The sequence below is a fragment of the Methylobacterium hispanicum genome, from assembly GCF_022179285.1.
In the GTDB taxonomy this organism is placed as follows: domain Bacteria; phylum Pseudomonadota; class Alphaproteobacteria; order Rhizobiales; family Beijerinckiaceae; genus Methylobacterium; species Methylobacterium hispanicum.
On record NZ_BPQO01000031.1, the window covers coordinates 1 to 57185 of the forward strand.

At 71.7% G+C, this 57185-nt stretch carries 44 protein-coding genes, 1 tRNA gene and 1 rRNA gene (1 of these 46 running past the window's edge); 23 read left to right on the top strand and 23 right to left on the bottom strand.

What is annotated here, in order from left to right:
- A 5S ribosomal RNA gene (gene rrf / locus MFF56_RS26175) occupies positions 1–94 on the top strand; the annotation flags it as partial.
- A 359-nt stretch (positions 95–453) separates the two neighbouring features.
- Here the strand turns inward: rrf and MFF56_RS26180 are convergent.
- Positions 454–1245, bottom strand: a complete 792-nt coding sequence (locus MFF56_RS26180; protein ID WP_238231722.1) for a DUF1236 domain-containing protein — start codon at positions 1243–1245, stop codon at positions 454–456.
- A 900-nt stretch (positions 1246–2145) separates the two neighbouring features.
- Here MFF56_RS26180 and MFF56_RS26185 point away from each other — a divergent pair.
- Positions 2146–2283 (top strand): hypothetical protein, encoded by a 138-nt coding sequence (locus tag MFF56_RS26185; RefSeq protein WP_238231725.1) that lies wholly within the window; start codon positions 2146–2148, stop codon positions 2281–2283.
- A gap of 105 nt (positions 2284–2388) precedes the next feature.
- On the opposite strand, the gene MFF56_RS26190 is transcribed toward MFF56_RS26185, so the two are convergent.
- Together MFF56_RS26190 and MFF56_RS26195 are read right to left on the bottom strand one after the other, a co-directional pair.
- Positions 2389–2625, bottom strand: a complete 237-nt coding sequence (locus tag MFF56_RS26190; RefSeq protein WP_066921375.1) for a hypothetical protein — start codon at positions 2623–2625, stop codon at positions 2389–2391.
- 197 nt (positions 2626–2822) lie between these two features.
- The gene (locus MFF56_RS26195; protein WP_066921373.1) at positions 2823–6545 is read right to left on the bottom strand and encodes a vitamin B12-dependent ribonucleotide reductase; all 3723 of its coding nucleotides are present in this window, start codon (positions 6543–6545) and stop codon (positions 2823–2825) included.
- A gap of 547 nt (positions 6546–7092) precedes the next feature.
- Between MFF56_RS26195 and MFF56_RS26200 the strand changes: the two genes are divergently transcribed.
- On the top strand, positions 7093–7509 hold the full coding sequence (locus tag MFF56_RS26200; protein ID WP_066921371.1) for an NADH:ubiquinone oxidoreductase subunit NDUFA12: 417 nt from the start codon (positions 7093–7095) through the stop codon (positions 7507–7509).
- A gap of 80 nt (positions 7510–7589) precedes the next feature.
- Complete coding sequence (locus tag MFF56_RS26205) at positions 7590–8240, top strand: DUF2155 domain-containing protein (RefSeq protein ID WP_066921369.1); 651 nt, start codon at positions 7590–7592, stop codon at positions 8238–8240.
- A 4-nt stretch (positions 8241–8244) separates the two neighbouring features.
- Here the strand turns inward: MFF56_RS26205 and aat are convergent, their stop codons facing one another.
- From aat to MFF56_RS26230, 5 genes are all read right to left on the bottom strand, one after another.
- Positions 8245–8904 (bottom strand): leucyl/phenylalanyl-tRNA--protein transferase, encoded by a 660-nt coding sequence (aat, locus tag MFF56_RS26210; protein WP_238231727.1) that lies wholly within the window; start codon positions 8902–8904, stop codon positions 8245–8247.
- A 142-nt stretch (positions 8905–9046) separates the two neighbouring features.
- Positions 9047–10399 carry an acetyl-CoA carboxylase biotin carboxylase subunit gene (gene accC, locus MFF56_RS26215; RefSeq protein WP_066921365.1) on the bottom strand — a complete coding sequence of 451 codons (1353 nt, stop codon included), beginning with the start codon at positions 10397–10399 and terminating at the stop codon, positions 9047–9049.
- 5 nt (positions 10400–10404) lie between these two features.
- Complete coding sequence (gene accB / locus MFF56_RS26220; protein WP_066921363.1) at positions 10405–10875, bottom strand: acetyl-CoA carboxylase biotin carboxyl carrier protein; 471 nt, start codon at positions 10873–10875, stop codon at positions 10405–10407.
- 14 nt (positions 10876–10889) lie between these two features.
- Complete coding sequence (gene aroQ / locus MFF56_RS26225; protein ID WP_066921362.1) at positions 10890–11360, bottom strand: type II 3-dehydroquinate dehydratase; 471 nt, start codon at positions 11358–11360, stop codon at positions 10890–10892.
- A gap of 105 nt (positions 11361–11465) precedes the next feature.
- On the bottom strand, positions 11466–12266 hold the full coding sequence (locus MFF56_RS26230) for a DsbA family protein (protein WP_066921360.1): 801 nt from the start codon (positions 12264–12266) through the stop codon (positions 11466–11468).
- 192 nt (positions 12267–12458) lie between these two features.
- On the opposite strand from MFF56_RS26230, the gene MFF56_RS26235 reads away from it, so the two are divergent.
- The gene (locus tag MFF56_RS26235) at positions 12459–13616 is read left to right on the top strand and encodes a pyridoxal phosphate-dependent aminotransferase (RefSeq protein ID WP_066921358.1); all 1158 of its coding nucleotides are present in this window, start codon (positions 12459–12461) and stop codon (positions 13614–13616) included.
- 125 nt (positions 13617–13741) lie between these two features.
- On the opposite strand, the gene MFF56_RS26240 is transcribed toward MFF56_RS26235, so the two are convergent.
- From MFF56_RS26240 to scpA, 4 genes are all read right to left on the bottom strand, one after another.
- Positions 13742–14983 carry a methyl-accepting chemotaxis protein gene (locus MFF56_RS26240; protein WP_066921356.1) on the bottom strand — a complete coding sequence of 414 codons (1242 nt, stop codon included), beginning with the start codon at positions 14981–14983 and terminating at the stop codon, positions 13742–13744.
- Positions 14984–15270: 287 nt separating this feature from the next.
- The gene (locus MFF56_RS26245) at positions 15271–18297 is read right to left on the bottom strand and encodes a ribonuclease E/G (protein WP_238231729.1); all 3027 of its coding nucleotides are present in this window, start codon (positions 18295–18297) and stop codon (positions 15271–15273) included.
- Positions 18298–19696: 1399 nt separating this feature from the next.
- Positions 19697–20050, bottom strand: a complete 354-nt coding sequence (locus MFF56_RS26250) for an endonuclease domain-containing protein (protein WP_066920992.1) — start codon at positions 20048–20050, stop codon at positions 19697–19699.
- A gap of 16 nt (positions 20051–20066) precedes the next feature.
- On the bottom strand, positions 20067–22229 hold the full coding sequence (gene scpA / locus MFF56_RS26255; RefSeq protein ID WP_238231732.1) for a methylmalonyl-CoA mutase: 2163 nt from the start codon (positions 22227–22229) through the stop codon (positions 20067–20069).
- Between the two features lie 241 nt (positions 22230–22470).
- Between scpA and MFF56_RS26260 the strand changes: the two genes are divergently transcribed.
- The 3 genes from MFF56_RS26260 (at position 22471) to MFF56_RS26270 (ending at position 27212) form a co-directional block, all read left to right on the top strand.
- Positions 22471–24096 (top strand): alpha-D-glucose phosphate-specific phosphoglucomutase, encoded by a 1626-nt coding sequence (locus MFF56_RS26260; RefSeq protein ID WP_066920996.1) that lies wholly within the window; start codon positions 22471–22473, stop codon positions 24094–24096.
- A 159-nt stretch (positions 24097–24255) separates the two neighbouring features.
- Positions 24256–26598: an Orn/Lys/Arg family decarboxylase gene (locus MFF56_RS26265; RefSeq protein WP_066920998.1), complete on the top strand. Its 2343-nt coding sequence runs from the start codon at positions 24256–24258 to the stop codon at positions 26596–26598.
- Positions 26598–27212, top strand: a complete 615-nt coding sequence (locus MFF56_RS26270) for a GNAT family N-acetyltransferase (RefSeq protein WP_066920999.1) — start codon at positions 26598–26600, stop codon at positions 27210–27212. Before MFF56_RS26265 ends, MFF56_RS26270 begins: the two co-directional genes overlap by 1 nt.
- 339 nt (positions 27213–27551) lie before the next feature.
- Here MFF56_RS26270 and MFF56_RS26275 read toward each other — a convergent pair whose 3' ends face one another.
- From MFF56_RS26275 to MFF56_RS26285, 3 genes are all read right to left on the bottom strand, one after another.
- Complete coding sequence (locus MFF56_RS26275; protein WP_238231734.1) at positions 27552–28442, bottom strand: amidohydrolase family protein; 891 nt, start codon at positions 28440–28442, stop codon at positions 27552–27554.
- Positions 28443–28494: 52 nt separating this feature from the next.
- Complete coding sequence (locus MFF56_RS26280; protein WP_066920940.1) at positions 28495–29799, bottom strand: MFS transporter; 1305 nt, start codon at positions 29797–29799, stop codon at positions 28495–28497.
- Positions 29800–29896: 97 nt separating this feature from the next.
- Entirely contained in the window at positions 29897–31582 is a 1686-nt protein-coding gene (locus tag MFF56_RS26285; protein ID WP_238231736.1) for a methyl-accepting chemotaxis protein, read from the bottom strand.
- 286 nt (positions 31583–31868) lie between these two features.
- On the opposite strand from MFF56_RS26285, the gene hisC reads away from it, so the two are divergent.
- Positions 31869–33002 carry a histidinol-phosphate transaminase gene (gene hisC / locus MFF56_RS26290; protein ID WP_066926051.1) on the top strand — a complete coding sequence of 378 codons (1134 nt, stop codon included), beginning with the start codon at positions 31869–31871 and terminating at the stop codon, positions 33000–33002.
- Positions 32995–33924: a prephenate/arogenate dehydrogenase family protein gene (locus tag MFF56_RS26295; protein WP_238231738.1), complete on the top strand. Its 930-nt coding sequence runs from the start codon at positions 32995–32997 to the stop codon at positions 33922–33924. Before hisC ends, MFF56_RS26295 begins: the two co-directional genes overlap by 8 nt.
- 21 nt (positions 33925–33945) lie before the next feature.
- On the opposite strand, the gene MFF56_RS26300 is transcribed toward MFF56_RS26295, so the two are convergent.
- The 5 genes from MFF56_RS26300 to ggt all read right to left on the bottom strand — a co-directional run bounded on the left by MFF56_RS26300 (position 33946) and on the right by ggt (position 39947).
- Positions 33946–35154, bottom strand: a complete 1209-nt coding sequence (locus MFF56_RS26300; RefSeq protein ID WP_238231740.1) for an acyltransferase family protein — start codon at positions 35152–35154, stop codon at positions 33946–33948.
- 364 nt (positions 35155–35518) lie between these two features.
- Positions 35519–36628 carry a DUF2125 domain-containing protein gene (locus MFF56_RS26305; RefSeq protein ID WP_066926707.1) on the bottom strand — a complete coding sequence of 370 codons (1110 nt, stop codon included), beginning with the start codon at positions 36626–36628 and terminating at the stop codon, positions 35519–35521.
- 135 nt (positions 36629–36763) lie between these two features.
- Positions 36764–37201, bottom strand: coding sequence for a hypothetical protein (locus MFF56_RS26310; protein WP_066926708.1), 438 nt, complete (start codon positions 37199–37201; stop codon positions 36764–36766).
- 117 nt (positions 37202–37318) lie between these two features.
- Positions 37319–38092: a lysophospholipid acyltransferase family protein gene (locus MFF56_RS26315; RefSeq protein WP_066926710.1), complete on the bottom strand. Its 774-nt coding sequence runs from the start codon at positions 38090–38092 to the stop codon at positions 37319–37321.
- Positions 38093–38186: 94 nt separating this feature from the next.
- Complete coding sequence (gene ggt, locus MFF56_RS26320; protein ID WP_238231749.1) at positions 38187–39947, bottom strand: gamma-glutamyltransferase; 1761 nt, start codon at positions 39945–39947, stop codon at positions 38187–38189.
- 243 nt (positions 39948–40190) lie between these two features.
- Between ggt and MFF56_RS26325 the strand changes: the two genes are divergently transcribed.
- The 4 genes from MFF56_RS26325 to MFF56_RS26340 all read left to right on the top strand — a co-directional run bounded on the left by MFF56_RS26325 (position 40191) and on the right by MFF56_RS26340 (position 46254).
- Positions 40191–40511: a rhodanese-like domain-containing protein gene (locus tag MFF56_RS26325; protein WP_066927111.1), complete on the top strand. Its 321-nt coding sequence runs from the start codon at positions 40191–40193 to the stop codon at positions 40509–40511.
- A 199-nt stretch (positions 40512–40710) separates the two neighbouring features.
- Positions 40711–41874: an efflux RND transporter periplasmic adaptor subunit gene (locus MFF56_RS26330; RefSeq protein ID WP_082773342.1), complete on the top strand. Its 1164-nt coding sequence runs from the start codon at positions 40711–40713 to the stop codon at positions 41872–41874.
- Between the two features lie 105 nt (positions 41875–41979).
- A complete protein-coding gene (locus MFF56_RS26335) occupies positions 41980–45207 on the top strand; it encodes an efflux RND transporter permease subunit (protein ID WP_066927109.1) in 3228 nt (1075 codons plus the stop codon).
- A 180-nt stretch (positions 45208–45387) separates the two neighbouring features.
- On the top strand, positions 45388–46254 hold the full coding sequence (locus MFF56_RS26340; RefSeq protein ID WP_066927108.1) for an MBL fold metallo-hydrolase: 867 nt from the start codon (positions 45388–45390) through the stop codon (positions 46252–46254).
- Between the two features lie 195 nt (positions 46255–46449).
- Here the strand turns inward: MFF56_RS26340 and MFF56_RS26345 are convergent, their stop codons facing one another.
- Positions 46450–47157 (bottom strand): glutathione binding-like protein, encoded by a 708-nt coding sequence (locus tag MFF56_RS26345; RefSeq protein WP_066927195.1) that lies wholly within the window; start codon positions 47155–47157, stop codon positions 46450–46452.
- A 127-nt stretch (positions 47158–47284) separates the two neighbouring features.
- Between MFF56_RS26345 and MFF56_RS26350 the strand changes: the two genes are divergently transcribed.
- Together MFF56_RS26350 and MFF56_RS26355 are read left to right on the top strand one after the other, a co-directional pair.
- Positions 47285–47361 (top strand) — tRNA-Pro (locus MFF56_RS26350).
- 33 nt (positions 47362–47394) lie between these two features.
- Positions 47395–47706, top strand: a complete 312-nt coding sequence (locus MFF56_RS26355) for an ETC complex I subunit (protein ID WP_066927193.1) — start codon at positions 47395–47397, stop codon at positions 47704–47706.
- Positions 47707–47847: 141 nt separating this feature from the next.
- Here MFF56_RS26355 and rpmB read toward each other — a convergent pair whose 3' ends face one another.
- Positions 47848–48153 carry a 50S ribosomal protein L28 gene (rpmB, locus tag MFF56_RS26360; protein WP_066927191.1) on the bottom strand — a complete coding sequence of 102 codons (306 nt, stop codon included), beginning with the start codon at positions 48151–48153 and terminating at the stop codon, positions 47848–47850.
- Between the two features lie 294 nt (positions 48154–48447).
- Here rpmB and MFF56_RS26365 point away from each other — a divergent pair, with 294 nt between their 5' ends.
- The 7 genes from MFF56_RS26365 (at position 48448) to MFF56_RS26395 (ending at position 56376) form a co-directional block, all read left to right on the top strand.
- Positions 48448–49383, top strand: coding sequence for a DUF3108 domain-containing protein (locus MFF56_RS26365; protein WP_238231742.1), 936 nt, complete (start codon positions 48448–48450; stop codon positions 49381–49383).
- A 5-nt stretch (positions 49384–49388) separates the two neighbouring features.
- The gene (locus tag MFF56_RS26370; RefSeq protein ID WP_066926390.1) at positions 49389–49730 is read left to right on the top strand and encodes a hypothetical protein; all 342 of its coding nucleotides are present in this window, start codon (positions 49389–49391) and stop codon (positions 49728–49730) included.
- A 110-nt stretch (positions 49731–49840) separates the two neighbouring features.
- The gene (locus MFF56_RS26375) at positions 49841–53218 is read left to right on the top strand and encodes a helicase-related protein (RefSeq protein WP_373324198.1); all 3378 of its coding nucleotides are present in this window, start codon (positions 49841–49843) and stop codon (positions 53216–53218) included.
- 30 nt (positions 53219–53248) lie between these two features.
- Positions 53249–53551, top strand: a complete 303-nt coding sequence (locus tag MFF56_RS26380) for an RNA-binding S4 domain-containing protein (protein WP_066921696.1) — start codon at positions 53249–53251, stop codon at positions 53549–53551.
- Between the two features lie 222 nt (positions 53552–53773).
- Positions 53774–54112 carry a ferredoxin FdxA gene (gene fdxA / locus MFF56_RS26385; RefSeq protein ID WP_066921695.1) on the top strand — a complete coding sequence of 113 codons (339 nt, stop codon included), beginning with the start codon at positions 53774–53776 and terminating at the stop codon, positions 54110–54112.
- Positions 54113–54567: 455 nt separating this feature from the next.
- On the top strand, positions 54568–55158 hold the full coding sequence (locus MFF56_RS26390; protein WP_066921693.1) for a CarD family transcriptional regulator: 591 nt from the start codon (positions 54568–54570) through the stop codon (positions 55156–55158).
- A gap of 342 nt (positions 55159–55500) precedes the next feature.
- Entirely contained in the window at positions 55501–56376 is an 876-nt protein-coding gene (locus MFF56_RS26395) for an RNA polymerase factor sigma-32 (RefSeq protein WP_066921691.1), read from the top strand.
- Between the two features lie 174 nt (positions 56377–56550).
- Here the strand turns inward: MFF56_RS26395 and MFF56_RS26400 are convergent, their stop codons facing one another.
- Positions 56551–57185, bottom strand: the end of a protein-coding gene (locus tag MFF56_RS26400; protein WP_066921689.1) for a DEAD/DEAH box helicase. 1123 nt of this gene lie beyond the right edge of the window; the window shows 635 of its 1758 coding nt (coding positions 1124–1758); its start codon lies off the right edge, out of view; the stop codon is at positions 56551–56553.

The following is a 57185-nucleotide window of genomic DNA, read 5'->3' on the forward strand; positions in this document are numbered from 1 at the left end:
CCAGAACCCGATCCCATCTCGAACTCGGCCGTTAAACACACCAGCGCCCATGGTACTGTGTCTCAAGACACGGGAGAGTCGGTCGCCGCCAGACCCGCCAAACACAGGACACACCACATCCCCTCGACACGATCTCAGACGTACGAAAAAGCCGCTTCCGCAAGGAGGCGGCTTTTTCGCGCTCAGAGTTACCGATCCGTCATGCGGCGGGAAGCCTCCGGCAAGGGGCTCTGCGCGAGACTGCGCCCTCACCGAGAGGGGAGGGGGCTTATGCCCGCCCCGGTCAGCGCATCGTCAGGGCGATGGGTCGATCAGGCAACGTCCGCGACAAGGCCGCACTGGAGAGCGGTTGCCGCCCGGACTCCTATCGGCTGGTCGCCCGCCGCGGCGAACCGCGACGGGTGGAGGATGAGGTGGCCGGGCAGCTTGGCAACTGCCCTCTCGCACTCGAGGTCAGGCCGGAATGACGTCCACGATCTCGTAAGTATCCGGATCGATGATCACGATGTCGTCCCGGACGAGAATGAAGCTGTAGCCCTCGTAGGCCGGCACCAAGCTGATGATGGCGGGCGGCAGACGGTGCAACGTGACCGAGCGCGGAATGGCCGTGCCGACGTTCAAGCTGAAATTGACGTTGCTGACGCGGCTCACACCGACGCGGGTGATCGATTGACGAAACTCCGTCCGCTGGGTGCCGTCGAGACGGCTCGCGGCACCGCGGGCCGAGCCGGCGCTGCGCTCGCCGCGCTCCGCTCGGCCGTTCCGTGCACCCGGCTCACCACGCTCGCCGTTGCCACGGGCCGAGCCACGTCCATCCTCGCGACCGCCGGCACGGTTGGAATCGTCATCGCGAGCGCCGCGCTGCGCCGCACCGGGACGCTCGCCCGCCGCGCCGCGTTCGGCACCGTCTCGCTCGGCAGTACCGCCACGTTCGCCCGCTGCGGGACGTCCCTCGCTTCCACCGCCCCGCGGCTCGCTCGCGGTGCCACTACGCGTGCCACCGGCCTCGCCACCGGGCGCCCCACCGCGCATGCCGGCCCCGCCGCCCGGAGCGGCTGGCCCGGCACCGCCAGCCCCTGCACCGCCGCCGACACCCGCTCCGCCGCCGACACCCGCTCCGCCGCCTGCCGTCCCGGCACCGGCGCCACCGGAAGCGCCTCCGGCGGCGCCCCCCTGGGCGAAGGCCATCGTCGCGCCTGCCGTCAGCAGGGCAGCCGTCATCGTGCTCCGGATGAGCTTGTTCATGGGCGCTCTCTCGTTCCGTGGTCGGTGAGGGGATCGCGGATCCTGCTCCGCCCCGCGTTGCCGCCACGCAACGGCAAGGATGCGCAAACCGTTCCGAGCAAGCACGATGGGGCTTCCGCTGGCGGAAGCCGTACGGTTCGACGGGAGCGGAAAGAAAATGCCCGCCGCGGCGGTGCCGGGCGGGCCGAAGTCTTGGGAGGAAACGCCCGTAAGGGCGAGATCTAAATTAGCACTTGGCATGCCAGTCTCCGCGTGCGCGAGCGCACGTGTCGCGGATACGTCGGAGCGGGGGCCTGCGCGGATCACCCGGCGACGGTCATCTGATCCGCCGGCCGATTGGAGCGGCGACGCGGATGGGGAGGCGATGCGCGGCTCGGCATCGCCGACGTCCGGATCGGCGATGCCCCGGAAGATCCGGAGCGAACGCCTTGCGGAGTGAGCGCGGACGGCACAGCCTGGGACGTCGCTGTGCTTGGCCCGATCAGGTTATGCCGGCGGCCGGCAGGTCGGGACGCTGGCCCCTGCGTCGCCGACCTGCTGCTCGGGTCGGACCATCCGATTCGACGGCGCCTCGATGCTCGTCGACGGCGCCGCCCACGACGGGCCCTGCACACCTTCGCATACAACGGGGCGGGGCTCGGTGGCTGCGCCGGTCGTCCCGCCCGCGCGCATGGGCCCTCCGTCGATCGCGGTCGCGCCGGGACGATGGTCCGGATGCCCGCGCAATCAGAGCCGTATCGCGCGCCGAAGTCCCGGGCGGTTCCGGGTCGTCGGAGAGCGCGGGACGGCGCCCCGCGACCAGGGGGCTGACATCATCCGAAAGGATTACCCACCAACGCGGTGTGGTGCGGGCCTCAAGCTTCGCTATTCAGTCAATCGGAGGACGAGACGGGGGTTGCGATGCGAAAGATCGGCAGGATTGCGGCGGCGGTCGAGGTTTGGAGCGCTTGGCGCGACCCGATCGAGGTATCTGTCCTGCTCTTCGGAGGCTGGCTCGCCGCCGGGCTGTTCGCAGGATGGGCCGGCGCGATTGTGTGAGGCGCCGAACGCCTGTGGGCCGGAGCGGCGCAGGAGCCTGCCTGGCCGAAGCGGAACAGTATGCGTGGCCCTATCGGGCGGTGGGGGCTGCGGTCGGAAGATCGCTCACAGCATCCGGGGCTTCAGCTCTGCCGTCCAGTTGTGGTCGGGCCCCGCATGTTCGGCGGTACGATGGCCGTTCATGTGAGCGTAGCGGCCGACATACAGTGTCGCCAGCAGGCCGAAGAGCAGGATCAGGGTCAGCGCAACGGCATCCGGATGTCGGCGGGCACGATGGATGCCGAGACAGCCCAAGGTGAAGCCGGCGGCAAGGGCAAGGGAGATGAGCGCTTCGTGAGACATCGGATCGCTCGCCGCGCAAATCGGTCGCGTTCGCGTCCCGAGGAGGCTAGCGCCGATGTGCGCTCGGAGCAAATGGACGCTTGCGCGAGCCACCGAGGTCCCGCCTCTGCTGGAAGGCAAGGCCCGGAGCGATCTCGGCAGGTTCTGCCGAGGGGCGATGATCCGCAGACACGCCCCTCGGCAGCAGGCCGGCGAGGTTACGAGCAGCCGGTCGTGCCACCGCAGGTGTCGCACTTCAGGCAGGTGCCGTTGCGGACCAGCGTGAAGTTCGCGCATTCGGGGCAGGCCTCGCCGACATAGCCCTTCATCTTGGCCTCGGCCCGGCGGTCCGCGACGCTGCGCTCGGCGGGCTCCGCTTGCGCGAAGGGCAGCGTCTCGATCGCCGCGGCCGGCTCCGCCTTCAGCGCGGTTGCGCCGCGCAGCGCGTGGACTGTGCCGCCGGCCGGTGCGCTCTGGCCCGCCGAGCCCGCGCCGACCCCGACCGTGCCGCCGGCCGGGCCGCCCTGGATCAGGGTGAGCCGGTCGGCCGAGCCGCGCACGAGGCCGCGGGAGACGATGGCCGCCGCGGGCGCGGGCTTCGCCGCGTCGCGGGTGGTGTCGCCGCTCTCGCCGCCGCCGATCACCGTGCCGCCGATCTCGTTCGGGTTGACGTGGGCGAGGTCTGCCCGGCCGAGATACGAGACCGCCAGCTCGCGGAAGACGTAATCGAGGAGCGACGTGGCGTTCTTGATCGCGTCGTTGCCCTGCACGAAGCCCGCCGGCTCGAAGCGGGTGAAGGTGAAGGCCTCGACGTACTCCTCCAGCGGCACGCCGTACTGGAGGCCGAGCGAGATCGCGATGGCGAAGTTGTTCATCAGGCTCCGGAAGGTCGCGCCCTCCTTGTGCATGTCGATGAAGATCTCGCCCAGCCGCCCGTCGTCGTACTCGCCAGTGCGCAAGTACACCTTGTGGCCGCCCACCACCGCCTTCTGCGTGTAGCCCTTGCGCCGGGCCGGTAGCTTCTCGCGGGAGCGGATGCGCTCGACGCGCTCGATCACCCGCTCGACGATCTTCTCGGCGGCCAGAGCAGCCTTGGCGGCGGCCGGCGCCTGGATCAGCGCCTCGACACCCTCGTCGGCCTCTTCCTCGTCGTCCGAGACCAGGGCGGCGTTGAGGGGCTGCGACAGCTTCGAGCCGTCGCGGTAGAGGGCGTTGGCCTTGAGCGCGAGGCGCCAGGACAGCAGATAAGCCGCCTTACAATCCTCGACGGTCGCGTCGTTCGGCATGTTGATGGTCTTGGAGATCGCCCCAGAGATGAAGGGCTGGGCCGCGGCCATCATGCGGATGTGGCTCTCGACCGAGAGGTAGCGCTTTCCGATGCGCCCGCAGGGGTTGGCGCAGTCGAACACCGCGTAGTGCTCTGTCTTGAGGTGAGGAGCGCCCTCCAGCGTCATCGCCCCGCAGATATGGGTGTTGGCGGCCTCGATGTCGCGCTTGGTGAAGCCGAGGTGCGGCAGCAGCTCGAAGGTCGGGTCGGCGAGCTTCTCGGCCGGCACCTTCAGGGTGCTCGTCAGGAAGTCGTCGCCGAGCGTCCAGCGGTTGAACACGAACTTGATGTCGAAGGCCGACTTGAGGCCCGCCTCCACCGCCGCGATCTTCTCGTCGGTGAAGCCCTTGGCACGCAAGGTCGCCGGGTTGATCGCCGGGGCCTGACCCATCGAGCCGTGGCCGACCGCGTAGGCCTCGATCTCGGCGATCTCGGACTCGCGGTAGCCCAGCGCCCGGAGCGCGTCCGGCGCGGCTTGGTTGATGATCTTGAAGTAGCCGCCGCCCGCGAGCTTCTTGAACTTCACCAGCGCGAAATCGGGCTCGATGCCGGTGGTATCGCAATCCATCACGAGGCCGATCGTGCCGGTCGGCGCGATCACGGTGGCCTGGGCGTTGCGGTAGCCGTGCTCCTCGCCGAGCGCCAGCGCCCGGTCCCAGGCGGCGCGGGCGTGCTCACCCAGGTCGGCCTGCGGGATGTTGGCGTGGTCCAGCGCCACGGGGGCGATGTTGAGGAACTCGTAGCCCTCCGCCTCGCCGTGCGCGGCGCGGCGGTGGTTGCGGATCACCCGCAGCATCGCGTCGGCATTGTCCTCGTAGGCCGCGAAGGGCCCGAGCTCGGCCGCCATCTCGGCGGAGGTGGCGTAGGCCACGCCCGTCATGATCGCGGTGAGCGCGCCGGCCAGCGCCCGGCCCTCCTTCGAGTCGTAGGGTAGGCCCATGGTCATGAGGAGGCCGCCGATATTGGCGTAGCCGAGGCCGAGCGTGCGGTACTTGTAGGAGAGTTCGGCGATCTCCTTCGACGGGAACTGCGCCATCATCACCGAGATCTCGAGCACCACCGTCCAGAGGCGGTTGAGGTGCTCGAAGGCCTCCACGTCGAAGCGCTTGCTCTGCCGATCGTACATCGTCAGCAGGTTGGCCGAGGCGAGATTGCAGGCCGTGTCGTCGAGGAACATGTACTCGGAGCACGGGTTCGAGGCCCGGATCCGCCCGCCCTGCGGGCAGGTGTGCCAATCGTTCATCGTGGTGTTGAAGTGCAGGCCGGGATCGGCCGAGGCCCAGGCCGCCTCGCCGATCTTCTCCCAGAGGTCGCGGGCCTGCGGCGTCTTCACCACCTTGCCGGTGGTGCGCGACGTCAGGTTCCAGGGCTTGTCGGCTTCCACCGCGCGCAGGAAGTCGTCGGTGAGCGAGACCGAGTTGTTGGAGTTCTGGCCCGCCACCGTGAGGTAGGCCTCGGAATCCCAGTCGGTGTCGTAGACCGGGAAGTCGATCTTGGTGAAGCCCTGGCGGGCGAACTGCACCACGCGCTTGATGTAGGCGTCCGGCACCGAGGCGCGGCGCGCGGCCTTGATCTCGCGCTTGAGCACCGGGTTGCGCTCAGGGTCGAAGCAGGCGTCGCCTTCCGCCTCGCACTGGGTGCAGGCCTTCATCACGAGCGTGAGGTGCTTCGAGACGACCTTGGAGCCGGTGACGAGAGCGGCGACCTTCTGCTCCTCCTTGACCTTCCAGTCGATGAAGGACTCGATGTCGGGATGGTCGATGTCGACGATGACCATCTTGGCGGCGCGGCGCGTGGTGCCGCCCGACTTGATGGCGCCGGCCGCCCGATCGCCGATCTTGAGGAAGCTCATCAGGCCCGACGACTTGCCGCCGCCGCCGAGGCGCTCGTTCTCGCCGCGCAGCATCGAGAAGTTCGAGCCGGTGCCCGAGCCGTACTTGAACAGGCGCGCCTCGCGTACCCACAGGTCCATGATGCCGCCCTCGTTGACGAGGTCGTCCTGGACCGACTGGATGAAGCAGGCGTGCGGCTGCGGGTGCTCGTAGGCGGTGGCCGACTTCGTCAGCTCACCGGTCTTCGGGTCGCAGTAATAATGGCCCTGGCTCGGCCCGTCGATGCCGTAGGCCCAGTGCAGGCCGGTGTTGAACCATTGCGGCGAGTTCGGCGCCACCATCTGGCGGGCCAGCATGAAGCGCAGCTCGTCCATGAAGGCCTGGGCGTCCTCTTCGGACGAGAAGTAGCCGCCCTTCCAGCCCCAGTAGGTCCAGCAGCCCGCGAGGCGGTCGAAGACCTGGGTCGCCGAGGTCTCGGAGCCGGTGCGCTCCTCCTCGGGCAGCTCGGCGAGCGCCACCTCGTCGGCGACCGAGCGCCAGAGGAAGGAGGGGACGTCGTTCTCCTCGACCTTGCGCAGGCGGGCGGGCACGCCGGCCTTGCGGAAGTACTTCTGCGCGAGCACGTCGCTCGCGACCTGGCTCCAGCCCTCGGGGACCGAGATGCCGTCGAGCCGGAAGACCACCGAGCCGTCCGGGTTGCGGATCTCGCTCAGGGCCTTGCGGAACGGGATGGCGGCGTAGGGGGATTGCCCGGCCGTGGTGTAGCGACGCTCGAACCGCATGAAACACACCTCTCCCGACGGGGCGCGACGGCCCCGTCCCACGCTCGCGCGCAGGATATGGTCCCAACTCTGGGGGCACCGGATCCGACGCAGGATGGGACTGCGGCGGGACCGGCGATGATGACGTGAAGGTGCCCGCGCGAGCCCTGAACCCCTTGGCCGAGCCGCCCGGACCATGACCCGGAGATTAACGCCGGGGCCGCCTTCACGTCAACAAGTGGTGTGCCGGCTCCGAGTTCCACGCTAGATGTGGTAGGAGAAGCGAAATCCCTGTGGATATCGCGCAGCGCTTGGCTAAGTGCTCTTTCGGCTTCCCGGATTCGGTTCCGGAAAATTTTCGATCCACAGGGCTCCGCAACCCCTGCGCGAAACGACAGTCGGCGCAGGATCCCGGACCCGTCCGCGAACCCCGGCAGCGACATTTCGGCGACACCCGGGAGGAGCGGGCGGCGGCTTTCGACTGGACTCGCTGGCCCGCGCTGACCATAACCCGCCCGAAGCCTCGCGCCCGCGCGGGGACTCGCTTCGAAGGCCCCGGGGACACGCGATGGCTCTCAAGGACACGCTGCTGCGCATCTTCACGTGGTGGAACGGGCAGACGGTCTCGCTCGCCCTCACCACCGCGCGCAGCGGCACCTATGTCGGCAGCGACGAGCTCGGCAACAAATACTACCGCGCGATGGGACCGCTGATCGACCGCTCGGTCGGGCCCGAGCGGCGCTGGGTGGTCTACAACGGCTACGCCGACGCCTCGAAGGTGCCGCCCGGCTGGCGCGGCTGGCTCTGCCACAACGTCGAGGTCCCGCCGAGCGAGGAGGACTACAAGCCGCGCGCCTGGGAGCGGCCGCATGTCGAGAACCAGACCGGCTCGCCCGACGCCTACCGGCCGAAGGGCTCGCAGCTCTCCTGGGGCGCGCGGCCGGCCGCCACCGGCGACTACGTGCCGTGGACGCCCGGCGAGTAGGGCTCGCCCTCAATTCACCACCGTTCGGGTCTTGAAGGCGGTCTCGCGCGTCTGAACCCGCGTTCCCGGAGGGCCCCGCCTTGAGCCGCATCACCGCACGCCTGTCGGGCGCCGCGCTCGCCGCCGGCCTGCTGGCCCTCGGCAGCCTTCCCGCCGCCGCCGACAAGATCAAGAACCCGACGGCCGTGTTCTCGGGCCTCGACAAGATCACCGGCCGCATCGTTTCCTTCGAGGTGGCGGTGGACGAGACGGTGCAGTTCGGCGCGCTCCAGCTCACCCCGCGGGTCTGCTACACGCGGCCCCCCACCGAGAGCGCCAAGACCACCGCCTTCCTAGAGGTCGACGAGGTCACGCTCGACAACAAGTACCGCCGCATCTTCACCGGCTGGATGTTCGCCGCGAGCCCGGGGCTGCACGCGATCGAGCACCCGATCTACGACGTCTGGCTGGTCGACTGTAAGGGCGGCACCGATGTGATCGCCGAGGCCAAGGAGCAGGAGGACGTGCCCGCGCTCGCCTCCAAGCCCGAGAAGACGCGCAAGGGCCGCGACCAGACGAAGACCGCCCAGCAGGTCAACTCCGCGGGTCAGGTCGATGTCGAGGCGCCGCGCGGCGTGCCGGTCCAGCCCCGCCAGAAGCCCTCGCGCAAGTTCTTCCCCTCGAACGAGGGGCCGGCCCCGGCCCCCCCGCCGCAGCAGCCGCAATCGCTGTTCGACGCGCTGTTCCGCTGATCCCTCAGGCGCCGAGCGCGGCCAACGCCTCCGCGCCGCGCACGCTCGCCGGCCACGCGGTCCAGTCCGCCTGCTCGGTGAGAGCCTCGGCCAGCCGCCGCTTGTAGACGTGGCGCGGCAACTCCTCGGCCCCGAACTGGGCGAGGTGGTCGGTGACGAACTGGGTGTCGGCGAGGCGGTAGCCGCAGGCTTTGAGCCGCGCCATCAGGTGGACCAGGGCGACCTTCGAGGCGTCGCGCACCGTGTGGAACATGCTCTCGCCGAAGAAGGCGGCGCCGAGCGAGACGCCGTAGAGGCCGCCGACCAACTGCCCCTCCGCGTAGACCTCGACCGTGTGGGCGTGGCCCTGGTCGAACAGGGCGCCGTAGAGTTCGCGGATGCGCCCGTTGATCCAGGTGCGCTCGCTGTCCCGGCGCGGCGCGGCGCAGCCCGAGATCACCGCGTCGAAATCGGTGTCGGTGCGGACCTCGAACACGTCCGAGCGCACCGTGCGGGCGAGGCGCCGGGCTATGCGGTAGCCGTCGAGCGGCAGCACGCCGCGGGCACGCGGTTCGACCCAGTATAGGGTCGGGTCGGTCGCGTCCTCGGCCATCGGGAAGATGCCGGCGGCGTAGGCCTTGAGCAGGATCTCCGGGGTGATCTCCACGCGGGCGCCGTCGTGCATGAACCGATTATGGGGCAGGCCGGCCGCTCTGGAAGGGCGCCCGCACTAAGAGGCGTAACGGATCGGGCGGGCCCCTCACAAGCCATGAAAAAGGCCGGCCCCGCCGGGACCGGCCTCCTTCGAATTTCAGGGATGGACGCCCTCAGGTCGCGAGGCCGCCCGCTTCCAGAAAACCTTCCAGCCAGTGGATGTCGTAGGCGCCGTTCTGCACGTCGGCGTTGCGCACGAGGGTGCGGAACAGCGGCAGGGTCGTGTCGACGCCGTCGATGACGAACTCGTCGAGCGCCCGCCGCAGGCGCATCAGGCACTCGTTGCGGGTGCGCCCGTGCACGATCAGCTTGCCGATCAGGGAGTCGTAGTTCGGCGGGATGCGGTAGCCCTGGAAGGCCGCCGAATCGACCCGCACGCCGAGGCCGCCCGGCGGGTGGTAGTAGGTGATCTGGCCGGGCGAGGGCCGGAAGGTGGCCGGATGCTCGGCGTTGATCCGGCACTCGATGGCGTGGCCCTCGACCCGGATCTCGTCCTGGCTGACCGAGAGGTCGCTGCCCGCCGCGACCCGGATCTGCTCGTTCACGAGGTCGATGCCGGTGATCATCTCGGTGACGGGATGCTCCACCTGGATGCGCGTGTTCATCTCGATGAAGTAGAAGCGCCCGTCCTCGTACAGGAACTCGATGGTGCCGGCGCCGCGATAGCCGAGCTTCTTCATCGCGGCCGAGCAGATGCCGCCGATCTCGGCCCGCATCGCCTCGTTGAGGGCGGGCGAGCCGCCCTCTTCCCAGACCTTCTGGTGGCGGCGCTGGAGCGAGCAGTCGCGCTCGGCCAGGTGCACGGCGTCGCCCCGCCCGTCGCCGAGGATCTGCACCTCGATGTGGCGCGGCTTCTCCAGATACTTCTCGAGATAGACCGCGTCGTCTCCGAAGGCGGCCTTGGCCTCGGTGCGGGCGAGGACCACCGCCTGCTCCAGGTCGGCCTCGGTGCGGGCGACCTTCATGCCGCGCCCGCCGCCGCCGGAGGCGGCCTTGACGAGGACCGGATAGCCGATCTCGGCGGCGACCCGCTTGGCCGCGTCGATGTCATCGATGCCGCCCTCCGAGCCCGGCACGCAGGGGATGCCGAGGGAGAGCGCCGTGCGCTTGGCCTCGATCTTGTCGCCCATCGTGCGGATGTGCTCGGCCTTCGGGCCGATGAAGCCGATGTTGTGGTGGGCCAGCACCTCGGCGAAGCGGGCGTTCTCCGAGAGGAAGCCGTAGCCCGGATGCACCGCGTCCGCGCCCGTGATCTCGCAGGCCGCGATGATCGAGGGGATGTTCAGGTAGCTCTCGCGGGCGGCCGGCGGGCCGATGCAGACGCTCTCGTCGGCGAGCCGCACGTGCATGGCGTCGGCGTCGGCGGTCGAGTGGACCGCGACGGTCGCGATGCCGAGCTCCTTGGCCGCCCGCAGGATGCGCAGCGCGATCTCGCCGCGGTTGGCGATCAGGATCTTGTCGAACATCGCGCCTACTCGATCGCCAGCAGCGGCTCGCCGAACTCGACGGGCTGGCCGTCCTCGACAAAGATCGCGCTGACCGTGCCGGCGCGCGGGGCGACGATCTCGTTGAAGGTCTTCATCGCCTCGATGAGCAGCACCTTCTCGCCGGCCTCGACCTTCGATCCGACCTCGACGAAGGGCTTGGCGTCGGGCGAGGGGCGGCGATAGGCGGTGCCGACCATCGGCGACGGCACGGCGCCGGGATGCGCCCGGGGCGAGGCGGGAGCGGGTGCCGGGGCCGGCGCGCCCGGGGCTGCGGCAGGCGCGAGCGCGGCCACGGGGGCGGGCGCGGCCACCTGCACGCTCACCGGCTCCAGGCGGCGCACGACGCGGATGCGCAGGTCCCCCTTCTCCACCTCGATCTCGGAGAGGCCGGTCTCGGTGACGAGGTTGGCCAACTCGCGCACGAGGTCGGGGTCGATGGGGTCGTGCTTGGGCATCGGGGCGGGGTCTTTCACGGCGATGTCGGTTGGGTCGGGGTGCCGCTCCGGGCGGCCAGCAGGCGTGCCAGCGCGTCGAGGCCGAGGCTGTAGCTCATCGGGCCGAAGCCGCAGATCACGCCCGCGCAGACGGGAGCGAGGAAGGAGTGGTGGCGAAACGCCTCGCGGGCGTGGACGTTCGAGAGATGGATCTCGATCGCGAGCGCGCCGCTGCCGCTGATCGCGTCGCGGAGCGCCACGGAGGTGTGGGTGTAGGCGGCGGCGTTGATCAGCACGCCCGCGCCCGCGAGACCCGCCTCCTGCACGAAGCCGACGAGTTCGCCCTCGTGGTTCGTCTGCCGGAAGGTCAGCGCGACGCCGAGCGTCGCGGCCTGCGCGCGCAGGTCGCGCTCGATGTCGGCCAGCGTCGCGGTGCCGTAGATGCCGGGCTCGCGGCGGCCGAGCAGGTTGAGGTTCGGCCCGTTGAGGACGTGGATCGGGATCATGGAACCGTCGGGTCGGCCCGGTAGGGGAGGCGGGCCGCTCTTAAACGAAGGCGCGCGGGCGCCACAAGGGCGCGCCGCGTGGATGTGGGCCGCGTGCCGGACCGCTCAGCAGGAGGCGTGCCCGCACTGGCGCACGTCCGCGATGGTCTTGCGGATCGGATCGACGCCGACGGCGCCCGGGATGATCTCCTCGCCGATGACGAAGGCCGGCGTGCCGGAGAGCCCGAGCTTGTCGCCGAGGCCGCGGTTCTCGGCGAGCGCCGCCTTCACCTCCGGCCCGGCCGCGTCCCGCTGGATGCGGGCGACGTCGAGGCCCATCTCCTTGGCCACCTGGAGCGCGCGGGCGCCGTTCACCCGGCCCTTCGACTCCAAGAGCTTCTGGTGGAACTCGAACAGCTTCTCGCCCTTGGCCTGTTGCTTGACCGCGAGCGCGATCTGGCTCGCTTCCAGCGATTCCGGGCCGAGCACCGGGAAGTCCTTGATCACGACGCGCAGCTTCGGGTCGGTCTTGATCAGGGTCTGGATGTCGCCGAGCGCCTTGCGGCAGTAGCCGCAATTGTAGTCGAAGAACTCCACCAGGGTGACGTCGCCGTTCGGGTTGCCGGCGACCACGTCGTGCGGGCCGTTGTGGAGCGCGTCCTTCGCCTCCTTGAGCGCGGCGGCCTGGGCGAGGCGCTGCGTCTCCATCTGGCGGCGCTCGCCCTCGGCGATCGCCTCCTGCAGGACGTCGGGGTTCTTGATCAGGTATTCCTTCACGATCGACTCGATCGCCTGCCGCTGCTGATCGCTGAAGACCGGCGCGGCGGAGGAGGCGGGCTCCTGGGCCAGGGCGGACCGGGTCGAGACGGGCGCAGCCCCGAGGGCGAGCGTCAGGGCCAGGATCGAGACGGAACGGGAGACAGGCATACGTCCTCGCTGCGCGCGGGGGCGCCGGCCGGGCCGGCCGGCGAAAGCGCGATTCAGGTAGGCGTCCGGTTAGGCCTTTTCACGGCGGACGGTCAAATCGCGGGCCCGTCCGCCGCCCGCACGGCACACCGTCCCTTGCGCCGCCCAGCAAACTCGGTCCTCTGGCGCCCGCAACCCGCGGATGGAAACGCCATGCTCCTCCCCTCGCGCCGCGTCGCGGCGGTCGCCCCCTTCCTCGCCATGGACGTGATGACGGCCGCCGCCGCCCGGGAGCGGGCCGGCGGCAGCGTGGTCCACATGGAGGTCGGCCAGCCCTCCGCCCCCGCGCCCCGGGCGGTGATCGCGGCGGCGCAAGGGGCCCTGGCGCACGGCCGGGTGCCTTACACCGAGGCCCTCGGGCTGCCGGCCCTGCGGGAGCGGATCGCCCGGGACTACCGCGACCGCTACGGCGTCGATGTGGCCCCGGAGCGGGTCGTCGTCACCACCGGCTCGTCGGCAGGCTTCATCCTGGCCTTCATGAGCCTGTTCGACGCGGGCGCCCGGGTCGGCGTTCCGCAGCCCGGCTACCCGGCCTATCGCAGCATCCTCGCGGCCCTCGACCTCGTGGCGACGCCGATGGTGCTGCGGGCCGAGGACCGCTTCGCCCCGACGGCGGAGCTGCTGCGGGCGGTGCACGCCCAGGCCCGGCTCTCGGGCGTCCTGGTGATGAGCCCGGCCAACCCCTCCGGCACGGTGATCGCGCCGGACGCTCTGCGCGCCCTCTGCGCCGCGGCGCGCGACCTCAGCCTGCCGTTCATCTCCGACGAGATCTACCACGGGCTCGGCTACGACGGCCTGCCGAGCGCGACCGCGCTGCAGTTCGACGCGGACGCGATCGTGATCAACTCGTTCTCGAAATACCACTGCATGACCGGCTGGCGCGTCGGCTGGATGGTGGTGCCCGACAGCCTCGTGCGGCCGATCGAGCGGCTGGCGCAGAACCTCTACATCTCAGCCCCCTACCTCTCGCAGGTGGGCGCGCTCGCGGCTTTCGAGGCGGGCGAGGAACTCGACGCGGTGCGCGACGGCTACGCCCGCAACCGGGCGATCCTGCTCGACGCCTTGCCCGGGCTCGGGCTCGGGCGGACGCATCCGGCGGACGGGGCCTTCTACCTCTACGCCGACGTCTCCGACCTCACGGACGACGCCGCGGAGTTCTGCCGCCGCATGCTGGCGGAGGCGGGCGTCGCGGCGACCCCGGGACTCGATTTCGACCCGGCGGAGGGCGCGCACCATGTGCGCTTCTCCTTCGCGGGCTCGGAGGACGATTGCCGCGAGGCGGTGCGGCGCCTGCGCGGCTGGCTCGGCTGAGGCAGGTCCCGGTTCCCGGAGGTCCGAGACCTTTGGCGGGGCCGGGGCGGAGCCCGGGGATCATGGCTCGGGGGTGCCGCCCCGAGACCCCGCCGAAGGGCTGCCGCCCTTCGGGATCCCGCGTCTCAGGCCGCCCGCGCGAAGGCCGCCTCGGCGGCCTTCACGGCCTCGGCCAGATGGGCCTCGAAGGCCTGGAAGGCGCCGGCCGCCTCGCCCCAGGCGGCGGCCCGGATGTGCCCGGCCATCGCATCGGCCTTGGCGCCGGCCTCGGTGAGGGCGGTGCGGACGGCCGGCGGCATCTCCGCGTCGGGCCGCACCGCGAGCGCCGCCGCCTCCTGCGCCTGCGCCAGGCCGACGAGGCAGGCGGCGAGCCGGCGGCGCCAGGCCGCGCAGTCGGCCGGCAACCGGCCGAGCCGCACGAGGCGCGCGTCGCCCGGCTGACGGTCGAGCAGCGAGCGGCTCATCCCCTCCAGCGCGTCGAGGCGGCCGATGGCGTCGCCGATCTCGCGGCGGGACTTCTCGGTGCCGGCGGCGATGTTGCCGACGTTGGCGGCGATCTCGCCCGTGGCGGTGATCTGCTGCTCCATGATCCCCACCATGGCGCGCATCTCGGAGGCCGCCGCGGCCACCGCCGCGCTCTCGCTCTCGACGCGGGCGTTGACCCGGGTCATCACCTCGGAGCCGGCCGTGACGGCGGCGCGGCTGTGCTCGACCGCGTCGTGCATCGCCGACAGCTCGCCCTGCAGCGCCGTGAGGCGGGCCCGGATCTCGTCGGTGGCCTTCGCGGTCTGGGCCGAGAGGGCCTTGACCTCGCCGGCCACCACCGCGAAGCCGCGGCCCGCCTCGCCGGCGCGGGCCGCCTCGATGGTAGCGTTCAGCGCCAGCAGGTTGGTCTGGGCCGAGATCGCCGCGATGGCGCTCGCCATCTCCTCGATCCGGCGCGCGGCCGCCGCGAAGCCGTCGAGGCAGCCGCCGATCTCGGTGGAGCGCGCCTCGATCACCTGCATCCGCTCGGCGGCGAGCCGCATGTCGGCGGCGCACTCGCCGATGCCGACCCGGGCCCGCTCGGCGGTCTCGGCGGAGGTCTGAGAGCGGGCCGCGACCTCGCTCGTGGTGGCGGCGAGTTCCTCGCCCGCCGCGGCGATCAGCCGGGCCTGCTCGGAGATCTGCGCGGAGTCGTGGGTGATCCAGCCGATCGAGGTGCCGGCCTCCGAGGCGGCCGCCGAGAGGCTCGCCTGCAGCCGCAGCATCGTGGCGTCGAGCGCGGGCGGTTCGGGTGGCGCGGGAGCCTCGATCACCGCGGGCGCGGCATCGAGCACGGCCGGCGGCAGCTCCGCAGGCCGGCTTCCGCGGAACAGTGCGAACATGGTGGGACCCCTCAGACTTCTCGTTCTGAAGGGCATCTTCCCGCAAGGCCCTCAACCGTCAGTTAAAGCCATCGGGTGTCCCCAAAGGGGCTTAACACGGATTTGATCTCTCGGGGCGAACTTAAGCACGCTCAGGTTGTGCCGCCCTGCGAGGCCGGGAGCGCCCTGCGAGGCCGGGAGCGCCCCGCGAGGCCCCGGAACGCGCGGCGGGGCCCGGCGAACCGGGCCCCGCTGGGCTGCGGACGGCGCGTCCGCGGATCACGGTGGCGGAGCGCTAGGCCCGCGCCTCACTCGCCGGTCAGGGCCGCCTTGGTGCGCGACCACCAGCCGGCGCGCTTGGGACGGTCGGGATCGGACGGCGCGCTCAGCACCACGGCGACCGGCTCCGGCGGCGGGGCCGCCTCGGTCCGGGGAGCCGGCTCGGGCGACGCCGCGGATGCAGCCTCCGCAGCCTCGGCCTGCGAGGCGGGCTCGGGCGCCGCGCCGGCGACCGGCAGCTCGACCGCCGTCTCCCGGGCCGTGGTGTCTCCGGCGTCGGGCGCCTCGACCGTCGCGGCCAGGACCTCGGCGCTCACCGGCTCCTCCGGCGACAGGACCGCGACGGCGTCGGGCTCGGCCTCGTCCGCATCGGTCTCGTCCGAGGCGGCGGCCTCGCGGCCGCGGCCCTCCGAGCGTCCGCGCCCGCCCCGGCGCCCGCGGCGGCGGCGGCGGCGGCCCTCGCCGTCCTCGGCCTGCTCGCCCGCCGCCTCGGTCTCGGCCGTGTCCTCGGACGCGACCTCCGCGGTCCCGGCGGCCTCGTCCGTCCCGGCCGGCTCGGCCTCGTCCTCCGCGTCGCCCTCGTCCTCGGCGGCGTGGCGCGGCTCGTCGCCGGCCTCGCCGTTCGCTTCCCCCGTCTCCTGGCGCCCGCCGCGGCGGCGGCGGCGACGGCGGCGACGGCGGCCCTCGCCGTCCTCGCGGGCCTCGGCGCGGCCCTCGCCCGAGCCCTCGCCGTCCTGGGCCTCGTCCTCCGTCTCGGCCTCGGCCTCCTCGACGAGATCCTCCTCCTCGACCTCGTCGTCGATCTCCATGGCGGGGGAGACCGCGACCGCGCGCACGCCGGTCACCGGGCCTTCCGCCCGCTGGGCGGGCTCGCCGCGGTCGAGCTGGTAGGGGGTGGTGGCGGCCAGGCGCTCGTCGGCCGCGATGGTGACGGTCACGCCGAAGCGCACCTCGAGCTCGCGCAGGTGCGCGCGCTTCTGGTTGAGGATGTAGAGCGCCACCTCGGTGCGGGTGCGCAGCACGAGGTTGTGCGAGGCGGACTTGAGCAGCGCCTCCTCGATCGAGCGCAGGATGTGGAGCGCCACCGAGGCGGTCGCCCGCACGAATCCCGAGCCGCCGCAATGCGCGCAGGGGATCGAGGAGGATTCGAGCACGCCCGTGCGGATGCGCTGGCGGCTCATCTCGAGCAGGCCGAAGGGCGAGATCCGGCCGACCTGGATGCGGGCGCGGTCGTACTTCAGGCACTCGTTGAGCTTCTTCTCGACCGCGCGGTTGTTGCGCTTCTCCTCCATGTCGATGAAGTCGATCACGATGAGGCCGGCGAGATCGCGCAGGCGCAGCTGCCGGGAGACCTCCTCGGCGGCCTCCAGGTTCGTCTTGAGCGCGGTGTCCTCGATGTCGTGCTCGCGGGTGGCGCGGCCCGAGTTCACGTCGATCGAGACCAGCGCCTCGGTCGGGTTGATCACGAGGTAGCCGCCCGACTTCAGCGAGACGTGCGTGGAGAACATCGCGTCGAGCTGCTGCTCGATCCCGTAGCGGGCGAAGATTGGCGTCGTGTCGCGGTAGGGCTTCACCACCTTCGACTGGCCGGGCATCAGCATGCGCATGAAGTCCCGGGCCTCGTGGTAGGCCTCCTCGCCCGCCACCAGCACCTCGTCGAGGTCCTTGTTGTAGAGGTCGCGGATGGCGCGCTTGATCAGCGAGCCCTCCTCGTAGACCAGCGCCGGGGCCATCGAGGTGAGCGTCAGCGCGCGCACCGATTCCCACAGCCGCATCAGGTACTCGAAGTCGCGCTTGATCTCGGGCTGGGTGCGGGAGGCGCCGGCCGTGCGCAGGATCACGCCCATCCCCTCCGGCACGTCGAGGTCGGAGACGACCTCCTTCAGGCGCTTGCGGTCGGCCGCCGAGGTGATCTTGCGCGAGATGCCGCCGCCCCGGCCCGTGTTGGGCATCAGCACCGAGTAGCGGCCGGCCAGCGACAGGTAGGTGGTCAGCGCCGCGCCCTTGGTGCCGCGCTCCTCCTTGACGACCTGCACCAGGATGATCTGGCGGCGCTTGATCACCTCCTGGATCTTGTAGTGCCGGCGCGGGGCGCGCGGACGGTCCGGGATCTCGGCGAGCGCGTCGCCGTTGCCGCCGACCTGGGCGACCCGCGGCTCGGCGTCGGGGTCCTCCTCGTCCTCGTCCTCGTCGCCCTCGTCGTCCTGATCCTCGTCCTCGTCGGACTCCTCGTCGTCCTCGTCGTGATCCTCGTCCTCGTCCTCCTCGTCGGATTCCTCATCCGGCTCGGCGACGGGCGCGTCCGCGACGGTCAGGGCCTCGGCGACGGCAGTGCGGGTCTCGGCATCCGGGCCGGGGGCGGGCTCGCCCGTGACGGCGGCGGGCGCGGCCTCGTCCGCCTCGGCGCGGGTCTCCTCGGCCCCGGCGCGCTCGGCGTCGCCGGCCGTGGCCGTCTCGACCGGCAGCTCGGCGGACGCGGTCTCGTCCGCCTCGGCGGACGGCGCGGCCGCGATGGCGTCGGCCTCGGGCGTCTCGGCGCTCGCGATGGCGGCGTCGGGCAGGTCGGCGGAGGCGTCGCCGCCGATCACCGGCACGGCCTCGTCCGCGGGCGCGATGTCGGAGGCGGCCGCGTCGGCCGAAGGCGCAGCCGTCTCCTCGGCGCTCACCGTGGCGTCGGCCTCGCTGCGGCGGGCCGAGGCGCGGCGGCCGCGCGAGCGGCGGGACGACGAGCGGCGGCGCTCCTCGCGCTCGCGGTGCTCATCGGCGTCGCGGGCCTCCTCCTCGAGGAGGGCCTGCCGGTCGGCGAGCGGGATCTGGTAGTAGTCGGGGTGGATCTCGTTGAAGGCGAGGAAGCCGTGGCGGTTGCCGCCGTACTCCACGAAGGCGGCCTGGAGCGAGGGCTCCACCCGCGTCACCTTGGCGAGATAGATGTTGCCGCGCAGCTGGCGCCGGTTGGCGGCCTCGAAGTCGAATTCCTCGACCCTAGACCCGTGGACCGTGACGACCCGGGTCTCCTCCGGGTGCATCGCGTCGATGAGCATCTTGTTGTTGGCCATGACGAACTTTCGACATGGCGGCCGACGTCGCTCTCCTGAGCCCGAATCCCGGTGGAGCCGCCCCCGGCCGCGAGGCCGTGGGGCGCGCTCGTACCGGCCTCGTCGCCGAGGCCGCGGGGTCTGAACGGAAGGGATTGGCGCCAACCGCCGAGCGGCACGCACGCGCGTGCCCGGGGTTGAACCTGGCCGGGGGGAGGGACGAACCGGCGCGACGCGAGACACGCGCGCCTGCGGCACGAGCAGCGGCAACCGTTGCTGTGCGTCCGCCCATCCTTTCCCCGACCTCGCGAAGACATCTCGACCGGTTCGGGCCGGCCGTGAATCTGAAAAACCGTGCGCCGGAGCCCTGGAGCCCGACGCCTGAGCCGACACCCCCCGGCCCGACTGCCAATCCGACGGCCGCCGCTGAGAACCGACGGCGCGGACGCGACCGAAGCCTGTCTTGCGTTCGGCGCTTCCGCGGGCCGCGAATGGCGGGACCCGGAGGGGGTCGCTATCATTACAGATCGTCGCAGGGATTTGGCAAGGGCCCGGTTCGTACGGGCAACCTCACGCGCGTTCGGCTCCGCGCGTCACCGACGCCGGAGGTATGGCCGAGAGGGAGACGCGGGACGCCGCGGAACCCTTGAGGATGAGCGTACGGATACCGGTTCCCCGGCGTCCCGCGGGTCGGCGGGGGCGTGGCGCCCCCTCCGGCCCGGTGTCGCGTCGCGGCTTCTCCACCTGCCTCGACCCCGATCGTGGATGTCCGAGTACACGGGTTGTCTCCCGCGATCCCGGCCTCTGTCCCCGGCAGACTTACGCGTCCTGCACCCGGCCTCGTATTGGGCAAGGCATCGGTTCCAACGGCCTCCAGGCCGCGCTATCGGACGTGCCCCGCTGGTCTTCCGGGGCTTCGGCCGAGCGTGGCCCTGCGTCGCACGAGGCGCCCGGGGCACCGGCTGACCGGCCGGCGACGCGGGGGCCGCCGCGCCGCCCGTGACCCGCTCCGGCGGTCATCCGGATCAGGCTCCCTGCCAACGCCGCGGCGGGATGCAGGACCCGCCGCGGCGCCGGGGCGGCGCGTGCGATGGACGTACGCGTTTTGTTCTCACATGTCAAGACTTTTGTCACAAGATGCGCACAAGATCCCCGCTGCATCTCCCTCCCCCCTCTGCGGGCAGGGCAATCGCATACGCCGAGCGCACCTAACCCCGGTGAGGCGCGGGTTCCCTCTCCCGTGCGGGAGAGGGACAGGGTGAGGGACCCGGAGCTTTACGGATTGAGCGCCGTGCTTCCGCGGCTATGGCCAGCCTCATCCGGAACGTTCTCATCCCTCACCCCAACCCTCTCCCGCACGGGAGAGGGAGCGCGGTGCGGTTCACGCGTACGCATCGTGGCACCTCGCGATGCGATCGGCTCAGATCGTCGTCCGGCGCTCGATCGCTGCGAGGATCGTCTCGCGGACACCCTCAAGGTTCGCCGCAACATCATCATTGTCGATGCGCAGAACCTCGAAGCCGCATCGCATGAGCATCTCGGTTCGCCGAGCATCGCTCGACCGCTCGACATCGCTCCCGTGCGTCGCCCCATCGACCTCGACGACGAGCCTGGCCGCGAGACAGGCGAAATCCGCGACCGCCCCGCCGACCGGGAACTGGCGGCGGAACTTCCAGCCATTGAGTCGGCCGTTGCGCAAGGCGCTCCAGAGGCGCGCTTCGGCCGCCGTCTGCCGGTGCCGAAGCGTCTGCGCGATGCTGCGCGCCTCGGGCATCGGGAGCGCGCTGCTCCTACTCCGCCGCCGCCCGCGCGCCGTAGCCCAACCGCCCGTTCAGCTCCTCGATGAGCTTCACGGCGGCCTCCGCGATCACGGTGCCGGGCGGGAAGATCGCCGAGGCGCCAGCCGCATGGAGCGCGTCGTAGTCGCCCGGCGGGATCACGCCGCCGACCACGATCATCACGTCGTCGCGCCCCTCGGCGGCCAGCGCCGCCCGCAGCTCCGGCACCAGGGTGAGGTGGCCGGCCGCCAGCGAGGAGACGCCCACGATGTGCACGTCGTTCTCCACCGCCTGCCGCGCGGCCTCGGCGGGCGTGGCGAAGAGCGGCCCGATATCCACGTCGAAGCCGAGATCCGCGAAGGCCGAGGCGATCACCTTCTGGCCGCGGTCGTGCCCGTCCTGGCCCATCTTGGCGACCAGGATGCGGGGCCGCCGCCCGTCGTTCTCCTCGAAGGCCTCCACGAGGCCCCGCACCCGCTCGACCACAGGCGACATGCCGCCGACCTCCCGCTTGTAGACGCCCGAGATCGAGCGGATCTCGGCCCGGTGCCGGCCCCAGGCCCGCTCCAGCGCCTCCGAGATCTCGCCGACCGTGGCCTTGGCCCGCGCAGCGTTCACAGCCAGTTCGAGCAGGTTGCCCGCGCCGTCCGCCGCCTGCGTGAGACGGCTGAGCGCCGCGTCCACGTCGGCCTGGTTGCGCTCGGAGCGCAGGCGCTTGAGCTTGTCGATCTGGAGGTTCCGCACGTTGCCGTTGTCGACGCGCAAGAGCTCGATCGTCATCTCGTCGTCGGGCTTGAACTTGTTGATGCCGACGATCGTCTGCCGGCCCGAATCGATCCGGGCCTGGGCGCGGGCCGCCGCCTCCTCGATCCGGAGCTTCGGGATGCCGGCCTCGATCGCCTTGGCCATGCCGCCGAGGCTCTCGACCTCGCGGATGTGCTCCCAGGCGCGGGCCACGATGTCGGCGGTGAGCCGCTCGACGTAGTACGAGCCACCCCAGGGATCGACGATGCGGGTGGTGCCCGATTCCTGCTGCAGGAAGAGCTGCGTGTTGCGCGCGATCCGGGCCGAGAAGTCGGTCGGCAGCGCGAGCGCCTCGTCGAGCGCGTTGGTGTGGAGCGACTGCGTGCCCCCTTGCGTCGCTGCCATCGCCTCGATGGCGGTCCGGGTGACGTTGTTGAACACGTCCTGCGCGGTGAGCGACCAGCCGCTCGTCTGCGAGTGGGTGCGGAGCGGCAGCGACTTGTCCGACTTCGGCTCGAACTCCTTGACGAGCTTCGCCCAGATCAGGCGCGCGGCCCGCATCTTGGCGACCTCCATGAAGAAGTTCGTCGAGATCGCCCAGAAGAAGGACAGGCGCGGGGCGAACTGGTCGATGGTCAGGCCCGCGGCCAGACCCGCCTTGATGTACTCGACGCCGTCGGCGAGCGTGTAGGCGAGTTCGAGGTCGTTCGTGGCGCCTGCCTCCTGCATGTGGTAGCCGGAGATCGAGATCGAGTTGAACTTCGGCATGTTGGCCGAGGTGTAGGCGAAGATGTCCGAGATGATCCGCATCGATCCCTTGGGGGGATAGATGTAGGTGTTGCGGACCATGAACTCCTTGAGGATGTCGTTCTGGATGGTGCCGGCGAGCTTGGCTGGCGGCACGCCCTGCTCCTCGGCCGCCACGATGTAGAGGGCGAGCACGGGCAGCACCGCGCCGTTCATCGTCATCGACACGGTCATCTCGTCCAGCGGAATGCCGGAGAAGAGCGTGCGCATGTCGTAGATCGAATCGATCGCCACGCCCGCCATGCCGACGTCGCCCGAGACGCGCGGGTGGTCCGAATCGTAGCCGCGGTGGGTGGCCAGATCGAAGGCGACCGAGAGGCCCTTCTGCCCGGCGGCGAGGTTGCGCCGGTAGAAGGCGTTCGAGTCCTCGGCCGTCGAGAAGCCCGCGTATTGCCGGATCGTCCACGGTTGCGTGACGTACATGGTGGGGTAGGGGCCCCGCAGGTACGGCGCGAGGCCCGGATAGGTGTGCAGGAATTCGAGCCCCGCCCGGTCCTCGGGCCCGTAGGCGGGCTTCACCGGGATGCCCTCGGGGCTCATCCAGGGCTCGCCCGGCGCGGGCGGCGGGACCGGCAGCGGCGCGCCCGAGAACGGGACCTCGGCGAAGTTCGGGATGCGGGACATCGTGCGGGACTCGGGCGAGGGGCAGGCGTCAGCCCCGTTCGGGGCGGTTTGGCCTGCATTATAAGGACGGTTCGGGTGCGGGCTACTCCCCGTGCGGCGGAGGCCGCATGAGAATCCCCGCCCGGATGTCTCGGCGGCCCGTTGAAGCGTGGCCGTGCCGCCCTAGTCGTTACGGCCGAGGCTCGCGCCCGATCGCGATGCGCCTCCACGAAGACGCGTCCCGAAGGAAAAGCCCCCGCCGATGGCCCTCAAGACCGTTCCGACCCAGCCCTTCCCGGACCAGAAGCCCGGCACCTCGGGCCTGCGCAAGAAGGTGCCGGTCTTCCGCCAGCCGCACTACGTCGAGAACTTCGTCCAGGCGATCTTCGACACGATTCCGGATCGCGACGGGGAGACCCTGGTGATCGGCGGCGACGGGCGCTTCCTCAACCGGGAGGTGGTGCAGACCGCGATCAGGATCGCGGCGGCCAACGGGTTCGGGCGGGTGCTGGTGGGGCAGGGCGGCCTGCTCTCGACGCCCGCCGCCTCCTGCGTGATCCGGAAACACGGGGCGGTCGGCGGCCTCGTGCTCTCGGCGAGCCACAATCCCGGCGGGCCCGAGGGCGATTTCGGCATCAAGTTCAACACGCGGAACGGCGGCCCGGCGCCCGAGAGCATCACCGCGGCGATCTTCGAGCGGGCGAAGGCGATCACCGAGTACCGCATCGCCGACGGGCCGGACCTCGATCTCGAGCGGCTCGGCGACGCGACGGTAGAGGGGATGACCGTCACGGTGATCGATCCGGTCGCGGACTACGCGGCGCTGATGCGCGAGCTCGTCGATTTCGACGCGATCCGGGCGCTCTTCGCGGGCGGCTTCCGCATGCGCTTCGACGCGATGAGCGCGGTCACGGGGCCCTACGCCCGGGCGATCCTGGAGGGCGAGCTGGGAGCGGCCCCCGGCACCGTGGTCAACGCGGTGCCGCAGGAGGATTTCGGCGGACACCACCCGGACCCGAACCCGGTCCACGCGCGCGAACTCTTCGACCTGATGCACGGGCCGGACGCCCCCGATTTCGGCGCGGCCTCGGACGGGGACGGCGACCGCAACATGATCGTGGCGCCCGGCCTCTTCGTGACGCCGAGCGACAGCCTCGCGGTGCTCGCCGCCCACGCCCACCGGGCGCCGGGTTACGCGAGCGGCTTGGCGGGCATCGCCCGCTCGATGCCGACGAGCCGGGCCGCCGACCGGGTCGCGGAAAAGCTCGGGATCCGGGCCTACGAGACGCCGACCGGCTGGAAGTTCTTTGGCAACCTCTTGGACGCCGGGCTGATCACGCTCTGCGGCGAGGAGAGCGCGGGCACCGGCTCGAACCACGTGCGCGAGAAGGACGGGCTCTGGGCGGTGCTGCTCTGGCTCAACATCCTGGCGACGACCGGAGAGCGGGCCGACGCCATCGTGCGCGCCCACTGGGCAACGTTCGGGCGGGACTACTACACCCGGCACGATTACGAGGAGATCGAGAGCGCGGCCGCCGAGCGGCTGATGCAGGGGCTTCGCGAGAAGCTCGCCGCGCTGCCGGGGCAGAGCTTCGCCGGCCTCACCGTCGCGAGCGCCGACGACTTCCGCTACGTCGATCCGGTCGACGGCTCGGTCACCGACCGGCAGGGCGTGCGCATCGGGTTCGCCGAGGATGCGCGGGTGGTCTACCGGCTCTCGGGCACCGGCACGGCGGGGGCGACGCTCCGGGTCTACATCGAGCGCTACGACCGCGACACGCACGACGCCGACCCGGTCCAGGTGCTCGCCCCGGTGGTGGAGGCCGCCCGCGCCATCGCGCGGATCGCGGAGATCACCGGGCGGGATGAACCGAGCGTCGTGACCTGATCCGGGCTCGGGCCGGAACGACCGTCTCCCTCCCCCGCAGAGGGGGGAGGGAGCGCGGCGCGGCCGCCTGTCATCCAGGCGTCATCTCCGCGCCCGAAAGCCTGCCGGACCCGCGCGGAGCCCTATCTCCCGCCGACGCCGTCCGACAGGAGCCCGCCCATGGACTTCCACCGCCGCTTCACCGTGCTGATGTGCACGCCGACGTTCGATCCGGGCGATCTGGAGGGCGCGCGGGTCGATCAGATCGTGGCGGCGGTCGAGCAGCGCGGCTTCGAGGTGGTGCGGGCGCGCCGCGTCGAGGACGCGGCCATCGCCGTGCAGACCGACGCCGCGGTCGGCTGCCTCGTGGTCGATTGGGGCAAGCGCGGCCTCGACGGCAAGGCCGCCGCCCTCATCGACATGATGCGCAAGCGCGGCCTGGAGATGCCGATCGTCATCATGGTGCGCCGCAAGCGCCTGGAGGACATCCCGGTCGAACTCCTCGACTTCATCGACGGCTACATCTTCCTGGCCGAGGAGACGCCGGAATTCATCGCCCGCGGCCTCGTCAGCCGCGTGACCCAGTACGCCGAGACCCTGAAGACGCCGTTCTTCGGCGCGCTGGTCGATTACGCCGAGAAGGGCAACCAGCTCTGGACCTGCCCGGGCCACAACGGCGGCATTTTTTATAACCGCTCCCCGATCGGACGGATCTTCGTGGAGCATCTCGGCGAGGCGATTTTTCGCGATGACCTCGACAATTCCGTTCTCGATCTCGGCGACCTCCTGACCCACGAGGGCCCGGCGCTCAAGGCCCAGAAGGAGGCGGCGCAGATCTTCGGGGCCGAAAAAACCTACTTCGTCCTCAACGGCACCTCGGCCTCGAACAAGATCGTGCTGTCCTCGCTGGTGGCCGAGGGCGACCTCGTGCTGTTCGACCGCAACAACCACAAGGCGGCCCATCACGGCGCGCTCTTCCTCGGCGGCGGCATCCCGATCTTCTTGGAAACGGACCGGAACGCCTACGGGCTGATCGGGCCGATCTACCACGAGGCGCTCGACGAGACCCGCATCCGCGAGAAGATCCGGGCCAACCCGCTGGTCAAGGACCGCGAGGCGTGGCGCAAGGAGCGTCCGTTCCGCGTCGCGGTGATCGAGCAGTGCACCTACGACGGCACGATCTACGACGCCCAGGAGATTCTGGAGCGGATTGGGCACCTGTGCGACTACATCCTGTTCGACGAGGCCTGGGCGGGCTTCATGAAGTTCCACCCGCTCTACCAGCGCCGCTTCGCCATGGGGCTGACCGGGCTCGACGAGACCGCGCCCGGCATCATCGCCACGCAATCGACCCACAAGCAGCTCGCGAGCTTCAGCCAGGCCTCGCAGATCCACACCAAGGACGGGCACATCCGCGGGCAGACCCGGCGCGTCGAGCACCGGCGGCTCAACGAGAGCTTCCTCGTCCACGCCTCGACCTCGCCGTTCTATCCCCTGTTCGCCTCGCTCGACGTCGGCGCCCAGATGATGAAGGGCCGCTCCGGCATGATCCTCTGGGACGACACGATCCGGCTCGGCATCGAGTGGCGGAAAAAAGCGCGCGCCATCCGCAAGGAGTTCGAGAACGAGCGCGATCCCCTCAAGCGCTGGTTCTTCGATCCCTTCGTGCCGGACGTGACGAAGACCGCGGAGGGGGCCGAGGTCCCCTGGGAGAGCGTGCCGACGGACGAGCTCGCCTCCAACCCGCGGCACTGGGAACTGACGCCGGGCGCGCGCTGGCACGGCTTCACCCACGTCTCCCCGGGCTACGCGATCACCGACCCGAACAAGCTCACCGTGCTCACCCCCGGCTTCGACCGGCAGACGGGGGAATATGCCGAGCACGGCGTGCCGGCCCCGATCGTGGCGCAGTACCTGCGCGAGAACCGGATCGTGCCGGAGAAGAACGACCTGAACTCGCTGCTCTTCCTGCTGACGCCGGGCGTGGAATCCTCCAAGGCCGGCACGCTGATCTCGGGCCTCGTCGCCTTCAAGCGCCTGCACGACGAGAACGCGCCGCTGGAGGAGGCGATGCCGGAATTCGTGCGGCGCCGGCCCGCCCGCTACGCCGGGGTGCGCCTGCGCGACCTCTGCGCCGACTACCACGCGTTCCACCGCGAGGCGAACACCTCAAGCCTGCAGCGCAAGCAGTTCGCGCCCGAGCACCTGCCCGAGATGGTGATGGCCCCGAAGGACGCGGCCCAGATGCTGACCCGCAACCACGTCGACTTCGTGCCGATCGCCGAGGCCGAGGGGCGTGTGGCCACCACCTTGCTTCTGGTCTACCCGCCCGGGATCGGCACGGTGCTGCCCGGCGAGCGGATCGATGAGCGCGCCAAGCCCATGCTCGACTATTTCAAGATGTTCGAGGCGGCCTCCAACCTGTTCCCGGGCTTCGAGGCCGAGATCCAGGGGGTCTACCGCCAGCACGAGCCGGACGGGCGCATCCGCTTCTACACCTACGTGCTGCGCGAGGGGCATTGATGCCGGTCGCGGCCGATCCCGGCATCGTCATCCGCCCCTCCTCGGACGTGGACGTGCCGGCGATGATCGCGATCTACGAGCACCACATCCGCCGGGGCGTCGGCGACACGGGCGAGTTCGAGGAGGAGCGCCTGCTCCCCGACGACCTGAAGCGCCGCCGCAAGACCATGCGCAAGAAGCGCCTGCCCCATCTGGTGGCCGAGCGCGACGGGCAGGTGGCGGGCTACGCCTACGCGGTGCCGTTCCGCAAGCGGCCCGCCTACCGCTTCACCCTGAAGCACTCGATCTACGTGCACCCCGAGCACCTGCATGCCGGGATCGGCCGGCGCCTGCTGCCGGCCCTGATCGAGGCCTGCGCGGCCGGCGGCTACCGGCAGATCATCGGCTACATCGACGCGGAGAACGAGGCGTCCTTGCGCCTGCACGAGGCCTGCGGCTTCGCCCGCGTCGGGTACCTTGCGGGGGTCGGCTACAAGTACGGGCGCTGGAGCGACAGCGTGATGGTCCAGTGCCCTCTGGGTACGGGCTCCGAGGACCAGCCCGCCGCGTGGCGCCGGCCGGAGCCGGCCCCCGTCGAGACCCTGGTGGCGGCCCACGAGTGGCAGGGGGAGTGAGGCGGGGTCGGATGATCGCTAGGGCGCCGCGGGATTGCCCTCTCCCCCTCTGCGGGCAGAGCAATCCCATATGGCGGATCCCTGCCTCGGATCGGGCCTGAACCGCGCCGCGCTCCCTCTCCCGTGCGGGAGAGGGTTGGGGTGAGGGATGAGAACCCTACGGACAGAACGAGACGCTGCCGCAGAACCGCAGCGTTTGATCCTGATGGCTCCGGGCCCCTCACCCTGTCCCTCTCCCGCACGGGAGAGGGGACCCGCGTCCCTTCCGCCTAGGCACGCGCTTGGCATATGCGATTGCCCTGCTCTGCGGGGGAGGGAGAGGGCGGGGGATGTACCCCCTCAGCCAGCCTCCCCGAACCCGTACAACCGCCGCGGGTTCTCCACGAAGTACCGGCGGCGATCTTCCTCGTCCGGGATCCAGTCCGCCACGAGGTCGAGCAGGTCGCCGATCCGCGGCGGTCCCTTCCAGGCGGCGACGTGGGGCCAGTCCGAGCCCCAGAGGCAGCGCTCCGGCGCCGCCGCGTGCAGCGCGCGGGCGAAGGGGATCGTGTCGGCGTAGGGCGCGCCCGCGACCGAGGTACGGAAGGCGCCCGACAGCTTCACCCAGGCCCCGTCGCGCACCAGATCGACCAGCGTGCGGAAGCCCGGATCGTCGAGCCCCGCCGAGGTCGGCATGTGGCCCATATGGTCCACCACGAAGGGCACGGGCAGGCGCGCGAGGCGGGCGGCCATCGGGGGCAGCTGGCGGGCATCGACTAGGAATTGCAGGTGCCAGCCCATCTCGCGGGCGAGGGCGCCGTATTCCTCAAGCGCCGCGAAGCCGACGCCCCCGCCGAACAGCACGTTGAGCCGCAGGGCCACCACGCCCGCCGCCTTGAGGTCGGCGAGCTCCCGCTCGGGCAGGCCGAGCGGGATCACCGCGACGCCGCGCAGCCGCACCGGGTTCGCCCGCAGGGTCTCGACCATGCGCCGGTTGTCGGTGCCGTGCACGCTGACTTGGATCAGCACGCCGTTGGCCATGCCGGTGGCGTCCAGCATCGCGCAGTAGCGCTCGCCCGGCGCGGCGGGCGGGGTGTAGCTGCGCTCGGGCACCAGCGGGTAGTGCGGCGGCAGGCCGATGACGTGGGCGTGGGTATCGACCGCGCCCGCCGGCACCCGGTAGCGCGTCGGGCCGCGCGGGTTCGGGTCGGGGGCGGGGCAGGGGGGAATGGCGTCGGCTGGATCGCTCATGCGGGCCTCCCGCTCAGGCGTCGGCATCGGGCGTCGGCATCAGGCGTCGGCATCAGGCGTCGGCATGGAGCACGCGGCCCCGCGTCTCGGGCAGCGCGAAGGCCGCCACGAAGAACACCCCGTAGGCGATGGCCGCGAAGATCGCGATGGCGGCCGCCAGCCCGACCTGCGCCGACAGGTAGCCGACGAGCGCCGGGAACAGGGCGCCGATGCCGCGGCCGAAATTGTAGCAGAAGCCCTGGCCCGAGCCGCGCAGGCGCGTCGGGTAGAGCTCGGTGAGGAAGGCGCCCATCCCCGAGAAGTAGCCCGAGGCGAAGAAGCCGAGCGGGAAGCCCAGCACCCAGAGCACCGCGTTCGAGAGCGGCAATTGCGTGTAGGCCAGGATGACCGCGATGGCGCCGAGCGAGAAGATCAGGAAGAGCGGGCGCCGCCCGAGCCGGTCGGCGAGCCAGGCGCCCACGAGGTAGCCCGCGAAGGAGCCGACGATGAGCGCCGCGAGGTAGCCCGTCGAGGAGACGACCGAGAGGCCGCGCTCGGTGGTGAGGAAGCGCGGCAGCCAGGTGGTGATGGCGTAGTAGCCGCCCTGGCAGCCGGCCGAGGCCAGGGAGGCCAGCACCGTGGTCTTCAGGATCGGTCCGGAGAAGATCTCCCAGATCCGCGGCCGGTCGCCGGAGGCCGCGGCCCGCGCCCGGCTCTCGGCGGCGACCTCGGGCTCCCGCACGTAGCGGCGCAGGTAGAACACCAGGAGGGCCGGCAGCGCGCCGATCGCGAACATCCAGCGCCACGCGCTCTCGGGCGGCAGCCACGTGAACAGCACGGCTTGCGCCAGCACCGCCATGCCCCAGCCGATCGCCCAGCCGGACTGGACGGAGCCCACGGCCCGGCCGCGATACTGCGCCCGGATGGTCTCGCCCATCAGCACGGCGCCCGCCGCCCACTCGCCGCCGAAGCCGAGCCCGAGCAGCGCCCGGGCGACGAGGAGCTGCTCGAAGTTCTGCACGAAGGCGCACAGCAGCGAGAAGAACGAGAACCACAGGATGGTGATCTGGAGCGTCAGCACCCGGCCGATCCGGTCGGCCACGAAGCCCGCGAGCCAGCCGCCCACCGCCGAGGCCAACAGCGTCACGGTGGCGGCCAGCCCCGCGGTGCCCGGCTCGACCTGCCAAAGCCCGATGATCGTGCCGATCACCAGCGGGTAGATCATGAAGTCCATGCCGTCGAGCGCCCAGCCCGCGGCACAGGCCCAGAAGGTGTGGCGCTCGGTCGGGTTCATGCTCCGGTAGAAGGCGCCGAGGCTCGCATCCTCGATCGCGACCCGCTCGATCCCCGGCCCGCCGGGCTCCGTCACCGAACTCATGCCGCCACCTCCCCGATGGGAGCGATGCGTAGCACGGGCCCGGCGGCCGGCCTACCGGGTGGCGGCGGCCGGGCCGGGCGGGTGCCCGGCCGCCCGCTCAGGCGGCGCGCACGCCGGCCAGGAAACGGCCGACCTCGGCGCCGAGATGCTCGGACTGGCGCGACAGCTCGGAGGCCGAGGCCAGCACCTGGGCGGCGGCAGCGCCCGTCTCCTCGGCCGCCCCCGCCACGCCCGCGATGTTGCGCGTGACCTCGCCCGTGCCGGCCGCGGCCTGGGCCACGTTGCGCACGATCTCCTGGGTCGCGGCGCCCTGCTCCTCCACCGCCGCCGCGATCGAGGTCGCCGCGCCCGAGATCTCGCGGATGCGCCCCGAGATGCCGCTGATCGCCTGGACGGCCTGCTCCGTCGAGCCCTGGATCCGGCCGATCTGCTGGGTGATCTCCTCGGTGGCGCGCGCGGTCTGGTTGGCGAGTTCCTTCACTTCCGCCGCCACCACCGCGAAGCCGCGCCCCGCCTCGCCGGCGCGCGCCGCCTCGATGGTGGCGTTGAGCGCGAGCAGGTTGGTCTGCCCGGCGATCTGCGAGATCAGCGCCACCACGTCGCCGATGCGCGCGGTCGCGCTGCTCAGCTCCTGCACCAGGGTGGAGGTCTGCTCCGCCTCGCCGACCGCGGTGCCCGCGAGTCCCGCCGAGCCGTCGACCTGCCGGCCGATCTCGGCCACCGAGGCGCCGAGTTCCTCGGCCGCCGCCGCCACGGTGGTGACGTTCGAGGCCGCCTCCTCGGCGGCGGCGGCGACGGAGACGGACTGGCCCGCCGTCTCGCGCGCGGTGGCCGCCATGCTCTGGGCGGTGGCCTGCAACTCGGTCGCCGCCGCCGTGACGGTCGCCACGATGCCGCCGACCGCGCGCTCGAACCCGTCGGCCATCGCGCGCATCGCCGTCCGGCGCTGCGCCTCGGCCCCCGCCCGGGCCAGCGCCGTCTCCTCCTCGAGCTGGCGCGTGCGGATCAGGTTGTCGCGGAAGACCCCCAGAGCGGCGGCCGCCGCCCCGATCTCGTCCCGGCGACCGAGGCCGGGGATGGCGATGCCCGCATCGCCCTGCGCCAGCCGGTTCATGGCGGTGGTGATCCGGCGCAGGGGGCGGGCCACGTCGAGGGCGAGGCCGGTCGCGGCCGCCGCGGCGATCAGCGCCGCCAGGACGATCGCCACGACCGTCGCGAACCACGCCCCGTCATAGGCCGCCTCGGCCGCCTGCCCGCTGCGCTGCGCCGCCGCGTCGGCGAGATCGACGAGCTTCTGCAACTCGGCCAGGACCGCGTTGATGCCGCTCGACATCTCGGTGTTGAAGATCCGCAGCGCCCCGGCGACGTCGCCGGCCGCCGCCATCGCGACGATCTTCTCCTGCAGCGCGTGATAGACCTGCCACTGCTGCTCGAACGCCGCGAACTGGGCACTCTCCTCCGGGCTCGCCGGCAGGGCCTGGTACTGGGTGCGCAGGGTCCGCAGCTCGCCCTCGCGCTTGAGGATCGTGGCGGCGACCTCGGCGCGCAGCGCGGCCGTGTCCGCGGTGATCAGCCGGCTCGCGTTGACCCGCAGGCGGTACACGGCCACCTGGAGCTTGCCGAGCACCTGGACGGTGGGCAGCCGCGTCTCGCGCAGGTCGCGCCCCGCCGCATCGACCGTCCGCAGCTCGTAGAGGGAACTCGCCCCGAAGCCGGCCACCAGGACGACCATGAGCGCGAAGCAGGCGCCGAGCTTGGATCCGATGGAGGTGAGGCGAGTCATAGGGCGCGCATCCACGTGGGACAGGAGGCTGGATCGGGTAGACCGCATTAGTGCCGTTCGCCGTTAACGAATTCTGATCGTGGGGCAATTCGGATCGGGTGCGGTACTATCGTTCTGCTTTCGGAGGCTGGCGACGCCCGGGATTCCGACATCGTGAACCGGCGCGGCAGTCCGGGGCTGGCCGGTACGGACCCGACAGGCCGGCCGGGCTTCATCCGGGGACGAAATGCTGTAGAGGAAACCGCGTCAGCCGCCGGGCCAGCCGGCACGAGCCGGGTTCCAGCCAATGCCCACCGATCCGTCCGTTCCCAGCCGCTCCGTGCCCCGGCCCGTGCCGCGCCCCGGCGTCGCGGCGATCGAGGCCTACGTGCCCGGCAAGAGCGGGACGACGGGCGGCCACCCGGTCTACAAGCTCTCCTCCAACGAGACGCCGCTGGGCCCGAGCCCGGCCGCGGTCGCGGCGGCGCGCCAGAGCCTCGACGACCTCGCCCTCTACCCGGACGGCAACGCGACGGCTTTGCGCGCGGCGATCGCGGAGCGCTACGGCCTCGACCCGGCCCGGATCGTCTGCGGGGCGGGCTCGGACGAGCTGCTCTCGCTCCTCGCCTACGCGTATCTGGCGCCGGGCGACGAGGGGCTGTTCAGCGCGCACGGCTTCCTCGTCTACCGCATCGCGATCCTGGCCGCGGGCGGCACGCCGGTGGTGGCGCCCGAGCGCGACCTCACCACCGACGTCGACGCGCTCATCGCCCGCCTCACCGAGCGGACGCGGATCGTCTACATCGCCAACCCCAACAACCCGACCGGCACCTACCTGCCCTTCGAGGAGGTGCGCCGCCTGCACGCCGCCCTGCCGCCCGACGTGCTCCTCGTCCTCGACGGCGCCTACGCGGAATATGTCCGCCGCAACGATTACGGCTCCGGGCTCGACCTCGTGCTGGAGGCCGACAACGTCGTGATGACCCGCACCTTCTCCAAGATCCACGGGCTCGCCGCCCTGCGGATCGGCTGGATGGTGGCGCCCGCGCACGTGGCCGACGCGGTCAACCGCATCCGCGGACCGTTCAACCTCTCGGCGGCGGCGATCCGGGCGGGTGCGGCGGCGATCCAGGACGACGCCCACGTGGCGGCGGCGGTCGCCCACAACGACGCCTGGCTCGCCCGCCTCACCGAGGAGGTCCGGGCGCTCGGCCTCGCCGTGACCCCGAGCGTGGCGAACTTCGTCCTCGTCCACTTCCCCGACGCGCCCGGCCGCTCGGCGGCCGCCGCGGACGCCTTCCTGACGGGCCGCGGCGTGATCACCCGGCGCGTCGCCGCCTACGGCCTGCCGGACTGCCTGCGGGTCACGGTCGGCAGCGAGGCCGCCAACACGGCCTTCCTCGACGGGCTCCGGGCCTTCGTGCGGGGCGCGCATGCCTGAGGCGGGAGCGGCGCCGCTCGGGCGCCTCGCGGTCGTCGGCCTCGGCCTGATCGGCTCCTCGATCGCCCGCGGCGCCCGCCGCTACGGGCTCGCCGAGACGATCGTGGCGATCGACCGGGACGAGGCGGTGCGGGCGCGCGTGCGGGAACTCGGCCTGGCCGACGCGGTCACGGGCGAGGCGGGGGAGGGCGTGGCGGGGGCCGACCTCGTCATCCTGTGCGTGCCGGTGGGCGCCGTCGGCCCGGTCGCGGCCGAGATCGCGCCGCACCTCGCGCCCGGCGCGATCCTCTCCGATGTCGGCTCGGTGAAGGGCTCGGTGGTGGCGGCGGTCGCGCCGCACCTGCCGGAGGGCGTGGCCTTCGTGCCGGGCCACCCGGTGGCGGGCACCGAGTATTCGGGGCCGGATGCCGGCTTCTCGACCCTGTTCCAGAACCGCTGGTGCATCCTGACCCCGCCCGAGGGGACGGACGAGGCGCCGGTCGCGCGGGTGCGGGCCTTCTGGGAGGGCCTCGGCGCCATCGTCGAGACGATGAGCCCGGAGCACCACGACCTCGTGCTCGCCATCACCAGCCACGTGCCGCACCTGATCGCCTACAACATCGTCGGCACGGCGGCGGACCTCGAAGAGGTCACGCAGTCGGAGGTGATCAAGTTCTCCGCCGGCGGTTTTCGCGATTTCACCCGGATCGCCGCCTCCGACCCGACCATGTGGCGCGACGTGTTCCTGACCAACAAGGACGCGGTGCTGGAGATGCTCGGCCGCTTCAACGAGGATCTGGCCGCGCTCGCCCGGGCCATCCGCTGGGGCGACGGCGAGGCGCTGCACGCGCTCTTCACCCGCACCCGGGCGATCCGCCGCGGCATCGTGGCGATGGGCCAGGAGACGGCCGAGCCTGATTTCGGGCGCCGCAAGGAGGGCTGAGGCTCGCGGGCCGGCTCTCGCTCAGGCGGGGCGCGGCCGCAGGCGGGCGCGACCGGGGGCGCTCCCCCAGGCCCGCGCCAGGGCCTGCCCGGCCCGCATGCCGGGCCGCTCGACCGTGAGGTGGACGAGGGCCGCGAGCAGCACGGCGGCGAGGGCGGCGGCCGGGATCAGCAGCGGCAGCAGCGCGGTCGGGACCACCCCGGCGAGGGGCGCGAGATCGACGAAGAGCGCGCTCAGCACCAGCCCGTGCAGCAGGTAGACGCCGTAGGAGCAGGCGCCGAGCACCCGCGCGCCGCGCGAGCGCAGCAATCCGCCGAAGTCGTTGCCGCAGGCGACGCAGAGGAAGAAGGCGCCGTAGAGCGCGAGCGCCGCCGGCTTGCCCGGCACGACCTGCGTGGTCGCGGCGAGGACGAGCGCGGCGGCAGCGAGGCAGGCCGCCCCCGGCCCCCGCAGCCGGGCGGCGAGCGCCTCGCGCAGCCGCACCTCGCAGGCCAGCATGCCGACCGCGAAGAGCGGCAGGTAGCCGATTAGCGGTAGGAGGTTCTTGAGCGGCCGCAGGAGCAGCGCGCCGACGAGGAGCCCCGCCGGCACCCACCAAGTGGGCGCCCGGCCCCGGACCCGGTCCATCGCCGCGCAGCAGGCCGGCAGGACGAGGATGTAGAACAGGAGTTCGTAGCGCAGCGACCAGAGCACGTGGGCGTTGATCCGCCCGCTATCGGCCTCGCCGAGCAGCGGCGGCGTCCCCGCGCAGGCGAGCCAGCGCAGCAGCGCCGCCGCCTCCTCGTGGAGCGGGCGGGCATTCGCCCCGCCGGTCCGCCAGAGGATCAGGCCGAGGATCAGGAGGACCGAGGCGAGGAGGGCCGGGTAGAGCCGGAACAGGCGGCCGAGTGCGAGGCGGCCGAGGTCGAGCCCGCGCAGTCCGCCGAGGATGCGCGGATAGAAGACGTAGCCCGTGACCATGAAGAACAGGCCGACGCTGCCCGCGCCGAGATTGTGCAGGGGCAGCGCTTCGGGCGTCGCCCAGGCCGCGCCGGACCGCGCCACCGGGATCCAGATCGCGGCGTGGTGGACGAGCACCGCCAGGGCGAGCACGCCGCGCAGCCCGTCGATGGCGGTCTCGCCGCCCGCAGGGATCGGAAAACCCGCGCGCACGAGACCGCGCGCCGCGACGTGCGCGGCGGCGTAGGCCAGAGCCCCGCAGAGCAGGATGTCCGCGACCGGACCGAACACGCAAGCCGCCCCCGTTGAGCCGAAGGGGTCAGCGTGGCCGGGCGGGGTAGGGGGCGCAACCCGGGCCCGGCGTTTCGTCGGCGGGTGTGCTCCGGCTGCGTCATACCGTTTTCCGGTCGATGGGTTCGGTCTGACGCATCGTCTCGGAACGAAGCGCGGGTCCCCTCTCCTGTAGGGAGAGGTCTGCTTTCGCAGAAAGCCGGGTGAGGGGTATGAGGCTTCTGGATGAGGCTCACCCTGGACGCGCGTCGATGCCGAGCGCTCTCCTGATCCGTCATACCCCTCACCCCAACCCTCTCCCTATGGGAGAGGGGGCATGGTGCGGTTCACCGCACGCGCCCAAACCGATCAGCCGGAAACGGTATCAGTAGAGCGGTTCGAGCCGCACGTTCGGGATCGTGAAGGGGCCGAGCATGATCCGGCCGTCGCCGAGGCGCAGCGGCGGCAGCGGCTTGAGCGGCGTCTCGCCGCCGGCCGGCGCGCCGTCAGGGCCGGGCGTGCGCACCGTGCCCAGCAGCCCCCCGACGAGCGCGCCGACCAGCGCGCCGCGGTCGGCACCGTAGCGCTGGCCCACGAGTCCGCCGACCAGGGCTTCGAGCCCCGCGGCCCGCAGGTCGAGCTGGCCGGCGATGCGGTGACCCTCGTCGAGGCCGAGCGTGCCCTTGGCCTGGAGGCGGCGGTCGCCCTTGGCGAGGTTGAGGCCGGCGAGTTCGAGCCTGCCCTCCGCCTCGCGCCAGATCTCCAGCTCCCGCGCCAGGGTGCCGGTGCGCAGCACGACCGCCTTCGTCAGCGTGGCGTCGAGCGCGATGTCGGCCGGGTCGGCGTTGCCGACGAGCGCGTCGGCCTGGGCCGAGCGGGCCTTCGCGAAGCGCAGGCTCGTATCGACGGCGCCGTCCGCGTCGAAGCGGCCGGGGGTCGGGCGGGCATGCAGCTCGAGGTGCTCGCCCGCGACCTCAACCGGCTTGTCGAGCGACGGCCCGGAGACCGTGACCCGCGGCGCATCGACAGCCAGCGAGGCGCGCACGAACCCGTCCGCGGCGCCGTGGAAGCTGCCGCGCAGGCTGGTCCAGCTCGCCTCGCCCGCGAGGTCTCCCTGCCGTGTCCTGAACGGACCGACCGCCTCGAACAAGGCGTGGCGCGGCTGGTAGACCTGCACGAGCGCGGTGAACGGACCGAGGGTGAAGCCGCCGTCGGCGCGGGCCAGCGCCACCGAGGCGCAGCGCAGCTCGAGCCGGAACGGGTATCCGGTGATCGAGCGGTCGGCACAGGTCCAGGTCCGGCCGGCGGCGGCCTCGCGGGTGAGCCAGGCGTCGATCTCGCGCCCCGCCCGGTCGCGCAGGTAGAACCAGCCGGCGCTCCACAGCACCGCGACCACCGCCAGAAGGATGAAGGGCAGGAACAGGCCGAAGCGCGAGCCGCGCATCCCGCCGCGCCGGTCCCGCGCGATATCCGCCTGCCCCGAGCCCTGCGCCATGCCTGCCCTCTCCGTCATCGGCCGTGCACCTCCCGCAACGCGGAGGGCGATGCAAGAGGGACGGGCACGGATCTAGGACGCCCGGACCGGATGTCAGGCGCACGGTCTCGGGAGGGGATCGGCGGGCGCGGCGCTTCAGCCGCGCGATCCCTCGGTGCTCAGGTCGTCGGCGATCGCCGCGCGCTCGCCCTCGTCCTCGGCAAGGCGGTGGACGTGCATCTCGGTCGCGCCGCTGCCGCGCATCCGGGCGAGCCAGGTGCGGCCGAGATGCTCGCGCGGGCTCTCGCCCGAGGTCGCGACCGAGACGAGCTCGGCGATGCCGGCCGTGTCGCGCCGCACCGCCAGCACCACCGCGGCCCCGACCTCGTCGAGGGCCGGCTCGTTCAGCGCGTGCACGCCGACCACGTAGCGCCGGCCCGAGCGGCCGCGCCAAGCCGAGAGCGCCAGCGCCGGGCTGCCCCGCAGGCCGGCCGTCGTCCTCAGACGTTCTTCCCGCACGTCCTGCCTCCGTGTGCGATCGTCCTTCAGGTCGCGAAGCGCGGCCGACCAGGACAGGGCTCTTTTGTTCGCCATTTGTTCTAGTTTATCCGCCGTCATCCACAGGCGTCAAGCGCGACGCGTCCTGGGGCGGAGATGGGGATTTGACGAGTTATCCACAAGTCGCGCCGATCCGCGGCGATCCGTCGGGCGTCAGGCCGTGCGCGATGCCTCGCGGGCGGGCTCCGGGATCGCGTGCCCGCGGGCGGCGAGCTCGGCCCGTCCGACCTCGACGAGCGCGTTCGAGGCGGCCTCGATCCGCTCCAGGATCTCGGCCTGGAAGGCCGCGCGCGGCATGCCGGCGGGGATGGGGGGCAGGAACTCGATCACCGCGGTGCCGGGACGCCGCACGAAGCCGCGCCGCGGCCAGAACAGTCCGGTGTTGAGCGCCACCGGCAGGCAGGGCACCCCCAGCGCCCCGTAGAGGTGGGACAGGCCCTGCTTGTACACGGGCGGCGCGCCCACGGGCCGGCGCGTGCCCTCGGGAAAGATGATCAGCTGGCGGCCGCGCGCGATGGCGTCGGCGGCCGCGGCGTTCATCAGGCCCATGGCGCGGGTGCCCTTGGAGCGGTCGATCGCCACCATGCCGCCCCGCGACAGGTGCCAGCCGACGACCGGGATGAAGAGCAGCTCCCGCTTCAGGATGTAGGCGAATTCCGGAAACACCACGCAGAGCGCGAGCGTCTCCAGGGCCGACTGGTGCTTGGCCGCCACGAGGAGCGGGCCCGGCGGGATGTTCTCCAGCCCCCGGAACTCGACGCGGATCCCCGCCACGTGCCGCAGCAGCCAGATCGTGGTGCGTCCCCAGGTCCGGGCGATCCCGAGCACCGTGCGCCGTGAGACCAGCGCGGGCAGGCCGCCGAGCGCGATGACCGCGGTGGCCGCGTAGAAGCAGAGGTTGAAGGCGAGGGAGCGGAGCGCGAGCATGGGGACCTGTGCGGGAAGCGCGCTCCTTTAGCCCGGCTTCGCGCCGGGGGACAGACGGGGCCGGGCGCGGGTCGGCGGGGCCGCGTCCCGGATCTCAGTAGCCGTCCGCGAGCGTGCTGCGCTGGCGCGGGTCGGCGGCGCCCGCGAGCAGTCCGTCGTCCCGCCGCATCACCGAGTTCGCCGAGCCGGTGGTGGGGCCGACCTTCACGGCGTGGCCCTTGGCGCGCAAGAGGGCCAGCGTGTCGGGCGATATGCCCTCCTCGGCGAGCAGCACGTCGGGCCGCCACTGGTGGTGGACGCGGGGCGCGTCCACCGCCTGCGCGAGGTTCATGCGGAAATCCACGAGGTTCACGATCACCTGCAGCACCGTGGTGATGATGCGGCTGCCGCCGGGGCTGCCGGTGACGAGGAGGAGCCGGCCGTCGCGGAACAGGAAGGTCGGGGTCATCGAGGAGAGCGGGCGGGCGCCGGGCGCCACGGCGTTGGCGTCGCTGCCGACGAGCCCGTAGGCGTTCTGCGCCCCGGGCTTGGCGGAAAAATCGTCCATCTCGTTGTTGAGGAGCACCCCCGTGCCCTCGGCCACCAGCCCGATCCCGTAGGAGAAGTTCAGCGTGTAGGTGTTGGCCACCGCGTTGCCGGCCGCGTCGACAACCGAGAAATGCGTGGTCTGGTCGGATTCGTAAGGGGCGGGGTCGCCGGCCCGCACCGCCTCGGCGGGCCGCGCCCGCTCGGGATCGATCCCGGCCCGGATCGTGTCCGCGTAGGCCTTGGCGAGCAGCCCCCGCACCGGCACCTTCACCCGGTCGGGATCGCCGAGATAGGCGGCGCGGTCGGCGTAGGCCGGCTTCATCGCCTCGGCCAGCGTGTGGAAGGCCTGCGCGCTGCCCGCCCCCATGCCGGCGAGGTCGAAGCCCTCAAGCACGTTCAGGATCTCCACGAGGTGGATGCCCCCCGAGGAGGGCGGCGGCATCGAGACGACCGCGTGCCCGCGATAGGTCCCGCGCACCGGCTCGCGCAGCTTCACCCGGTACCCGGCGAGATCCTCCGCCGTCATGATGCCGCCCGCGCCGCGCACCGCCGCGACGATCCTCTCGGCCACCGGGCCGGTATAGAAGGCGTCCGGGCCCCGCTCGGCGATCGTCCGGAGCGTGCCGGCGAGGTCGGCCTGCACCAGGGTCTCGCCCCGGGCGAGCACCCGGTCGCCCGCGAAGAACACCGCCCGGGTCGAGGGCCAGCGCCCGAGCATGCCGGCGACCTGCGGCAGCGAGTCGGCCAAGCCCCCCTCGACGCCGATCCCCTCGCGGGCGAGCCGCTCGGCCGGCGCGATGAGATCCGCCAGGGTGAGCCGGCCCGAGCCGTAGAGGCGGTGCGCCTCGGCCAGCCCCCGCACGGTGCCGGGCACGCCCACCGCCTTGCCGCCCCGGGTCGAGGCCGCCCGGTCGGGGGCGCCGTCGGGCCCGAGGAACATGTCGGCGGTGGCCGCCCGCGGGGCGGTCTCGCGGTAGTCGATCGCCACCGTCTCGTTCCGCTCGGCGAGGTGCACCAGCATGAAGCCGCCGCCGCCGAGATTGCCCGCCTGCGGCAAGGTGACGGCCAGGGCGAAGCCGACCGCGACCGCCGCATCGACGGCGTTGCCGCCCTGCTTCAGCACCGCGATGCCGATCCGCGTCGCCCGCGCCTCCTGGGACGAGACCATGCCGTTCGGGGCGAGCGCGGGCAGGGAGCGGGCGATGTCCGAGGGGATCGGCACGGCGTCCGCCGTCCGGGCGAGCTGGGCCCGGGCGCCCGACAGCGGGAGGACGAAGAGAAGCGCCAGGAGGGCGGCGAGGGCACGGCGCGGCATCGCTGGCGACATGGCTGGCGGCATGGCTGACGGGCGGCTCCACGCGGGAGAGGGTCCGAGCCGTGATAGTGCGGCCTGCGGGCGCGTCCAGGCGTGCCCGTGTTGCGCACCCGCGGGCTGACGAATAAGGAAAAGCGTCAGCCGCAGGATCCCGCGCGGGATCCTGCCGGAGGACCCAGGTTCCGCCGCCCGCGCCGCCGGCGCATTCCGGCGGCGTGCGGGCGGCCGCTGCGCCGCATACCGGAAGGAGCGCGCATGCGAGTGATCGATCTCGATCGGGACGCGGTCAAGCAGGGGCTCGCCGACGGCAGCCTGCTGTTGATCGACGTGCGCGAAGCCCACGAATACGGGGACGGCCACATCCCGGGCGCGGTGACCCACCCGCTCTCGGCGTTCGACCCGCAGGCGCTCGCCGCCCTGGTCGAGGGGGATGCGCGCCGGCCGGTCTTCGTCTGCGCCGCGGGCGTGCGCTCCGTGCACGCGCTACACGCCGCGCAGCAGGCTGGCCTGCCGATCGAGGCGCATTACCGCGGCGGCTTCAGGGACTGGTACGCGGCGGGTGAAGCCGTTGAATAGTCCGGCCGCAGCGCCGGCGACGCGCGTGTGGTGTGCGCCGTCGCACAACTCTGAACTGCGCAACGGACTAGGGGCGCACAAGACTGTGAAGGTCGGCGTCCTCTCGAACCCGCCGACCCGCCCAGCCTCCTCTGACCACGCATCGTCCTCGCGCGCGGACCGCACCGCGCGCCGCGGGCCGATGCTCAGGGACCTCGTCATGCATCCTGCCCTGCGCAGCCGGCTCGCCAGCTTCCTCGTTCCCGCCCTCGTCGGCGTCCTGGCCGGTGTCCCGGTCGGCGCCGCGCCGGCCCGCGCCCAGGCCCCCGGCGGGCCGCCGCCGAAGGTCACGGTCGCCAAGCCGGTGGTCCGCGAGATCGTCGAGCAGGACCAGTATACCGGCCGCTTCGACCCGATCGAGTTCGTCGAGGTGCGCGCCCGCGTCACCGGCTACCTCGACAAGATCCAGTTCACGGACGGCGCCACGGTGAAGAAGGGCGACGTGCTCTTCGTCATCGACCGGCGGCCCTACAAGGCGGCGCTGGAGCAGGCCCAGGCGGCGCTCACCTCGGCCAAGGCGCGCCTCTCCTTCACCCAGACCGACCTCGAGCGTGCCCAGACGCTCTCGCGGGGCGGCAACATCTCCGAGCAGGTCACCGACCAGCGCCGGCAAGCCTCGCAGACCGCGCAGGCCGACGTGGACAGCGCGGAGGCCGCGCTCCGCAACGCCCAGCTGAACTACGACTTCACGGAAGTGAAGTCGCCCATCGACGGGCGCATCAGCCAGCGCCTCGTCACCGAGGGCAACATCGTCATCACCGACCAGACCCGGCTGACCACGATCGTCTCGCTCGACCCGATCTATTTCGGCTTCACGGTCGATGAGAAGTCGTTCCTCAAGTATCAGGGCAGCCTCAACATCGGCATGGGCCAGACCCAGCGCGGCAAGGGCGTGCCGGTGATGATCGCGCTCACCGGCGAGGAGAAGCCGACCCGCAAGGGCACGCTCGACTTCGTCGACAACCGGGTCGACAACCAGACCGGCACGGTGCTCTTGCGCGCCACCGTCGAGAACAAGGACGGCTTCATCAAGCCGGGCCTGTTCGGCATCGTCTCGATGCCGGCCACCAAGCCCTTCCGGGGCGTGCTGCTGCCCGACGAGGCGATCTCGGCCAACCAGGACAAGCGCATCGTCTACCTCGTCTCCGAGGACGGCACGGCCTCCGCCCGCGACGTGAAGCTCGGGCCCAAGGTCGATGGCTACCGGGTGATCCGCGAGGGGCTGAAGGGCGACGAGAGCGTGGTGATCAACGGGCTCGCCCGCGTGCGCCCCGGCGCCAAGGTGACGCCCGAGATGCAGACGCTGCCCCCGAGCAAGAGCTGACCGGGTCGGCCGGGGGGATCACGCCCCGCGGGCCGGTTTCCGACCCCATCCGCAGGTGACGCGAGGCGTGGACCCTTCCGGGGCGCCGGCCGAGAGGTTTGACCGATGCGCTTTGCCCACTTCTTCGTCGATCGGCCGATCTTCGCCTCGGTCACCTCGATCATCTTCCTGCTGCTCGGCTTCGTCGCCTACGAGACGCTGCCGGTCTCGCAGTACCCCGAGATCGTGCCGCCGACCGTGACGGTGCGCGCCTCCTTCCCGGGCGCCAACGCCGAGACGGTGGCCGCCACCATCGCGACGCCGATCGAGCAGGAGGTGAACGGCGTCGACAACATGCTGTACATGACGTCGCTCTCCACGAACGACGGCAACATGCTGCTGACCGTCACCTTCAAGGTCGGCACCAACCTCGATATCGCGAACGTCCTGGTCCAGAACCGCCTCTCGGTGGCCCAGCCGCGGCTGCCGCCGGACGTGCGCAACCTCGGCGTCACCGTGCGCAAGGCCTCGCCCGACCTGATGCTGGTCGTGCACCTCCTGTCGCCGAACAAGACCTACGACCAGAACTACCTGGCCAACTACATCTACCTGAACATCCGCGACGAGCTGCTGCGCCTCGACGGCGTGGGCGACATCTCGATCTTCGGCGGCAACGAGTACGCCGAGCGCATCTGGCTCGACCCGAACAAGCTCGCGGCCTACGGGCTGACCACCTCCGACGTCACCACGGCGCTGCAGGAGCAGAACGTGCAGGTGGCGGCCGGCGCCCTGAACTCGCCGCCGGCGGCGACGGGCCAGGCCTTCCAGCTCATCGTGCAGTCGCAGGGGCGCTTCCAGACGCCGGAGGAGTTCGCCGAGGTCATCATCAAAGCCTCCGACGGGCGGCTCGTGCGGGTGAAGGACGTCGCCCGCGTCGAGATGGGCCAGAAGGACTACACCACCAACTCCTTCCTCAACGCCACGCCGGCCGTCGGCATCGGCGCCTTCCAGCGCCCCGGCACCAACGCGCTCGAGGCGGCCGCCTCCGTCCGCAACGTGATGGAGAACCTGAAGAAGAACTTCCCGCCGGACGTCGAGTACCGCATCGCCTACAACCCGACGGAGTTCATCGAGGAGTCGATCCACGAGGTCTACAAGACCCTGTTCGAGGCGGTCGGCCTCGTGGTCATCGTGGTGCTGGTCTTCCTGCAGAGCTGGCGCACGGCGCTGATCCCGGTGCTCGCCATCCCCGTCTCGCTGGTCGGCACCTTCGCCGCCATGGCGGCCTTCGGCTTCTCGCTGAACAACCTGACCCTGTTCGGCCTGGTGCTCGCCATCGGCATCGTGGTCGACGACGCGATCGTGGTGGTGGAGAACGTCGAGCGCAACATGGCCGAGGGGCTCTCCCCCGGCGAGGCCGCGCACAAGACGATGGACGAGGTGGGCGGCGCCGTCATCGCCATCGCGCTGGTGCTGGCGGCGGTGTTCGTGCCGACCGCCTTCATCCCCGGCATCTCGGGCCAGTTCTACAAGCAGTTCGCGCTCACCATCGCGGCCTCGACGCTGATCTCGGCCTTCAACTCGCTCACCCTCTCGCCCGCGCTCTGCAAGCTGCTCCTGAAGCCGCACCACGCGCACGCCCGGCCGAAATTCTTCCTCACGCGCTTCGTCAACTGGCTGGCGGGCCTGTTCAACCGCGGCTTCGACTGGCTCTCGCACACCTACTCGCGCTCGATCTACGGGCTGACCAACTACACGATCGGGCTGATCGCGATGCTGCTGGTCTACGCGGCGGTGATCGCGGGCACGCTCCACCTCGCCCGGACGACGCCCACGGGCTTCATCCCGGACCAGGACCAGGGCTACCTGATCGGCGTGGTGCAACTGCCCTCCGGCTCGTCGCTCGACCGCACCACGGAGGTGGTGAACCGGGCGGCCGCCGCGGCCCGCAAGATCGACGGCGTGACCAACACGGTGATCATCGCGGGCTTCGACGGCGCCACCTTCACCAACACCACGAACTCGGGCGTGATGTTCATCACGCTGGCCGGCGCCAAGGAGCGCGCCGCGCAGGGGCGCTCGGCCGCGGTGATCACCGGCGACGTGATCAAGGCCACCGCCGACATCCAGGAGGCCCGGGTCATCGTGATCCCGCCGCCCCCGGTGCGCGGCCTCGGCCAGGGCGGCGGCTTCAAGATGCAGGTGGAGAGCCGTCAGAGCTCGGCCATCGGCCCGCTGCTGGCCAATGTCGGCGAGATGCTGGGCGCGGCCAACCAGAGCAACGACGTGCAGCGGGTGTTCACCACCTTCAGCAACGACACGCCGCAGCTCTACCTCGACATCGACCGCACGGTCGCCCGCATGCTGAACGTGCCCTTGGGCAACGTCTTCTCGACCGTGCAGGCGGCGCTCGGCGGCGCCTACGTCAACGACTTCAACACGCTGGGCCGCATCTATCAGGTCCGCGTGCAGGGCGACGCGCCCTTCCGCGTCTCGAAGCAGGACATCGAGCAGCTGAAGGTGCGCTCCACCACCGGCGCCCTGGTGCCGATGGGCACGCTCGCCAACATCCGGGAGATCTCGGGCCCGCAGATCGTCCAGCGCTTCAACCTGTACTACTCGGTGCCCGTGCAGGGCGTGGCCAAGCCCGGCATCTCGACCGGCCAGGCGCTCGACGCCATGGAGGAGATCGCCAAGAAGAGCCTGCCGGACGGCTACGCCTACGACTGGACCGAGATCGCCTTCCAGCAGAAGGCGGCGGGCGGCACGGCGATCTACGTCTTCGCGCTGGGCGTCCTCCTCGTCTTCCTGGTGCTGGCCGCCCAGTACGAGTCCTGGGCGCTGCCGATGGCGATCCTGCTCGTGGTGCCGACCGGGGTGCTGGCGGCGCTGTTCGGGGTGCAGCTCAGGGGCCAGGACAACAACATCCTGACCCAGATCGGCCTGATCGTGCTCATCGGCCTGGCGGCCAAGAACGCGATCCTGATCGTGGAGTTCGCCCACGACATCGAGAACAACGAGCGCAAGGGGCCGGTGGAGGCCGCCGTGCAGGCCTGCAAGCTGCGGCTCCGCCCGATCCTGATGACGGCCTTCGCCTTCATCCTGGGCACCCTGCCGCTCGTCATCGCCACGGGCCCGGGCGCCGAGATGCGTCAGGCGCTCGGTACCGCGGTGTTCTTCGGCATGATCGGCGCGACCTTCTTCGGCCTGTTCCTGACGCCGGTCTTCTACGTGGTGATCCGCCGCTTCGTGCTCTGGATCGAGCGGAAGCGCGGCAAGAACCCGGACGGCAAGCACCCGCACGGCGAGGCGCCCGACCGCGACGGGCACGGCGCTCCGAGCCCGGCCCACTGAGGCGGCGGGGCACCCGATCGGAACATCCAGGCGGCGCGGCGCCCGTCCGAAAAAACCCGCCGGCCGCGAGGCCGGCGGGTTTTTTGTCGGGCCCGCCCCATCTCGTCCGGGCTGCGTTCAGGCGAGGTGCCTGATACCGCACGCCAACAGACCCGAACCGTTATCCGCGAGGAGCGCTCCGTGCCCGGTTACCTGCCCTTCGCGGGCGCCCTGAAGCTGCCCGCCTACGCTTGCGACAATTGCGGGTTCTGGCAGCGCCATTTCGAGGCGCCCGCCTCCTGCCCGATGTGCCTCGACGCCCGCCACGTCGTGCCGCAGGACGGCTGGCGCTTCCGCACCGAGCGGGAGGCGCAAGGTGCCTTCCCCTGCCACTGGGAGGAGCTGGAGTCGGGCGTCTGGCGCTTCTGGAACGACCCGGTCTCCGGCATCGGTCCCTCCGCCTACCTGATCCGGACGGAGCACGGGAACATGGGCTTCGAGGCCTGCCCGGTCTTCAGCGAGGCGGCGCTCGAGCAGATCGCCCGGCTCGGCGGCATGCAGGTGCTCTCGTCCTCGCACCCGCACGCCTACGGCGCGCTGGTGCAGTTGCAGGACCGCTTCGACCCGGAGCTCTGCCTGCCCGCCGCCGACTTCACCTGGAGCGCGGCTTTGCAGGTCTCCTGGCCCTACGACGACTTCCTGGAGCCGCTGCCGGGGCTGGAGCTGCACCGCACTGCCGGCCATTTCGACGGCCACGCGGTGCTGTTCGACCGGGCGCGGAAGATCTGCTTCTGCGGCGACGCGCTGAAGTTCGAGCTGGAGCCGGGCGATTTCCGCCGGGCGCGCACCATCTCGGCCCACAAGGCCTTCGTGCGGGGCGTGCCGCTCACCGTGGCGGAGCTGCGCCGCTACCGCGACGTGTTCGAGCGTCTCGACTTCACCCAGACCTGGACGCCCTTCGAGCCCGCCGCCAATTGCGGCCGGGCCGAGGTGCTGGCGCTGATCGACGAGATGCTGGCGACGCGCCCGCACGCGGCACCGGTGCCACTGGAAAGCTTGCGGCGATAGCTCCGACGCTCTCCCTCCCCCCTCTGCGGGGGAGGGTGGGCCGGCCGTGAGGCCGGGTCGGGAGAGGGGAACCCCGCTTCAGGGTTGGGCTCGGCCCTGCATGAAGGCCACGCCCCTTCCCGCGACGTGGTTCCCCTCTCCCGCCTCGCTCCGCTCGGCACCCTCCCCCGCAGAGGGGGGAGGGTTGATCGATCGTCAGCGCTTCGTGCTCGCCGCGTTCTGGCCGAACATCACCTTCTTGGCGTCCTCGCTCATGGCCTGGCCGAGGTTCGGGTTGACCTCGGGACCCCGCGCGTAGGCCGCCTGCGTACCGGGCCGCGCCGCGACCGCCTCGAACCAGCGCTTCAGGTTCGGGTGGTCCTCGAGGTTCTGGCGCTGCTTCTCGTAGGGCACGATCCACGGATAGCAGGCCATGTCGGCGATCGAGTAGTCCGGCCCCGCCACGTAGGCCCGGTCGGCGAGCCGCCGGTCGAGCACGCCGTAGAGGCGGTTGGTCTCGTTGACGTAGCGGTCGATCGCGTAGGGCACCGGCTCGGGCGCGTACTGCGTGAAGTGGTGGTTCTGGCCGAGCATCGGCCCGAGGCCCCCCATCTGCCAGAACAGCCATTGCAGCACCTCGACCCGGCCGCGGATGTCGGCCGGGATGAAGCGGCCGGTCTTCTCGGCGAGGTAGAGCAGGATCGCGCCCGACTCGAACAGCGAGACCGGCGCGCCGCCGCCCGCCGGCTCGTGATCGACGATCGCCGGCATGCGGTTGTTCGGCGCGATTGCGAGGAAATCGGGCTTGAACTGGTCGCCCGCGCCGATGTTCACCGGGTGGATGCGGTAGGGCAGGCCCGCCTCCTCCAGAAACATCGTGACCTTGTGGCCGTTCGGCGTCGGCCAGTAGTGGAGATCGATCATCGGCATCCTCAGCGTCCGCCCCTCGGGACGCGAGGTGGGACGCGGGGATCGCGCGGTCAAGCCGCGGTTTCCGTCACGGTGCGTCCCTTGCCGCGGGAGCCTGGAATCCTTAGAAACGGCCGCGTGGCGGGGTGTAGCGCAGTCTGGTAGCGCACCTGGTTTGGGACCAGGGGGTCGTAGGTTCGAATCCTATCGCCCCGACCATTCTCATTCGTGTCCGGAGCCATCCCAGCCGCCATGCCGAGCGCCCGCATCTACCAGCCGTCGAAGGAAGCGTCGCAGTCGGGGCTGGCCCGCACCAAGGTCTGGATCCTGGAGTTCGACCAGACCGGCCCCCGCGAGACCGACCCCCTGATGGGCTGGACCGGCTCGGGCGACATGCTGCAGCAGGTGAAGCTGGAGTTCGAGACCCGCGAGGAGGCCGTGGCCTACGCCACCCGCGCCGGCATCAGCTACCGGGTCGAGGAGCCGCACAAGACGGTGGTCCGCAAGGGCCTGTCCTACTCGGACAATTTCAAGTTCAACCGCACGGCGCCCTGGACGCATTGAGGGGCCGCGTCTTCTCCCTCCCCCGCAGAGGGGGGGGAGGGAGAGCGACGCGTGAACTCTCCCGCTATCAATCCACGCATGAAAAAGCCGCCGGCGGGGTGACCCGCGCGGCGGCTTTTTCGCGCTCCGATGAGTTCGGGATCAGGCGGCGGCCTGGGTCTCGGTCTCGGCGAGCTTCTTGTGGATCTCGCGCTTCAGGAGCTTGGCCGTCTGCGACAGGTCGGATTCGCCGGCCTTGACCAGGAAGGCGTCGAGGCCGCCGCGGTGCTCGACCGAGCGCAGCGCGTGGGCGGTGATGCGCAGGCGGACGCTCTTGTTGAGCGCGTCGGACTGCAGGGTGACGTTGCAGAGGTTCGGCAGGAACCGGCACTTGGTCTTGCGGTTCGAGTGGCTCACGAGGTGGCCGACCTGAACGGCCTTGCCGGTGAGTTCGCAGCGGCGCGCCATGGCTTCAATCTATCCCGTATCGTTCCGTGGGCGGTCAGTACTCGGACCTCAATGACCGAGCGGCGCGCGCGCCGCGGGCCACGCCCAAGCGTGATTCCAGGTCCAGCGGAGTCCTGTAGAAGGCGCGAGCCTATAGGAGACGACCCCGCCTTCCGTCAAGGCGCGGGATGCGGAAAGCCGGGCCTGTTGCGGCCGGGCGCTACCGCGGGCCCAACGGTCTGTTAACCATGGGCTTGGGATAAATCGGATCTCGCCGGACCCGTCCGGGCGAGCGTCGAGGATCGAATCCGGACCATGTTCGCCCAAGCCCTCCGCACCGCGCCGGCCCGCCGTGTCGGGCAGTTCCTCCTCTCCGGCTTCGTCGGCGCGGGCCTCGTCGGCGCGGCCGCGACCGTCGAGGCCGCCCCCCGGCGCCACCGCGCGGCGCCCCCCGCCACGCTCGCCGTCGATTACGGCATCAACCTCGCGGGGTTGCCGATCGGCACGGCCCGGCTCGCCGGCTCCTTCGAGGGCCAGCGCTACCGGGCCGACGTCTCGGCGGTGCTCACCGGCCTCGTCGGCGCCATCACGGGCGGCCAGGGCTCGGCGCAGGCGTCCGGCACCTTCGCGGCGAGCCCGCAGCCCAACGCCTTCGCGATCGCCACCCGCACGGCCAATGCCGGCATCGCGGTGCGCATGGCGCTGCGCTCCGGCAACGTCACCCAGTCCGAGGTGATCCCCCCCCTCCTCGACATGGAGGACCGGGTGCCGATCACGGCGGCCAACAAGCGCGGCATCATGGATCCGGTGAGCGCGCTGGTGATGCCCGCCCACGCCCGCGGCGAGCCGACCGACCCGGAGAACTGCAACCGCACGCTCCCCGTGTTCGACGGCGCCACCCGCTTCAACGTGGTGCTGAGCTACAGTGAGACGCGCGCGGTCGAGAAGCCCGGCTATGCCGGCCCGGTCCTCGTCTGCAACGTCCGCTACCAAGCGGTCGCCGGCCACCGGCCGGACCGCCCGGGCGTGCGCTTCATGGAGGAGAACCGCGACATGTCCGTCTGGCTGGCGCCGGTCGAGGGCACGCGGGTTCTGGTGCCGCTGCGGATCTCGGTGCGCACCACGATCGGCACCAACATCATCGAGGCGACCCGCTGGACCCGCGCCGGCGCCGTCGCCGACGCTCCGGCCGCGACGACCGGCGCGGCACCCGCCCAGACCGGTTCGGTCGCGAGCCTCGACGCGCGCTGACCGCCATGCGCCGCAGGATCCTGCGCGGTGGATTGCTGCGCCGCGGGGCCCTCCTCGCCCCGCTGCTCGCGGCCGGCCCGGTCGCGGCCCAGCCGCTCACGGCCGGCAGCCCCTGCGGCGGAAACGCCTACTCCTCGGCCGAGGTGCGCGAGGGCCGTCCCGCCCGGCGCGGGCCCCTCGTCGCCGTCCCCGACACCCTCTGCGCCGACCTCGACGGGCCGCGCCCGGACGTGCGCGTGGACGTCTACGGCCTGCCGGGCCCCGGGACCGGTCCCTACGCGGATCCGTACGGTGGCGCGCCGGGACCCGGCACCCCATATGAGGGGCGGTTCCGGCGGGGACCCTGATCCCTCCGCGCTCCGGCAACGGGCGGCGCGCACGGGACCGCCCGAGGGCGCCGCCGCCGTGGCGCGCCCGTCGCACCGGCCGTCCGCGCCGAAGGGACATTGCCCGCTCCTTGGCCCTCTCCTCGCCGTCCCGCCGCTCCCTCCCGCCCCAGGCCCGCGCGCGCGGCGTCACGGCGGTGCTCGGGCCCACCAACACCGGCAAGACGCATCTGGCCATCGAGCGGATGCTCCAGCACCCGACCGGCATGATCGGGCTGCCGCTGCGGCTCCTCGCCCGCGAGGTCTACCTGCGCGTCGTCGCCAAGGTCGGCCCCGAGAAGGTCGCCCTCGTCACCGGCGAGGAGAAGATCAAGCCGGACCGGCCGCGCTACTGGATCTGCACCATCGAGGCGATGCCGCGCGACCTCGACGTGGCCTTTGTCGCCATCGACGAGATCCAGCTCGGCGCCGACATGGACCGCGGCCACGTCTTCACCGACCGGCTGCTCTACCAGCGCGGCCGCGAGGAGACCCTGCTGATCGGCTCCGGCACGGTCGAGCCGCTGGTGCGCGCGCTGATCCCGAACGTCCACACCACCACGCGCCCGCGCCTGTCGCAGCTGACGTTCGCGGGCGAGAAGAAGATCGGCCGCCTGCCGCGCCGCTCGGCCATCGTCGCCTTCTCGGCCGAGGAGGTCTACGCCATCGCCGAGCTGATCCGGCGCCAGCGCGGCGGCGCCGCGGTGGTGCTCGGCGCCCTCTCGCCGCGCACGCGCAACTCCCAGGTCGAGCTCTACCAGTCGGGCGACGTCGACTACCTCGTCGCCACCGACGCGGTCGGCATGGGCCTCAACCTCGACGTCGACCACGTGGCGTTTGCGGCGAACTGGAAGTACGACGGCACGCGCTTCCGCAAGCTGACCCCTGCCGAGATGGGCCAGATCGCGGGCCGGGCCGGCCGCCACACCTCGGACGGCACCTTCGGCTCCACCGGCCGCTGCCCGCCCTTCGAGCAGGAACTGGTCGAGCGCCTGGAGGCCCACGACTTCGACCCGGTGCGCATCCTGCAGTGGCGCAACCCCGACCTCGTCTTCGAGTCGCTGGAGGCGCTCCAACAGAGCCTCGACGAGCACCCGCACGAGCAGGGCCTGACCCGCGCGCCGATGGGCGAGGACCAGCAGGCCCTCGAGATCCTGATGAAGGAGGACGACATCCGGGACATGGCGAGCCGCCCGGCCGCCGTGCGCCGGCTCTGGGACGTCTGCGGCGTGCCGGACTACCGCAAGGTCCATCCCCAGACCCACGCCGACCTCGTGGCCCAGCTCTACCGCTTCCTGATGCGGGGCATGGCCGGGCGCATCCCGGACGAGTGGTTCGCCGAGCACGTTGCGATGATCGACCGGACCGACGGTGACATCGACACCCTGTCGCGCCGGATCGCCCAGGGGCGCACCTGGACATTCGTGGCGAATCGGCCCGACTGGCTGCGCGACCCAGAACATTGGCAGGGCGAGACGCGTCGGGTAGAGGACAGGCTGTCCGACGCCCTGCACGAGCGCCTCGCGAGCCGCTTCGTGGACAGGCGCACCAGCGTCCTGATGCGGCGCCTGAGAGAGAACACGATGCTCGAAGCCCAGATCACCGCCGACGGTGACGTCACCGTCGAGGGTCAGCATGTCGGCCACCTGCACGGATTCCTGTTCGTGCCGGACGCCAGCGCCGAGGGGCAGGAGGCCAAGACCCTGAGGAGCGCCGCCGAGAAGGCGCTCGCGGGCGAGATCGAGGCGCGGGCCGAGCGCTTCTCCGCGGCCGCCGACGCCGCGCTCGTCCTCTCGCACGACGGCACCATCCGCTGGACCGGCGCGCCGGTGGCCAAGCTCGCCCCCGGCGACAAGCTCTTTGCGCCCCAGATCCGGCTGCTCGCCGACGACAGCCTCGCCGGCCCCGCCCGCGAGAAGGTCGAGGTGCGCCTCAACGCGTGGCTGCGCGCCTACGTGGTGCGGCTGCTCGGCCCGCTCATGGAGATCGAGACCGCGGCCGACCTCACCGGCCTCGCCAAGGGCATCGGCTATCAGGTGGTCGAGGCGCTCGGCGTGCTGGAGCGCGCCAAGGTCGCGCACGAGATGCGGACCCTCGACCAGGAGGGCCGCGGGGCGCTGCGCCGCCACGGCGTCCGCTTCGGCGCCTACCACATCTTCCTGCCCGCGCTCCTGAAGCCGGCCCCGCGCACGCTCGCGGCCCAGCTCTGGGCGCTGCGCAACGGCGGTCTCGACCAGCGCGGCCTCGACGAGATCGCGCATCTGGCGGGCTCGGGCCGCACCTCGATCAAGGTCGATCCCGAGATCGCCAAGGGCCTCTACCGGGCGGCGGGCTTCCGCGTCTGCGGCGAGCGCGCGGTGCGCGTCGATATCCTGGAGCGCCTGGCCGACCTGATCCGCCCGGCGGTCGCCTACCGTCCCGGCACCACGCCCGGCGCCCCGCCGCCCGGCACCGCCGACAACGACGGGTTCGTGGCCACCGTCGGCATGACCTCGCTGGTCGGCTGCTCGGGCGAGGATTTCGCCTCGATCCTGAAGTCGCTGGGCTACGTGGCCGAGAGCCGCCCCGGCCCGGCCATCACCGTGCCGCTCCTGCCCGCCGCCGCCACCACCCCGGCCCAGCCCGCCGCGGCGACGTCCGACGCGGCGTCCGCCGAAGCGGCCGAGCGCGATGAAGTCCCGGTCGGAACCGACGAGGCCGCGCCCGAGGCATCTGCCGAGACAGCCCCCGAGCCCGCTCCCGAAGCTCCGCCGGCCGAGGCGGCCGCCGCCGACCCGGATGCCGGGACCGTGGCGGCCGAGCCGGCTGAGGCCGCGCCGGCCGTCGAGCCCGAGGCGGCCGCCGAGCCTGCGCCGGTCGCCGAGCCTGCGTCGGCCGCCGAGGAGGCTGCCGAGGCACCCGCGCCCGACGCGGAGAGCGCGCCGGCCGAGGCGAGCGCGGAGACCGCATCGGAGGAGGGCGACGTCGCTGCCCTCTCCGACGAGCGTGCGGCGAGCGACGCCCCGGCCGAAGCCGCCGCGTCCGAGGACGCGGCGGCAGAATCCGCCGAGCCCGTCGTCGTCGAGGTCTGGCACCTGCAGCGCCACCAGCGTCCGGCCCACCAGCGCCAGCGCCCCCGCGGGGGCCAGGGCCGCGGCCGCGAGGGCGGCCCGGACCAGCGTCCGCAGGGCGAGCGCCCCTTCGGCAACCGCCGCCCGGACCAGAACCGCGGCCAGGGCGCCCAGGACGGGCGCCCCCCCCGCGGCGACAGGCCCGAGGGCGAGCGGCGCGGGCGCGACGAGCAGCGCGGGCCCCGTCGCGAGCGGTTCGAGGGCATCCGCCCCGAGCGGCGCGACGAGCCTCGCCATGCCGGCCCGAGGCCCGACCAGCGGCCGCCGCGGCGCGAGCGCCAGCCCGATCCGGATTCGCCCTTCGCCAAGCTCGCCGCCCTCAAGGCGCAGCTCGAGACCGGCGGCGGCGACAAGCGGTGAGCCGCCTCCGGTGATGTCCGGGACCGCGCCGTGAAGGAGGGCCAGCTCAGGCTCGACAAGTGGCTCTGGTTCGCCCGTTTCGCCCGGACGCGCTCCCTGGCCGCCCGCCTCGTCTGCGACGGCTACGTGCGGCTCAACGGAAAGCGCGTGGAGACGCCCGCCAAGGGCGTCTGCGTCGGCGACGTGGTGACGGTGGCCGCCGCCCACGCGACGTTGAGCGTGCGGGTGCTGGGGCTGGGCGAGCGCCGCGGCCCCGCACCCGAGGCGCGCCGCCTCTACGCCGACCTCTCGCAGCCCGGCGGCCCGCCCGACCCCTCCCTGGAATCAGTGTAAGCGGGCCACAGGGGCGGATGCGCCGCGCCGCGACCGCCCGGCGCGCTTGTCAGCCCTCCGGGCAGCCGCTAGAGGCATCCGAACCGAGCCCAGGAGGCTCTCAGAAACATTCGCGCGCGCACGGACCGCCCGACGGCCGGTCCGGCAGGAAGCAGCGTCAGACGCCGTCGCGCACCGGCGCCGCTGTCGCGGAGCGCGCGGACCAGGGACAAAATTCCGCCCATGACCTACGTCGTCACCGACAACTGCATCAAGTGCAAGTACATGGACTGCGTGGAAGTCTGTCCGGTGGACTGCTTCTACGAGGGTGAGAACATGCTCGTCATCCACCCCGACGAGTGCATCGATTGCGGCGTCTGCGAGCCCGAGTGCCCGGCCGAGGCGATCAAGCCCGATACCGAGGGCAACCTTGAGACCTGGCTGAAGCTGAACGCCGACTACGCCAAGACCTGGCCGAACATCACACAGAAGAAGGACGCGCCGGCCGACGCCAAGGAGTGGGACGGCAAGTCCGGCAAGTTCGAGGCCCACTTCTCGCCCAACCCCGGTTCGGGCGACTGAGGCCGGGCCGGCGTCCGGCGGGGGCCTCATCCCCGCACGGTCATGCGGACCGCGCGCGGCAGGATTGCGCGAGCCTCGGACGACACCGGCGCGACACCGTGCACAACTCCCCGGACGACGCCGCGCGAGCGCGTCCGTCAGCCGCCAGTGCTTTGATTCGCCGTGCTGATTGTGATACACAATCGGCCTGCCGTCGCTCGTGCCTGACGTGCTTCCTCCGCGCCCTACAAACGCAGTTCCGGATTTTCTGGATCGAGGTCGCAGACGATCGACCGTCGAGGGGTAATGCCCTTCGCGGCCGTTCGGCCCTGGCATGTCGTCGGCGCACCTGGGAGCTGCCGGCGCCTCACGCGCGAACCGGCGGACGGTGGTTGAAGCCGGGTGTCCCGCCCCGGGTGAAACGGTTCGGCGCGGATCATAAAAAATCCCGCGCGATGTTCGGAGGCCCTTCTCGCATGACGACAGCCAAGAAGACGACGGCAGGCCGCCAGGGTTTCAAGACCGGCGAGGCCGTAGTGTACCCGGCTCACGGCGTCGGCCGCATCACCGCGATCGAGGAGCAGGAGGTCGCCGGCTTCAAGCTGGAGCTGTTCGTCGTCTCGTTCGAGAAGGACAAGATGGTCCTGCGCGTGCCCACCGCGAAGGCCAACAGCGTCGGCATGCGCAAGCTCTCCGAGCCCGAGGTCGTCAAGAAGGCGCTCGACGTGCTGACCGGCCGCGCCCGCGTGAAGCGCACGATGTGGTCGCGTCGCGCGCAGGAATACGAGGCCAAGATCAATTCGGGCGACCTCCTGGCCGTGACCGAAGTGGTGCGCGACCTCTACCGCTCCGAGGCCCAGCCCGAGCAGTCCTACAGCGAGCGCCAGCTCTACGAGGCGGCCCTCGACCGGGTCGTGCGCGAGATCTCGTCGGTCAACCGCATCACCGAGACCGAGGCGCTGAAGCTGATCGAGCAGAGCCTTGCCAAGTCGCCCCGCCGCGCCAAGGCCGAGGCCGAGAGCGATGCCGAGACGGACGGCGACGACCTGCAGGAGGAAGCCGCCTGAGGCATCCCGCCGCAGCGGATTTCGGAGTTTCGGGGCCCGGCGCGCTGCGCCGGGCCTTTTTCATGTCGAAAATTTGGCGTTCCGACGTCGCTTCGGGCTGGTCATTCCGAGACCGAAGCACATTTTGGTGAGACCCGCCGCTTGACGCCCCGCCGACGGCGTGCTCGCCCCGCGCCGTGCGCCGATCATGGTCCGATCGGGCGTACGAACCTGCCGTTTCATCGGAACCTTCGGGTGCGCCGCGCCGTTGTGGCCATGCCTGGCATCGGCCCGGCGGTGCCGCGTGCGCCGCCTTCATGGGCGCGGCGCCGCATCAGCACTCGATAACAGAGGCAGGCGGGGATGGCGGAAATCGCGGGTATCCGGCGGCAATTCATTCGTACCGCGATGGAGGCGCCCTTCCTGGCGCGGGAAGAAGAGCGCGGTCTGGCGGTCCGCTGGAAGGAGAACCGCGACGAGCGCGCCCTGCATCGCCTGATCTCCGCCCACATGCGCCTCGTCATCGCCCTGGCCGGGCGCTTCCGCCACTACGGCCTGCCGATGGCCGACCTGGTTCAAGAGGGGCATGTCGGCCTGATGGAGGCTGCCGCCCGCTTCGAGCCGGAGCGGGAGGTGCGCTTCTCGACCTACGCGACGTGGTGGATCCGCGCCTCGATCCAGGACTACATCCTGCGCAACTGGTCGATCGTCCGGGGCGGCACCTCGTCGGCCCAGAAGGCCCTGTTCTTCAACCTGCGCCGCCTGCGCGCCCGCCTGATGCAATCGACCGAGGAGCGCGTCGGCGACGAGATCCACCGCCGCATCGCCACCGCCATCGGCGTATCGCGCGAGGACGTCGCCCTGATGGACGCGCGCCTCTCCGGTCCCGACATGTCGCTGAACGCCCCCGTGGGCGAGGACAGCGAAGTCTCCTCCGAGCGCATGGACTTCCTAGTGGACGGCGCGGCGCTGCCCGACGAGACGGTCTCGGCGGCCGTCGACGGCGAGCGGCGCCTCGGCTGGCTCCAGCAGGCGCTCGGCGTCCTCTCGGAGCGCGAGCTGCGCATCCTGCGCGAGCGGCGTCTGGCCGAGGATCAGGCCACGCTGGAGGCGCTCGGCCACCGGCTCGGCATCTCGAAGGAGCGCGTGCGCCAGATCGAGAACCGCGCCTTGGAAAAGCTCCGCCGGGCGCTCGCCGAGAAGTTCCCGGCCGAGACGGGCGTGCCCTACGTGGGCTGATCCCGATACGGGTTCCGAATATGCGACGGGCTCCGCCTCTGTGAGGCGGAGCCCGTTTCGTTTTGCGGGCTGATATGTCCCACCTTCGGGCCGTCATCCCGGGGTCGCCTACGGCGCCTCGGAATGACGGCGGTGGGAATCATAAGATGAAGTGCCGCGAAGCGGCGCGATGGCTCAGCCCTGTTGCGGCACGCGGGCGACCTTGCCCTTGCGGTAGGGAGGCTTGGCGCCCGGTGCGCGCTCGGCGCCCCGCTCGACATGGCGGGTGTGCTTGGTCGCGCGCGGGCTCTTGAAGTCCCGCGGCGGCGGCGCGCCCTCGTTGCCGAGCGCTTCCACCTGGATCTCCGGCGAGCCGTTGCGGGCGAAGGCCTCGGCGAACTGCCGGGCCGCGCCGCCGCGGATCTCGAACTTGGTCTCGCGCTCGAAGATGCGGATCGCGCCGATCACCTCGCGATCGACCTTGCCGCGCCGGGTCAGCAGCGGGAGCAGGCGGCGCGGGTCGGCGTTGTCGCGCCGGCCGAGATTGAGCCGGAACCACACCGCCGGGCCCATCGCGGCGATGCGCTCGGCATCCATCGGGTCGTAGGGCGCGCGGCCCGTGACGGCGCGCCCGCCCCGGTCGCCCGGATCGGTGACATCCTCGGGCGCCGGCAGGCGGGTGCGGTAGACGCGGGCCAGCAGCGCGGCGAGTTCGGCCGGAGAGCGCTCGGCGAGCAGCGTCTCGGCCAGCGCCACGTCCTCCTCGGCCGGCGGCTCGCTGAAGAGCGGGTCGGCGAGCATGCGCTCGCCGTCGAGGCGGCGGATCTCGT

What these genes read in the sequence shown, in the direction of transcription:
- MFF56_RS26395 (WP_066921691.1), top strand. Translation starts at nt 55,501, where the DNA reads ATGGCGGAAATCGCGGGTATCCGGCGGCAATTCATTCGTACCGCGATG.
- MFF56_RS26265 (WP_066920998.1), top strand. Translation starts at nt 24,256, where the DNA reads ATGGACTTCCACCGCCGCTTCACCGTGCTGATGTGCACGCCGACGTTC.
- MFF56_RS26390 (WP_066921693.1), top strand. Translation starts at nt 54,568, where the DNA reads ATGACGACAGCCAAGAAGACGACGGCAGGCCGCCAGGGTTTCAAGACC.
- MFF56_RS26195 (WP_066921373.1), bottom strand. Translation starts at nt 6,545, where the DNA reads ATGCGGTTCGAGCGTCGCTACACCACGGCCGGGCAATCCCCCTACGCC.
- MFF56_RS26185 (WP_238231725.1), top strand. Translation starts at nt 2,146, where the DNA reads ATGCGAAAGATCGGCAGGATTGCGGCGGCGGTCGAGGTTTGGAGCGCT.
- MFF56_RS26335 (WP_066927109.1), top strand. Translation starts at nt 41,980, where the DNA reads ATGCGCTTTGCCCACTTCTTCGTCGATCGGCCGATCTTCGCCTCGGTC.
- MFF56_RS26365 (WP_238231742.1), top strand. Translation starts at nt 48,448, where the DNA reads ATGTTCGCCCAAGCCCTCCGCACCGCGCCGGCCCGCCGTGTCGGGCAG.
- accB (WP_066921363.1), bottom strand. Translation starts at nt 10,875, where the DNA reads ATGCCCAAGCACGACCCCATCGACCCCGACCTCGTGCGCGAGTTGGCC.
- MFF56_RS26270 (WP_066920999.1), top strand. Translation starts at nt 26,598, where the DNA reads ATGCCGGTCGCGGCCGATCCCGGCATCGTCATCCGCCCCTCCTCGGAC.
- MFF56_RS26280 (WP_066920940.1), bottom strand. Translation starts at nt 29,799, where the DNA reads ATGAGTTCGGTGACGGAGCCCGGCGGGCCGGGGATCGAGCGGGTCGCG.
- accC (WP_066921365.1), bottom strand. Translation starts at nt 10,399, where the DNA reads ATGTTCGACAAGATCCTGATCGCCAACCGCGGCGAGATCGCGCTGCGC.
- MFF56_RS26295 (WP_238231738.1), top strand. Translation starts at nt 32,995, where the DNA reads ATGCCTGAGGCGGGAGCGGCGCCGCTCGGGCGCCTCGCGGTCGTCGGC.
- MFF56_RS26230 (WP_066921360.1), bottom strand. Translation starts at nt 12,266, where the DNA reads ATGCCTGTCTCCCGTTCCGTCTCGATCCTGGCCCTGACGCTCGCCCTC.
- ggt (WP_238231749.1), bottom strand. Translation starts at nt 39,947, where the DNA reads ATGTCGCCAGCGATGCCGCGCCGTGCCCTCGCCGCCCTCCTGGCGCTT.
- MFF56_RS26355 (WP_066927193.1), top strand. Translation starts at nt 47,395, where the DNA reads ATGCCGAGCGCCCGCATCTACCAGCCGTCGAAGGAAGCGTCGCAGTCG.
- MFF56_RS26235 (WP_066921358.1), top strand. Translation starts at nt 12,459, where the DNA reads ATGCTCCTCCCCTCGCGCCGCGTCGCGGCGGTCGCCCCCTTCCTCGCC.
- MFF56_RS26285 (WP_238231736.1), bottom strand. Translation starts at nt 31,582, where the DNA reads ATGACTCGCCTCACCTCCATCGGATCCAAGCTCGGCGCCTGCTTCGCG.
- MFF56_RS26330 (WP_082773342.1), top strand. Translation starts at nt 40,711, where the DNA reads ATGCATCCTGCCCTGCGCAGCCGGCTCGCCAGCTTCCTCGTTCCCGCC.
- MFF56_RS26200 (WP_066921371.1), top strand. Translation starts at nt 7,093, where the DNA reads ATGGCTCTCAAGGACACGCTGCTGCGCATCTTCACGTGGTGGAACGGG.
- MFF56_RS26345 (WP_066927195.1), bottom strand. Translation starts at nt 47,157, where the DNA reads ATGATCGATCTCCACTACTGGCCGACGCCGAACGGCCACAAGGTCACG.
- scpA (WP_238231732.1), bottom strand. Translation starts at nt 22,229, where the DNA reads ATGTCCCGCATCCCGAACTTCGCCGAGGTCCCGTTCTCGGGCGCGCCG.
- MFF56_RS26180 (WP_238231722.1), bottom strand. Translation starts at nt 1,245, where the DNA reads ATGAACAAGCTCATCCGGAGCACGATGACGGCTGCCCTGCTGACGGCA.
- aat (WP_238231727.1), bottom strand. Translation starts at nt 8,904, where the DNA reads ATGCACGACGGCGCCCGCGTGGAGATCACCCCGGAGATCCTGCTCAAG.
- MFF56_RS26370 (WP_066926390.1), top strand. Translation starts at nt 49,389, where the DNA reads ATGCGCCGCAGGATCCTGCGCGGTGGATTGCTGCGCCGCGGGGCCCTC.
- aroQ (WP_066921362.1), bottom strand. Translation starts at nt 11,360, where the DNA reads ATGATCCCGATCCACGTCCTCAACGGGCCGAACCTCAACCTGCTCGGC.
- MFF56_RS26260 (WP_066920996.1), top strand. Translation starts at nt 22,471, where the DNA reads ATGGCCCTCAAGACCGTTCCGACCCAGCCCTTCCCGGACCAGAAGCCC.
- MFF56_RS26325 (WP_066927111.1), top strand. Translation starts at nt 40,191, where the DNA reads ATGCGAGTGATCGATCTCGATCGGGACGCGGTCAAGCAGGGGCTCGCC.
- MFF56_RS26275 (WP_238231734.1), bottom strand. Translation starts at nt 28,442, where the DNA reads ATGAGCGATCCAGCCGACGCCATTCCCCCCTGCCCCGCCCCCGACCCG.
- fdxA (WP_066921695.1), top strand. Translation starts at nt 53,774, where the DNA reads ATGACCTACGTCGTCACCGACAACTGCATCAAGTGCAAGTACATGGAC.
- rpmB (WP_066927191.1), bottom strand. Translation starts at nt 48,153, where the DNA reads ATGGCGCGCCGCTGCGAACTCACCGGCAAGGCCGTTCAGGTCGGCCAC.
- MFF56_RS26240 (WP_066921356.1), bottom strand. Translation starts at nt 14,983, where the DNA reads ATGTTCGCACTGTTCCGCGGAAGCCGGCCTGCGGAGCTGCCGCCGGCC.
- MFF56_RS26250 (WP_066920992.1), bottom strand. Translation starts at nt 20,050, where the DNA reads ATGCCCGAGGCGCGCAGCATCGCGCAGACGCTTCGGCACCGGCAGACG.
- MFF56_RS26315 (WP_066926710.1), bottom strand. Translation starts at nt 38,092, where the DNA reads ATGCTCGCGCTCCGCTCCCTCGCCTTCAACCTCTGCTTCTACGCGGCC.
- MFF56_RS26245 (WP_238231729.1), bottom strand. Translation starts at nt 18,297, where the DNA reads ATGGCCAACAACAAGATGCTCATCGACGCGATGCACCCGGAGGAGACC.
- MFF56_RS26305 (WP_066926707.1), bottom strand. Translation starts at nt 36,628, where the DNA reads ATGGCGCAGGGCTCGGGGCAGGCGGATATCGCGCGGGACCGGCGCGGC.
- hisC (WP_066926051.1), top strand. Translation starts at nt 31,869, where the DNA reads ATGCCCACCGATCCGTCCGTTCCCAGCCGCTCCGTGCCCCGGCCCGTG.
- MFF56_RS26310 (WP_066926708.1), bottom strand. Translation starts at nt 37,201, where the DNA reads ATGGCGAACAAAAGAGCCCTGTCCTGGTCGGCCGCGCTTCGCGACCTG.
- MFF56_RS26190 (WP_066921375.1), bottom strand. Translation starts at nt 2,625, where the DNA reads ATGTCTCACGAAGCGCTCATCTCCCTTGCCCTTGCCGCCGGCTTCACC.